Source organism: Paenibacillus sp. SAFN-054, from assembly GCF_051966755.1.
In the GTDB taxonomy this organism is placed as follows: domain Bacteria; phylum Bacillota; class Bacilli; order Paenibacillales; family Paenibacillaceae; genus Paenibacillus_AQ.
The window spans coordinates 1208325-1265561 of the sequence record NZ_JBQCKS010000001.1; the positions used below are offsets into that span (position 1 = coordinate 1208325).

The following is a 57237-nucleotide window of genomic DNA, read 5'->3' on the forward strand; positions in this document are numbered from 1 at the left end:
CTTTTCAGGCAGGCCTGCATAATGTTCCGCCGCCATTTTGTAGACGAGATATGCCCGGGCGTCCGATTGCCATAGCCGGAGCAGCTCTTTACAATACGCCAACAACGGGCAGTCATCCGAGGAGCTGCCACGGATGTACGACCATTGTGCGATCACCTGCTCGCATCGCTCGAAGCCGCTTTCTAACACATCTTCTATTAATAAATGACGGTTGGGATAATAATGGTAAACGGTACCGTAACCAAGACCTGCCTCGCGGGCGACGTCGCGAATATCAAAGCTGCCGCCCGTGCGAAAGTATGAGCGCGCAGCGACGTCCAGAATCTGCTCTCTGCGCTGCATGCGGATGAGCTCATTTTGTTGTTTGGTACGGGGGCACATCGCGTGTTAACCTCCTTGTTTAGACCTGCATATTTGTCAATATAAAAAGTGTAATGCATAGGAAGCTGAAATGCAAAGGATTTATTCGGGAAGTCGTAATCACCTTAATTATAATTATTATAAATAGATATTGACTTTAAACTGATAAATGTTATCATTTGTTTATGAGGTTTTTGATTATCATAATTGCGTAAAAGGTGGAGAGCTGATGAATACGAATCATTCCGATAATAAACTGACAACAAGCTGGGGAGCCCCGGTGGGGGACAATCAGAATTCCATCACGGCCGGACATCGCGGTCCTACCCTCATTCAAGATGTTCATTTGCTGGAGAAATTAGCCCACTTTAACCGCGAGAGAGTGCCTGAGCGTGTCGTACATGCGAAGGGTGCCGGAGCGCACGGTTATTTTGAATTGACCAATGACATGTCTAAGTACACTAAAGCGAAGCTGTTCCATGACGCGGGCAAGCGGACCGACCTCTTTGTCCGTTTTTCGACCGTAGCGGGAGAACTGGGCTCCGCAGATACCGTTCGCGACCCTCGTGGATTTGCCGTGAAGTTCTACACCGAGGAAGGCAATTACGATATCGTCGGCAACAATACGCCCGTGTTTTTCATCCGCGACGCGATTAAATTCCCTGACTTTATCCATACTCAAAAGCGCGATCCGAGAACGCACCTGAAAAATCCGAACGCTGTATGGGATTTCTGGTCCTTATCGCCTGAGTCTCTGCACCAGGTAACCTACCTGATGGGAGACCGCGGCATTCCGGCAACACTGCGGCATATGCACGGTTTCGGAAGCCATACGTTCAAATGGGTTAACGAACAGGGAGAAGGGGTGTGGGTTCAATATCACTTTAAGACGAATCAGGGCGTGAGAAACCTGGATCCGGATCTGGCGGCAAAGCTGGCCGGCGAAAATCCCGACTACCACATTCAAGATTTGCATCAGGCGATAGAAGCAGGAGACTTTCCGTCCTGGACGCTGTACGTCCAGATCATGCCTTTGGAAGATGCGAATACGTATCGGTTCGATCCGTTTGACGTTACCAAGACGTGGTCTCATAAGGATTATCCGCTAATCGAGGTTGGACAAATGGTGCTCGACCGGAATCCGGAGAACTATTTTGCTGAAGTGGAGCAGGCAACGTTCTCTCCTGGCAACCTGGTACCCGGCGTTGAACCGTCTCCGGATAAAATGCTGCAGGGCCGCCTGTTCGCTTATGCGGATGCACACCGTTACCGCGTAGGAGCGAACCACAATCAACTGCCGATCAACAGACCGAAAGTGCCGGTCAACAACTATCAACGCGACGGATACATGAACTCGGGAACAAACGGCGGAGGATCAGTGTATTACGAACCTAACAGCTACAACGGTCCGAAGGAAGATCCGCACGCCAAAATAACTCCGTTCGAAGTTTACGGTACTGCGGCCCAAACGTCATACGATCATAACGATCACTATACGCAAGCCGGAGACTTATACCGCTTGATGAGTGAAGAAGAGAAGGCCCGCCTCATCCGGAACATCGTAGAAGCAATGAAGCCGGTGGAACTCGAAGAAATCAAACTGCGCCAAATATCCCATTTCTACAAAGCGGACCCGGATTACGGAACCCGCGTTGCCGAAGGATTGGGCTTGACCGTTCAAGCGTAAGGCCGCAGCAGCAGCTTTGCCCCTAAAGACGGCAGCCGCAGGGATCGAGGCGACGAACAAATGAATGGAAAGGGTGAACAGGGATGAACCTTCAGAACAGTGTATGTCTCATTTGCCACCAGCCGATCAAAAATTTGAAGCATACGATCATTTGCGGCTGTGGGAGCAGAATCAAAACCAAAATCAAGTAAAACTGAATCCAATCCAGAAATCTTACCCGTGTAAAGTATCGAGGAATAATAACATCGCATGGACAGAAAGCCGCTAAATTAGCGGCTTTTTTTTCATAGAAGATGATAATGCTACACTGACTAGGGATAAACGTGAGCTGATTGCTTGTACAAAAGACAGTTTCTATGGCTCTCCTAATGAATATTTATCCACCTCATGACCTTGTCAGAAGGAAGGAGCAACTACGAAAAGTAGGGGCACAGCAAAAGTATATTCATGCCGGCATTGGACAACGCTTAAGGTTAGGATTATTTTAGCGGGAGGTCGTTGTGCTTCATGAAATTCGAACTGGGACGTTGCTTACTGAATGAACGTTTGAAGGAATCCGGAAAGTCTGCGGAATGGCTGGCCCAACACTTGCTTTTCAAGCCGGAACGCGTGTACGATTATATGGATCATAAAAGGGTGATGCCACTCAAAATGGCTATATCGATCGCCGATTCCCTCGATTGTGATATTCGTGCCTTGTATGAATTGATTCCGGTGAATGGAAGTTGAATCCATATATAGAGGCTTTTTATAGCATTTCATATGGAAAAGAGCCCGCTTTGAAAGCGAGCTCTTTTCTCTTTTGCATTCAAAAGCATAAGCTTAAGTTTAGCCTTCCTTTAACTTGTTCATTACTTCTTCTGCATACGAATCGGTGAAGCGAATCATCCCGTGATCCTGTACAATCCGTCCTTCCTTAATGCGCTGATCAAGCCAATCCGTAATAAAAGCGGGAGCATATCCACCTTGACCGAATTCTCCGCCAAAAGCGATCATGTTCTGATAGGCTGCCACATACTGGTCACGACTGGTATCCGGATATGACTTGGTATATAACCAAAACTGCACATCATACATGACATAGGATAATTCATCTGCATGAAAAGAAAAATGGCCTTTTTCCTCAACAACCCGTGTACAAATGCTCCGGATTTTCTGTTCGACTTGTTCCACTTCGGTTACCCGGGAGCACAGCTCCTCCAGCAGAGGAGAAAATTTGCCGTTCGCTACTTTATCCAGAGCTTCTTCTTTGTCTTCTTCAAAAGTATCATATTGTTCTTCGTTTACTAAGCCTTTGATAAACTCTTCAAAATTATCGGCAAGGAAGGTAATCTCATAATCATCTTCTTGATCGACGTGTACCACTTCTGGTTCACCATCTCTGCCGCAAGCTCGGTAATCCAGCATGACGACATCATGACCTGCTGAAGGACAATCGCAGATCACCACTCCAATTTCGGGATATCCCCATTCCTCAATCATAAACGGACTGCCCAGATCTCCGCATAAGGAATAGCTTTTCTCGCGCCCGATACCCATGATACCTGTAATGGCAATATGATCTTCAGCCCAGGAAGTCGGTTCCTCTGTCGGAAAGCAAGTGTGCCTTGGCACTCCGCCATTCTGCTGCTTCATTAAATGAATATAAGAGGAGGGAAGCTTATAACCAAGCTCTTTCTCAATCGAATCGATGAGTTCATCCGTGGGAGGCTCTGATTGATAAGACTCTTTTGCATACTCGCTGTCCTCCCACAAATCCGTTAGAGACATATCTGAAAAAGGAACCTTTCCCTCTGCGGAATCGCCACACTTCAAGGATTCTTTCTTCTTGGCAAGCCGGAGTTCTTCTCTTTTCTGCTTCTCTGACCGTTGAATGCTCTGTCTTAAAAAGAACTCAGTATTTGGATCTCCGGACTCTAATTCATCCGATTGGCGGAAAGCTCGAGCCGCTTCCTCATACCGTTTTAAATAATAGAGTGCATACCCTACCCGATAATGCCATAGGGCGTCCACTTTTCCTGCCTCCGCAATGTGATCAAATTGCTCGAGCGCTTCCTCATAAAGCCCCAAATTGTTATAGGCTCTGGCCAATAGGCTGATCATTTCATAGTCTCGTTCTTCATCAGGAATGGCTTCGAGCGAATCGACAATTCGCTGATGTTCGTCTTCTTCATGCCACTCGTTCAATTGATCTTTAAGCTTTTGTTCCATTTGTACCTCCTATAGGTTTATATTTAGAAAAACACGATATGTATCTGGCAGCCTTTCCCTTAAAATAGTAACATCTAAATAAAATGAATTAAAGTTTAACCCTGCTTCTCATTGATTCCATCCGGAATACAGGAGAAGTGCTTTCCCTTTCTTTAGTTCAATTTTATCTATACAAGAAGGATCCTAGAGGTTATCGACGATCAGGCCCATTCGATATGGCATGGATGATGAGGAATGGGCCTGCAAATTTTAATTTAAAGGAGTGATGACGCGATGTCCTTAAATCAACAGCTTCATATGGAGTCGATGAAGTACCTGACGACTTCCCCCATTCGAGAAAATGATCCGAAGTTCATCTCCGCCATGAGTCATGTATCCTATGAGTTGCTGACAACCGATGAAGCGGATTGGATAAGGAATCTTTATTTGAAATCCAAAAATATAGCACTTCGAAATCAAATTCTGTACGGTCTTACCCGGTGCAACGAATTGGAATTGAAAGATTTTTTTCAGAATGCCTATAAGAAAGAACGATATCTGGACATGAAGCTGCTCGCCATCCGTGGATTAGCTCACTATGCTTCCGAAGCAGAGATCGACAAGAACATGAGCCATTTCCTTAAGATCTTGATGAAGAGGCCGGAGTCTACGCCCTATAATTACGAAGAATATGAGTATTTAAGATCTGCCTTCGGTCTGCCTTTCCTGATTACAAAATATGGTTATCCCTGTTTTGAAAAAGTGCTTCAGCAAGTGGAGGAGCAGTATCAAGCGATGCCGGATGCATTTAAGGGGCATTTTACCGTTGATGAAGACGGAGAGATCGTTCTGCTGAGAAGCCCGAAAGAAAAGAAACAAATGATGGATCGTTTTTTTGCAGCCCAGCACGGTCACTAAAAAGCAAAGAGGAGAAGCCTGCCTGCGAAAGTGAGCAAAAATTCACTTGCACTTCGCAGGCTTTTCTGTTAATTTTGTTAGTAACACAATGTTATTATCATAAAGATACTATGTAGGGTTGCTATTCACTTTACAATGGGTGGAAAAAGCGGAGGGGAACAAAATGAGGAAAATTACAGGTGGCTGGAATGGGTTTGAAATAGCATGGTTGGTGCTGTTTACTGCGATCGCTGTCGGGTTTACAGTGATTACAAAGGACTCTTTATTCGGATTTACGGTTTTTATCACCGGAGTGCTATGTGTGGTGCTTACGGCGAAGGGCAGCCTGATGAGCTATGTTTTCGGCATGTATAACACCGTTGGTTACGCTTATTTGGCCTATATTAACGGTTTGTTCGGAGAGGTTATGCTGAATCTTCTATTCTTCGTTCCTATGAATGTCATTGGTTTCTATATGTGGAGAAATAACCGCCAAGAAGACGGTAAGCTTAGCATGCGTCAGATGAATCTAAAAGGACTTCTCTTCATTGGGGTCATCTGTGTTGTCGGTTGTTTACTGCTGGGATTCGGGCTTTCGTTCATTTCAGGACAGAACTCGCCTTACATCGATGCCACGACGACCGTGTTATCCGTGGCTGCGACATTCTTAATGGTCCGCAGATTCAAGGAACAATGGCTGGTCTATATGGTGCTTAATCTGTTTACGGTGCTGTTATGGGTCATTCGGATGCTCGAGGGTAGCGGGGAGGGCTGGATGATGATCGTGATGTGGAGCGCCTATCTGGTCAACGCGGTTTACGGGTACTACAATTGGAATAAAGGGGCTAAGGAGGTGGCAGCATGAAAACGCTTGGACTAACGCTCGGCAAGTTCGCACCGCTTCATAAGGGCCATCAGTTCATGATCGAGACGGCGCTGCAAGAGGTCGATGAATTAATCGTGGTCATCTACGAGACGACGGTTACCCCGATCCCGCTTCATGTCCGGGCCAATTGGATTCGCAAGCTTTATCCGGCAGTCCGGGTCATCGAAGCCTGGGACGGCCCGGATGGATACTCGGATGACAGGGAGCATGAGATTCGGGAAGAACAATATATACTCGGTTTGCTGAACGGCGAGCAAGTCACACATTTTTACTCGAGCGAGTTTTACGGCGGGCATATGAGTGTTGCATTGGGTTCCATAGACCGGCGGGTGGATGAAGCCCGTGAGCGGGTTCCGATCTCAGCGACGATGGTCCGCTCCGATCCTTATAAGTACAGAGAGTTCGTCAGTGATATCGTGTACCGGGACTTGATTACGAAGGTGGTCTTCGTTGGTGCGATGTCGACGGGGAAATCGACGATCACCGAAGCGCTGGCACGGCAGTATGGCACGACCTATGCGAGCGAATACGGACGCGATTATTGGACCGAGCACCAGGTGGACCGCCGAATCGGCTTCGAAGCGTTCGATGAAATCGCGGTAGGACATATCGAGCGCGAAGAGCAGGCTTTGCTTGAGGCGAACCGGTTTCTGTTCGTTGATACCAATGCGATTACGACGTATATGTTCGCCCTGGATTACCACGGCCAGGCCCCGGAGCTGTTAACCCGGATCGCACTGGAGAACGCCCAGCGCTACGATCTGTTCTTCTTATGTGATGACGATATTCCTTATGACGATACATGGGACCGAAGCGGGGATCAGAAGCGGCATGTGTTTCACAAGCAGATCATTGCGGATCTCAAGACCAGGCGGATTCCCTACATTACGCTAAGGGGGAGCTTGGAGGAACGCATGCGCAAGGTAGACGAGGTACTCGCGAAGTTCGAACCCTACCGGAACTATTTTGGAGAGCTGAACGGTTAAATCATATATAAAGGAGGCGAACACAGTTGGATTTGTTGGATAAAGATGGACTTACGGAACGCGAATTTCTAGAGCAGTACCGGGCAGGAGATTACGAGCGGCCTTCGGTGGCGGCGGATATGGTTATCTTCACCGTAACGGATGCGGAGGCGGACAGTTATCGGAAATTACCGGATAAAGAGCTCCGCGTCCTGCTCATTCGCCGGGGAGGACATCCCTTCCTCGGCAGCTGGGCGCTTCCCGGCGGATTTGTCCTGCCGACCGAGACGACGGATCAAGCTGCGGCCAGGGAACTGCGCGAGGAAACCGGCGTGGAGGATGTTTATCTGGAGCAGTTATATACGTTCAGCGATATCGGGCGCGACCCCCGAACCTGGGTGATGAGCTGCAGCTATATGGCTCTGATTAACAGCGACAAGCTGGAGCTTAAGGCGGGAGACGATGCGTCGGATGCCGCCTGGTTCCAGGTATCTTATCGGCTGCTGCGGGAGCAGAAAAAGCAGATCACAGACGGATACATCAAATCGCAGGAGTACGAACTGAAGCTGCGCAGTGAAGAAGAAGAGCTTTCGGCGGTTGTGGCGAGAACAGTGACCGCGAAGACGACATCGACCGGAACAGATGTTGAGATTGTATCCAATGACGGATTAGCCTTCGACCATGCGAAGATCATCGCATATGCGATCGAACGGCTGCGGGGAAAAGTGAATTATACCGATATTGCGCTGCACTTGATGCCTGAGCTGTTTACCTTGACGGAGCTGCAGCAGGTGTACGAGGTCATTATGGACAAAGAATTGTTGAAGGCTGCCTTCCGTCGCAAAGTAGCCGATCTCGTGACGGAGACGGATGATTACACCGAAAATGCGGGGCATAGACCATCCCGTTTGTATCGGAGAAATTTGGAGGATAGATGATGATTTACAATATCGAAGCGTTAAGAAAAGCATATAACAAAGGAGATACATTCAAATTTGTCTTCTTCTGGGGGCATACGCCATCTACAGATGGAAGCGTCGATAAAAGCTGCTTCAGCCAATGGTGGATGTGCCCGTTCACGGTAGATGGAACGGAGTATTCCTGTGCCGAGCAGTTTATGATGGCCGAGAAGGCTAGATTGTTCGGTGATGACGGAATGCTGGAATCGATCCTTAAAGCCAAGCACCCCAAGGAGATGAAAGCCTATGGACGTGCAGTGCGAAACTTTGACAATGATCTTTGGGACAAAGAATGCTACGGAATCGTCAAAAGAGCCAGCTTGGCCAAATTTTCGCAGAATCCAAAGCTTGGCGACTATCTCAAATCGACGAAGAAGCGAATCCTCGTCGAAGCCAGCCCGCAGGACCGCATTTGGGGAATCGGTATGAGCCAGACTCATCCCGATGTGGGGAATCCCGTGAAATGGCGGGGCCGCAACCTGCTGGGGTTCGCGCTGACCGAGGCGCGGGACGAGTTATTACAGCAAGAAATGAGGGGAATTTGAATTGGTCACGGGAATCTCGATTTATGATACGGAGAAAATGAATGCTTCCGAGGCTTTGGAAATTGGGATGTCTTTTTTTGAAGCCATTGCCGTCAGCGTAAACGCCGCCACGTATTACAAATTTTTGAGCGACGGAGATCATGAAGGGGATCACCAGCTCTTCAATATTTCTCCCGACCTTTTACAAGAGAATGTGTTAGCGGGAACTTGCGATGCGTTCTGGTTATACCACGAGCGAAAGGGATCGACACCTTGGTATGCAGCATTCAGCCGAGAAACAGGAGATTACGGAAGTTTCCATCATTTTACGGCATTCTGTGAATTTCCACTTGAAGAAGTATATGAACTTCTGACAGCGTGGCTTGCAGACTTAGCAAAGCAATTTCCCCGCTTTTCTTATGGTATCCTATTTTCTGCTGAAGAAATGACTCGTGCCTATTATTATGCGGCAGGAAATAACGGGGCAACCGTATTCCCTTACGAGAATGGTTTTGCATTTAACAAAGAGACACCCGGATCATATCAGGGGAAGGGAAGGTATTCAGGGGAGAAGCTCCGGATGGTATACCCTTGTAACCTGGTGAACAGCCAGCATCTTCAGATCAAAATCGGCGGAGTAAAGCTGGCAGAATGGATTCGAAGCGGCGAAGAACGCGGCGAGTTAACGAATCTCGGGGACGAGCTTTGGCTATGGGAAGTGGAGTCGATACATCTCGATCAGGTCAATCAGGCTTGTGGAGAAGCTGGGCATCTGCTGGCCTGGAAACCTGTTCTTCCCAGAAAGCCGAAACGAAAGCTGCCCTGACCGGGATTAAAACTAGCCATTAGAATATTCATTGAAGGTTAGGTGATGACCGTGAGATATACCGATTATATCCGGCTGAAAACAGGCAGATACCAATCTGTAGGCAAGTTTGGCGATCATATTTATGCATTCGAGGTTCTGACGGGGGTAACCGACTCTCCGGAATACCACCAAATTTCTAAGGCGGAATTTGATTCATTTGAATCTTGGAGTCAAGAATATATTTCCGACTTAAAAAAGCTGTATGAGATCATTAACCGCCCCGTTATCTGCAGCGGCTATTTGGGAAGAGAGCAGCTTGACACTTCGCTGCTTCGTGATTTTCAGCGGTAAATTATATTTACAACAACGTTAAACTCCGTGATCAAGACATGGCGTATTGCGTATATATTTGGTCAGCATCCTCGCAATATCTTCCGGAGGAATTGCACGATCCGTTGTAAACCAGTGCTGAATAATTCCAAATTGGGCATTCCCTAAATAAGCAATGGCATAGTCAGTAAATAGGCGGCTTTCATTGGTCATAGATGATTGATCCTGTTTCAAGTTTTCATACAAGCGAGTGCCCACTAAATACTGAAGCCGTTCTCTTAATTCTGCTGGAGCATCCGAATGGAACAGTGCTTTAAAAAAGCTGGCATGCTTTTGCATGTATTGAAAGGCTTCGGTGATGGGAGGATAAGCTCCTTGTTGATCAGGATGTTGCATCAATTCTTGAATTTGGATGGGCTCGAAAGCCGTTAATAATCCTTTAACAAAAGACGTTTCTTCGATCAGATGGAAGATATCTGTATAATGCAAATAAAAGGTGCCTCTATTTATTCCGGCTTTTTCACAAAGGTTCTTTACGGTCAGCCCATTTATACCTTCTCTTTCTAAGATAGACAACAATGCGCTCTCCATTAAAGTACGACTCCGGATGACTCTCCTATCGGTACTATTTTCGATCATTTGTTTACCCCCTTGCATGAATGTTGGATCTATTAATCAACACTTTTGACGGTATATCTATTACTCAACACTTGGCCTATTATGTTCATTGATCTCCACGTTATGCCTCATTATAATGGACCCTACAGCCTTAATCAACACGAGTTCATTTTCGGGCTGATTAAATCCACATTGGAGGAGATCAATCATGGATTATCGATATATTGGAAGGACGGGTACCAAAGTCAGTGCGTTTGCATTAGGAGGATCGAGTTTTGGATCTAGGGCAAGCGAAGAGGAGAGTATAAAAATGATTGATGAGGCATTGGACTTTGGCATCAATCTGATCGATACATCTAACAGATACGGAAACGGGGAATCAGAACGTATTATCGGAAAAGCGATTAAGAACAAACGGCAAAATGTCATATTAGCTACCAAGTTTGGGGCAGAGGCGACAGATAAAATAAATCAAAGTGGTGCTTCTCGCCGCTGGATTCGAACGGCTGTTGAACAAAGTCTTTTACGTTTGCAAACCGACTATATAGATCTTTATCAGCTTCATCTTCCTTTAGAATTTGTTGACTTTGAAGAGATCCTGATAACGTTGAATGATCTGGTGAGAGAAGGGAAGATTCATCATATCGGCACTTCAAATCACCTGGGTTGGCAAATGGTTCAAGCACAAGCCATTAGTGATCGATATCATATTCAGCGCTTTGTAAGTGAGCAAACACCTTATTCTATGATCAATCGACGAATGGAATTTGAACTTGCTGAAGTTGCTAAACAATATGACCTCTCTCTATTTGTGTACAGTCCCTTATCCGGCGGCTTACTAACGGGTAAATACAAGGCCGGTCAGGCCGCGCAAAGCGATTCACGCGCTGCAACATTAAAAGGATATGCAGATACACTGGATCCTGAGCTGGCTGATAATGAGTATAAGTTTAAAATCATTGAAAAGCTGCATAAGCTTGCTAATGAAGCGGGGATTCGACTGGCGGATATGGCAACCGCTTTTACCCAAAGTCATCCATCCGTCACATCAACGCTATGGGGACCACGCACTTTAGAGCAATTAAAAGCCTATATTTCCGGGGCAGAACTGAGACTCGGCACGGATGTATTGGATGCAATTGACGCCATTGTTCCGCCAGGCAAACGTATCGATGACAAAGAGCAAACCTGGACTCCGGAGTGGATGAGTAATGAAAGACGCAGGCGGCACATAACTGATCGTCATTCGTTGGCGGGTATTAAAGAAGAATAGACTTGCAATGGGATCCTCCTCATCTTGATTTAAGATGGGGACGATCTGACTTTTACGAGGATGGCCGGTGACCCAAAGCTATTGTCATTAAACACGCCTAAATTGCCTTCCCCATGGCGATTTTAAGAAAAGGAAGGGACCTATGTCAATGATAAAGCGCAACCTGTCGTTTGTTCTCGATCGATTCTCCGTAAAGGAGGTTTTAACAGCATGGGAAAAAGCTGATAAATCAAAAGATATTATCGTATTGGAATCCGATCATTCGGATTGGTCTATAGAAGTGGACGGAATCCAAAGTATCTCTCATCATGTATTTGAAAACTTTTTTATCTCAGTTGAATGATTTTGATCATGATGTGCAATTATTTTGCAAAGATACCTATGAGAAAAGTAACCTCGGAATAGAAAATTATATGGTGACATTGCAGTGGATCTCCATCGTTGAAAACTCAATCATACTTGGGTACTGGGGGGATTATGTAAATGTAGAACTGAGATCCAACATAGGGTATGAGAACGGGATGTGGCAGCAGAAAGAAGTTTATTATCAGTAGCCAAGAAGAGGATCAAGCTGTGGGGATATAATGTTTTGTGTGGGTTAATGTGTCTGTAAAAAAGAACACATTGTCCGCATAGTTGATCTTGAAGCCCCATCAATTATGCTGTATACCGAAAAAAAGAGGTCAGCCCATTCGTTGGTCGACCTCTTTTTTCTATTGTGAGGCAAGCCGTATGAACAAATATAAACCCGAATACTAGGGACAATGCATTTCCCATATAAATAAGCAGAGGATGTTCAACGATCACAACTGTGAGGATGAAAGGAGGAACCAAAATCGCCTCGTCCATCGGAAAAGAAATTCTGAGAAAGGAATCCGGGCAGAAAGTGACCGGGGCAGCCCGTTACACGGGAGATACCATGAGACCCGGCTTGCTGCACGCTGCCCTGGCTGTCAGTCCGCACGCCCATGCCCGGATACTGTCGATCGATACCTCTGTGGCCCGGAACATACCGGGCGTTCGTGCAGTCGTCACAGGGAAGGATTTCCCGGTGCTCACCGGTTCTCCGCTGGAAGACCGGCCGCCGCTGGCCATAGACAAGGTGAGGTATTACGGCGAGCCACTTGCCGTAGTGGTGGCTGATGCGGAATATATCGCGGAAAGGGCGGCGCTGCTGGTACGCGTGGAATACGAGACGCTGCCGCTTGTTCATTCCCCGCGGGAAGCCTATAAGCCGGACGCTCCGCTTATTCATGAACGTCTGGCCGAGTATAAACGCCATGAGGAGGTGTATCCGGAGCCCGGCACCAATGTTGCAAGCCGCAACCGGATCCGCAAAGGAAACTTGGACGAAGGATGGAGCCGCAGCGTTCACATCGTCGAAGTCCAGGTGAGCATGCCGCAATCCGATCATGCCGCGATGGAAACGCGCTGCTGTACGGCTGAATTGCTGCCGGACGGCAAAGCTGTCATCCACTCCGCGTCGCAGTCCCCCTACATCATCCGCAGCCAAATCAACAGATACTTTCATATCCCGCTGCAGCAAATCATCGTTCACACCCCGCTCGTAGGCGGTGGTTTTGGCGGGAAAGCGGCCATACAGTTGGAATTCCTCGCTTTTCTGGCTTCCCGGGCTGTAGCTGGAAAAGCGGTCAAGCTGGTCAATTCAAGGGAGCGGGACATGGTCTCATCCCCGGTGCATATCGGGCTGGAATCGAGAGTCAAGCTGGGCTGTACCCTCGTTGGAAAAATCGCCGCCGCGGAAATTACGCACTGGTTTGACGGGGGAGCCTATTCGGACCGGGGACCGATCATGAGCAAGGCGGGAGCCAGTGACTGCTCGGGTCCGTACCGGATTGACAATCTGCAGTGCGATTCGCTCTGCATGTATACGAATCACCCGTACTCCACCTCATTTCGCGGATTTGGACATCCCGAGCTGACGTTTGCCATAGAGCGGGCAATGGATGTCATGGCCGCACGCCTCAGCATGGATCCGCTGGAGTTCCGCTTTCTGAATGCTATCGGGCCCGGGGACACGACGCCGACGCAAACGCTGTTGGACCGGAGTACGATAGGCAATCTCCCGATGTGCATAGCCAAGCTGAAAGATATGATCCGGTGGGATGAGCAGCCCTTAATGGAAGCTAAAGGCCACTTGGTTAGAGCCCGAGGTGTATGCTGTTTGTGGAAAAATTCCAATACCCCCGCCGATGCCGGCGCGGGGGCGGTCATCATCTTTAATGCCGACGGGAGCGTGAATTTGCTCTGCGGCGCCGTGGAGATCGGGCAGGGCACGCGGACGTCCCTCACTCAAATGGTAGCCGAGCGGCTCCGAATGGATGTTCACAAAGTATCGATCAGCACCGACGTCAATACGGAGACCGAGCCGCAGCTGTGGAAAACCGTCGCGAGCCGCAGCACCTTTCTGGTCGGCAACGCGATCATGGCGGCAGCGGACGATGCCATCGTACAGCTGAAGAACACGGCCGCCCGAGTGCTTCAGTTCCCGCCGGCCGAGCTGGAGGTCGGGGGCGGAAGAGTATACAGCAAGCGGGATCCAGGGACTGGCATAGATATCGCCAGGATTGCCCTTGGATACAAGCTTCCGGACGGGGGGACGATCGGTAGCCAGGTCATCGGCCGCGGCAGCTATGCGATGCGGGATATTAAGGAGCTGGACCCGAAGACCGGTAAAGGGAAACCTGGCCCGGAGTGGACGGTCGGCGCGCAGATGGTGGAGGTGGAGCTGGATACGAGGGATTTTAGCTATCGGATTCTGCAGGCGGCGACCGTTATGGACGCTGGGAGGGTCATCAACCCGGTTTTCGCCCGCGGTCAAATTACCGGAGGCATGAGCATGGGGCTGGGCCTGGCCAGCAGAGAGGCCTTTGCGTTCAATGAAGAGGCCCAGGTGCTGAATCCGCAGTTTCGGACGTATCACATGATGCGTTACGGAGAACAGCCGACGTATTTCGTCGATTTCATCGAAACGCCGAATGCGGAGGCACCATTCGGCCTGCGGGGCATCGGCGAGCATGGCGTGATTGGGATGCCTGCAGCGCTGGCCAATGCTTTGTCGACGGCGGCAGGTATCCCGCTTAATCGGCTTCCGCTTACCCCGGAACGGATCTGGAGGACGGTTCATGATACCTTTTGACTTTGAATACTACCGGCCGGCTTCCGTGAAAGAGGCGGTCGATTCCTATCAGACGCTGCAAGCCCAGGGCAAGCATCCGATGTACTGGTCCGGAGGAACGGAAATCATTACGATGGCCCGGTTGGATCGTGTTCATCCGGGAGCAGTCGTCGATGTAAAAGCGATTCCCGAGTGCAATGTCATGGAATTCCGCGGGAATAACCTGATCATCGGAGGGTGCGTCACATTGTCAGCCGTTACAGGGTCGAATCTTTTCCCTCTGCTCAGCAGGGCGGCCCAGGGTGTCGCCGACCAGACGTCCCGCAACAAAATTACGCTCGGCGGCAATCTGTGCGGGCGGATTCCTTACAGAGAGTCAGTTCTTCCGCTGCTTGTTGCCGATAGCCGCCTGGTTATCGCTGGGAAAGACGGAGTCCGGGAGGCTGTGATCCACGAAGTCTTCAACAGACAGATCCAGCTCGAACCCGGAGAATTTCTGCTGCAGACCGTGACGAACCGTGAATTCGTATCTCTGCCGTCCGTCCATGTGAAGAAACGGCAGATCGGTAATGTCGGTTACCCGTTGGTGACCTTGGTTGCCGTGAAAAGGGGAAACCGCATCCGCGCGGCATTCAGCGGGGTCTGCGGATTCCCGTTCCGTTCAGCCGCCATTGAGCAGGTGCTGAACACCCCTGGGATGTCTGCGGAAGAGCGGGCCTTCCAGGCAGCGGGACAGCTCCCGTCACCGCCGCTGACCAATACGGAAGGCTCGGCCGATTACCGGCTTTTTATATTGAAGCAAACCGTCAAAGATGCCATTCTGGTTTTGGAAGGAAGGTGAACGTTCTGAAAAGCGTAAGCTCGAACTCGAATGCAATCTACTCGCTCGAGCTGGAGGTCAACGGAGAGCGCAGGTGGCTCCAGGTTCGTGCGGCGGAGACGCTGCTGCATACCCTCCGGGATCACCTTGGCTTAACCGGGTGCAAGCCCGGCTGCGAGAACGGGGACTGCGGCGCCTGCACCGTCATCCTGAACGGGCTCCCGATGAAGTCCTGCCTGATGCTCACAGTAGAGGCGGATTCGCAGCGTATCACCACGATCGAAGGGCTGAAGCATTCGCCGGTCCAGGAACAATTTGTCCTGAAGCAGGCGTTCCAATGCGGCTACTGCACGTCGGGATTTATCATGAACGGTCACGGGCTGCTGAGCGCCCATCCGGACGCGGATCCGGAGACCATCCGGCTGTGGCTGGAATCGAACATATGCCGCTGCACCTCATATGAAGAAATTCACGGGGCGATTACGGCAGCGCTGGCAGTGAACAAGGGAAGCGGCCCGGCAACCGGCAGCAGCTAAAAGGAGGAACGCGCTTGGAAGACATTCATCGGATTCTGGAAGCACTTCAGCAGAGCAGAGAGCGCAGCGTGCTGGCGACCATTACCCGGGTGGAGGGCAGCGCCTACCGTAAAAAGGGCGCATCCATGCTGCTGTTCGAGAACGGAACGCAGGTCGGCGTGCTGAGCACCGGCTGCCTGGAAGCGGATATCGCAGCCCGCGTGCCGGAGCTGCTGACAGCCGGGGCTCCGCACACCTATACCTTCGACCTGGACGCTGCCGATCCGCTGTCCTGGGGAGAAGGACCGGGCTGCGGAGGCGTGATCCAGGTTACAGCTGTGGCCGTAGGCGACTCGCTGCGGAGGCATCTGCTGATGCTGAAGGATTATTTGGACGATCAGACCGAAGTCATGCTGATTCTAAGAAATAGCGTGGACCCCCTGGCTGCCGGATACAGCTTTGTCACCAGCTCCAGGCTCCGGTTTGGCGAATGGCCGGGGGCTTTCCCGGAGGCTCTGCTGGATTGGGCCGTTGCCCGGATGGGGTGGCGGAGCGGGATGCAGATCGTGCCGGGAGAGTCAGAGGAAGTATTCGTCCACACGTATTTCCCCAAACCCCGGCTGACTTTGTTCGGTGCCGGGCCGGATACCAGGCCTTTGGCCTCCTATGCGGCCGCCGCCGGATTCACGGTCGCCGTCGCCGATTGGAGGGCAGCCCTGTGCGACCGAAGCTTTTTTCCGGATGCCCACGCGCTGCTTGACGGCTTCCCGGAGGAAACGGCCGGGCGGATGCGGTGGACGCCAAACGATTACGTGGTCATCATGACGCATCACTTCCGGAGGGACCAGGAGCTCATCCGGATCCTCTCCAGCCATAACCTGGCTTATGTCGGCCTCCTGGGCTCGAAACGCCGAACGCAGCAGCTTCTCGAAGGAGGCTCCCTGCCGGAGCATTGGCACGCCCCCGTAGGTTTGCCCATCGGGGCAGATGGTCCGGAAGAGATCGCTTTCAGCATCGTGGCCGAATTAATCCAAGTGTACCGAACTTCCAGGGAACAGGCACGCTTATCTTATGAAGCGACATAGTATCCACGGCATTTATTTGGCGGCGGGACAAAGCAGCCGGATGGGAACGAATAAGCTTGGTCTGCCTCTGAGGGGGATTGCGCTTGGCAATCATGCTCTGCTTGCCGCCCTGGAGGCCGGGCTGGCGCATGTATGGATCGTGACCGACGACGGTAAGGCGGATTGGATGGACGCAGCCCTTGTCAGCGATCGCTTTCGTTCAAAATGGACGCTTGTCCGCTGCCTGGATGCGCATTCAGGACAGGCGCATTCGATCCGGTGCGGGTTGGAGGCGGCGATGGCCGCGGGTGCCGAATCGGTTATGGTCTTGCTCGCAGACCAGCCCGGCGTCACGGCGGAAATGATCCAAGAACTGTGCTGCCGCTACGATCAGGCATCGGAACGGGAAGAGATTCATTTCGCCGCCGCGGAGTTCGGCGGTCTGGCGAGACCGCCGGTCATATGCCACCGGCGGATGTTTCCAGAGCTGCTCCGGCTGCAAGGGGACCAGGGAGCCCGGCATCTGATCCGTTCCGGAAGGCCGGGGATCTCCGTCCCTTTCGGATCGCCGGATCTGTTCCTCGACGTAGACACGCGGGAGGACTACGGACGGCTGCGGGACAAGGAGAACGCAGATTCCCCGCCAAAATCCTGAAGCAGCTGCCCGGCATTCATATACAGGGCGAGCGGGTACTGCTCCTGCTCCCAATGCGCCGGAGCCTGAAGGCTCAAGCTGACCATACCGGCGCTGCCGTCTGCGGCGGTGCCTTGACCTGTATGCCACCGTTTGATCACCTCGGCGAGTTCTTGCAGGTGGGCGGCCCATTGCTGCTGGTGCTCCAGGGTAAAGTGACCGGTCTGCGACCACTGACCAAGCACCCGGATCATATCGGACAGATTAGCGTAGCCCGAACGCAGCTGCTCCATCTGCCGGGTCAGGCCGTTCAGCAGATCGCGCTTCTTGGCGGCAAAAGGGTGGTATCGCAAGCTTTGGGCCGCCTTGTCCAGCTCGGTGGTCGCTTGGTGCAGTTCCTGGAACAGCGCCTGCCATGTCCATTTCAGCGTTTGCGCTTCATTTGGAGGACATCCTTGCTCCACCCATTGCCTGGCCTTGATGAACTGTCCGGCCAAATGATCCGCAAAGCGGGACATTTGGTGCTTGGCAGACGGGATGGAGTCCGGCGGGAACAGCAGCGCCTGTACCAGTACTGCTAACACGGCACCAATAATCGTATCCCGGATGCGGTCGAGCGAATAGCTCGGCATTTTGTGCTGAAAAAACAGCACGAGCAAAATGCTGAGGGCCACCTGTGTCAATGGGGTGTGATCCAGCTTCAGGCGCTGGATGGCAAAGGCAGCGACCAACAGGCATGCTCCGATGCTCCATGCGTTCAGGGGGAGCCAGGGCGTTACGCAGAGCGTCAGCAGGACGCCGGCAACCGTTCCGAGGACACGCTGCCAGGCGAACTGCATCGATTGGCTGACCGTGGCCTGTACAGACAAAATCGCAGTCAGCGGGGCGAGGTAAGGATGCGAAGAGCCCGCCCACTTTGCGGCCTCCCATGACAGCGCCGCAGCCAGCGGCATTTTCCAGACGACACCGCTGTTTTTGATCATACTCCATAGATTGTCACTCATTCGTTGTGCAGCCCCATTTTACTTGTTATTGCTGCTATTGTTCCCACGGAATCAGGGGAGTAAACTCGCCCCGCAGGGCGGCATGAAACGGTAATATTTCTTTACAAAGCGCTGACCAGGACTATACATATTAGCAATTGATGAGAAACCGGGCCTGTTTCAGAATGATAAAATATAAGCAAAAGGAGGCTGCATATGGGACGTGTAATCCTGATGATGAATGTGACACTGGACGGTTGCTGCGACCACAGGCAGGTGATTGCAGATGAGGAACTCCACCAATATACGGCGGACCTGATCGACTCGGCTGATGGTCTGCTTTTTGGACGCGAAATTTACCAGCTGATGGAGAGCTCTTGGCCAGCCATTGCCCGTAGCGGCGATGGACCTCCGTTCCTGGTCGACTTCGCACGCAAGCTCGATCGGAAACCCAAGTACGTCTTCTCGCAGACGCTCAATCAAGTGTCGTGGCAAAACACATACTTGATGAAAGGGCCTGTTTTCGAGGAGGTGCCGCAGCTTACGGCAGAAGGGAAGAACCTCGTCGTAAACGGAGGTCCCGGCCTTGGCTCCACGCTGGCACAACTCGGCTTGGTGGATGAGTATCACTTCCTGGTACAGCCCATTGTTGCTGGACGCGGCCCCCAATTGTTGGGGGGAGTTCAGGACCGGCTGAATCTGAAGCTGACCGAAACCAAAGCCTTTGATTCCGGCGTCATGGCGCTCCGCTATATGCCTGTCCGTTAATAATCAGGCTGATTTATCGCGATGTAGTACGGCCAGACCAAAGTATACAAGCACAAGATACAGCCGGCATACAATTGTCGGCTGCTTTGTATCTATCGTACGATTGTCATGCCGCTTCGCTGCGGCTATTTTTGTATGCTATGGATTGGAAAATTCTTCCCATCTATTCAGTAGAAATCCTGAAGACTCAATTATCTGCAGGAGGTAATGAGCCAAGAATCATCGAATTGGAACATTGATTTCAAATCTATAGGAGGATGAACTATGAAGATTAAACGCATTGTCGCAAATATTGAGACGCAGGACCTTTCCAAAGCTTCGTATTTTTACGGGGAAGTACTTGGACTTGAACAACTTATGGATATGGGATTTATTGCAACATACGGTACGGATGAGAAGATGAGCACTCAGATTAGTTTTCTATCAGAAGGGGGCTCGGGTACGCCTGTGCCTGATCTGTCCATTGAGGTGGATGATCTGGATGACGCATTAGCCCGTATGAAAGAAGCTGGAATTCCAGTGGAGTATGGACCAGCGGAGGAACCTTGGGGAGTTCGGCGTTTTTTTGTTCGGGACCCATTCGGAAAACTTATCAATATCCTTATGCATCTCTGAAAAATAAAACAAGGTGGCCGGGGTTTTGAAAGACGACGAGGACTTACTCCTTCATACAATGAAAGGCCGTCACCTTGAGGAGCTAAGCATCATTAAATGAGCTCAGGTACAGAGGTGGCTGACGGCCTTTTTCTTTTCTTCTATAGAGTCACAACAACATCTGTCAGTTCAAAATACCACTCCAGGAAGTTGTTAAAGCTTTTCCATTGCGGACTCACATGACCAGCAAGAAAATCCTCGATCTGCCGACCCACTCCCAAGCCTACCACTTCATCTGTGTTCTTATTATAGAAAAAGCCGAATTCCCCTTCAAAGTTATCCAAGGGAATATATTCTTCGGGCAGGTTTAAACCGTCATGAGTTCTTTTTAAGCCCCACATATAATCTGAAGAATTGATCATAAACCAACAAATCTGGTAGATTTGACGTCGTCTACTAAGAAAAGTGGGACCATCCTCTGCATGCAAATAAAACGCCGCAAAATCCGATCCTAAATCGATCCCTAGCTTGACTAAGGCCTGTTCATACTCTTCTGTGATGTCTTCAAACCACCAGTTTTTGCTTTTGCAATATTGGATCACTTTTTCCGATAGCATCCCGACTGCTCCTCCGATATTTAATTAATTATCTTAATGATTACCCTGAGTATATCACATCTCTATAATCTGTTAATGTTCCTTCAGTCGCTGTATTTTATCAGATTGCGCAACATTACTTTCATAGTTCCCGTTATAGTATTCATTATATTAAATATACAGGGAGAGGGAAATCTCCTGAAAATATGTCTTAAAATAGATCAGTAAAATTACCCATACAAAGGGAGGTAGGAGAACATCACAGACCAGAACCATAAGAAGCAGGCTTTGGAGAAAGCAAGAATGATCTATGAAACGGGCGAGATCATAACAACGGAAATATACAGAGTAAGCCCTGAGGAGAAAGATGAACTCAATCGTTTGTCGGCCGAGAGGCACGAAAGGCTGCGGGAGGAGGCGGTACCGAATATCCGCAAGAGATATGAACAAATGGCCCAGCTTCAGAAAGGGGTTTATACCTTGAATATCACTTTTGAACCTGTTAAACAGGAAGTTGAGGAGCTCGTACAATTCCTCACATCAGATCGCTGGCCATATCATGGAGTTGAGAACCCTACTGAATCGAATATCAGAAATGCTTATGCCAGTGGCGCCTATCACAATGAGAACACTCAAACGTTCTGGATCGTTGATAAAGACAGTCATCAGAAAATCGGTTTGATCCGATTGTTCGAAGTCACGGATCCGATTGTGATGTTAGACTTGAGAATCCGAGGCGAGTACCGGGGCAAAGGCATCGGAAAGTCAGCGCTACGCTGGATAGTTTCACATGTGTTCACTGAATTTCCGGAAGTCATCCGTATTGAAGGACATACCAGAGTGGATAACTCATCCATGAGGGCTTTGTTTGCTAAATCGTTGTTTGTATTGGAAGCGTATCATCGTAAATCTTGGCGACAAGAGGGACTATTGTTCGATTCCGTCGGTTATGCGGTAATTCGGGCAGACTGGGAGAACAATCAAGTTACACCTATTCCCTGGTCGATCACATAAATAGCGGAATTCAATGTATTCGTATGCATAATTCAATGTATTCGTCAGTACTTAAGCTAACGGGAAGCGAGAGTTTAATATCGAGCTAAAACGCGGCTGCCAACTTCATTCGGCAGCCGCGTTGCGTTCATTTTATATTCACGACACAATATGTCATAAATGCGATCTAAAATGAGGTTGTAGTTATCAATGAAAGGAGCACAAAACATGCGAAAAATAATTTTAGACTTAGCGGTTACTTTAGATGGTTTTATTGAAGGGAAGCAAGGTGAGGTTGATTGGTGCATTATGGACCCTGAGATGGGGTTCAATCATTTTTTAAATCAAATTGATACTATTTTATATGGACGAAAAAGCTATGATTTATGGGGACAATATACTCCGGCAATGGAAGATACAGATGCTGAGAAAGAAATATGGGAATGGATTCATCGTAAAGAGAAATATGTGTTTTCCAGGACTCAAAAAGGGACGGATCATAAAGCAATATTTATCAATGACCGTATTCCTGAAGTAATCAATGCATTAAAGAATAAGCCTGGTAAGGACATCTGGCTATATGGCGGAGCTGATCTGATTACAACGTTTATCCATTTAGGCCTTATTGATGAATATAGATTATCAGTACACCCTGTGGTTTTAGGCGAAGGGAAACCGCTGTTCGTGGATATCAATCAAAGGTTGAATTTAAATTTGGTTCAAACAAGGCCATTCTCTTCAGGTGTCGTACAACTCATTTATCAAGCGAATGGGAATGATTAATGTTACGCATGCCTAATGATGATTAGCAGGCACAGAATTCTCCTGATTTGACTGGTAATTTATGCATACCTTAGAATAGCCATAAACAGGAGCTAGAATCCGAGGTGATAAGCGTGAGTATATTAAGATACAGTTATCCCACATTGATTAAAAGAAGCAAAAGCTTGTCTTATCGACAGCAAGTTACTTCTATGACAACGGTACTGATGAATTTTTTGGTAGAGCACAAACTAATAGTTATAGAGCCTTTTCATGAGAACGGTTCGCTCAAGGATGACTTGGTACTGCGAAGCTCTGATTTAACCGATTTAGGAAATGAATTTTTCAAAGTCGTGTTCCCAAAATGGTCTGCGTATATTGATCGAGGCGGAGATATTCAGAATACAACCGTTCTGTTAAAGGGATTGGAAAAGCTGCAAATCCAGCAATTAAACAGATTGTAGAATATAAAGAACGATTTTTGCTGGTTTGGTAAAGTGATGATTAGCAATCCATAAGAAACAAGCGAAGTTTAAAGGTTCTATAATATAGTTATTGTAGATAGCCTGAGGAACAAAGGAGAACTGTAAATGAGAAAACTCGTTCTATTTTTGCATGCATCGCTTGACGGTTTTGTAGAAGGACCGAACGGTGAAATGGACATTGGCTGGGTTTCCTACGACGCTGATTTGGAGAATCACGCAAAAGAAATTCTGAGTACAGCCGACACTGTCATTTGGGGTCGCGGGACTTATCAGATGATGCATAGTTACTGGCCATCTGTGCCTTCGAACCCATCCGCTTCGCCGTATGAACGGAATCATGCCGAGTGGATCGATAAGACTGCCAAAATCGTATTTTCCAAGACGCTGGACACGGTTGAATGGAACAATTCCAGACTGGTGAAAGAAAATGTAGAGGAAGAGATCAAGAACCTCAAACAGCAGCCAGGCAAGGATATGGTCATCCTCGGCAGTCCACGGTTTGCACACTACCTGATGCAGCTGGATGTCATAGATGAGTATAAAATTACAGTTTCTCCCGTTCTGATCGGTAGCGGGTTGCCATTATTCCAAGGTCTCAAGGAGAAGATCAATCTTAAGCTGATTGAAAACAAGACATTTGATTCTGGAGCCATAGGCCTCGTTTACCAGACGGTTAGGTGACCTTGTCTTCAAAAATAAACTAGCAAGAGAACTTTCTTAGGATCATCACAGTAAAAGTATCACAAATTAGGGTACACGCAATCAAAACAGAAATAAGCTTATGGGTATATAAGTTCTTGTCGTAACTCAATTGACAAGAACTTATATACTGTACCGAAATAGACAAGAACCTGATTACTTCATCGATAAGATAAGTATCTGAATATAAAGCAGTTAACACAGAACAGGAACTTTTTTATCATGAACAGGCTGGATGCTACTTTGGATTGTAGGGCGAGTATCTTAACAGGTTCCAGTCAAAAGGAATGACGTTATCTAATTGAATCACTCCGTCAATATGAAATTTGACCAAACGTTGTGCCCCGGGAAATCTCGACTTTTCTTCCTTACTAACATCCCAAATGATACTTGAACTTCCTGTTAGTTGAAGCGTACGTCCCCTGTTGAAATCGAGAAACAAGAGTCCCGTACGGGGATTGATCTGAATATTTCCCAGCGTGTTGAACATCATATTCCCCCTGTAATCGGGAAAAACCAGTGCTTTATCACCTGACGTTTGTATAAAACCCGAGTTACCCCCTCGATGTGAAGCATCCGTTTTTCCTCCGGGACCGCTGCTTGCGATAAAAAATGTATCCGCTTCTTCAATCCATTGGTTTTGTTCCGGAGTCAGTTCCCTCTGTATTTCGGATGCTCTTATAAGCCCCCGCCTGTAATCGATCGGTGTCATGCTTCTCATTTGAATATGTTTCGGGCAGTTTCCATATACTTGTTCGACTTCCACTCGCAGAGTATGTTTGTCTGTAAACTGTGCCGACCCGTTAATACGAATCCGGATTTGGTGTTCAAAGTCAATAACGATGAGACCCACATTCCGATTGTTTTCGATATTCGAAATGAACGGATCTTGAGGAACAAATAGGGCGATGATCTCTAATGACTTCTGATCCGTTACTTGTATCATTCCAGGGGACCCTGTAATAAGAGACGCCCACAAACAACCTGTCGCGTCTGTTGATGCTATAACCACCATGGATTGCTCCTCCAAGAACAAATCGAATCCTTGAGGAATAAAATTCTGGATACCCCTACCATTCAAATTGGCCATAGACTCCGCACCAACCCTCTTCTGGACGAAGCGCTCACCCTCATGATATACGGTCATTCGTTGACACCCCCATCACAAAATTACAATTTATATAAATACCCTAGGCTTGCACTTTTTTTGGACTGTAACGAAAAGCGCGGACTGCGATAAATACAAAGCTTAGAATCATGAACAAGATGCCTATCCAAATGATCGATCTCGTCCCAAAATCACTGATAACCGCACCCCCAACAAAGGTTCCCAAGGCTATTCCCATATTTCCCAACGCTACAAACAGACCATTGGCAAACGTAGGGGCTTCGAATGCTGCGGTAGTGATCGAATTCTGGCAGATGTTAAGCCCGATCGTATACAATGTTCCCCACAAGGCAATCAATAGGGTCATTGGGATAGAGTAGTCCCCTAACACAAAGACCAGCAGGTAGACGATCCCGTAAATCATTGGAAAGACCAATGCCGTTCGCATCGCACGTTTTTGCAGTAAAAAACCCGATATTAAATTCCCGATTAATCCCATTGCCCCAAAAATAAACAGCATAACACTGATCTGGCTACCGTTCATTCCAGTGATTCCATCCAGAAATTCTGCAAAGTAGCTGAAAGTCGCATACATACCAGCATTCAGTAGAATCATGGTGATGATACTATTCCACACGACCGGTTTACGCAACACGCCTAATTGCGATCCATACGTAAGTTTTTCTTTGACAGGCATGGATGGAACAAAGATTATGATGGATACAAACGCAATCACATTAACGATGGCAAAGAAATAGAGGGATGCCTGCAGAGATAGAACATCTGCGAGCAAGGCTGCGATGGGGGAACCAATAACCATACCGGCACTGCTACCCATTAATATTCTGGAGGTCGCTCGCGCAACGTAATCTTCACTTACTGAATTAGCTGCAGCAACGAAAGCAACCGAGAAAAATACGGGGTGTAAGAAGGCGGGGATAATTCTTGCCACAAGAAGCACTTCGAAGCTTGGCGCATAAATAGATACAAACCCGGATATTGTGAACAATCCCATGGCAATTAACATGAGGATTTTACTGTTGATCCCCGAGAGAAGCAAGGGCATAAACAGTCCAGAGATCGCCACCGCCAGAGCAAATAAGCTGACAAGCAAACCCGCTTGTGATAATGAAATATCAAAACGCTCGGCCAGCTGAGGGAGAATACCAATAAAGCCCATCTCGGTGTTAACAATCCCAAAAATACCGAATGCCAGAATGAAAATAATAAAAGATGATTTGTGACGAGACATTTTACCACTCCTATGTTATGTATTTAAGTACTAATATTTTAGTACATGAGTATTTAAACACGTCATTATATTTAATGTCAATAAAAAACTATTGTACTAGTTAATTGGTAAACTAAGATATTGATAACATGAAATGACTGTGATATTCTTTGATTATGAGAAAACCTTATCAACCTAATGTAAGTGATATTCGATTGATGCCCGTTCTAAATGCGTTAAGTGATCCACGTCGTCTACAAATGGTTTTAACGCTATATGAACTCGGCGAGCAGAATTGTTCGGTGTACAAGGGATTAATGCCTAAATCCACCTTAACTCATCATCTTAAAACCCTTCGGGAGGCGGGTGTGATTAAACTAAGAGTCGACGGGACACAGCATTTTTACTCGTTGCGAATGGAGGATTTAGAGCAGCTGTTCCCTGGCTTGATGGGAGTCATCCTCCATGTTAAACCGGAGCTCATCGAGTAGGCTTATGGAAGAAAAAATAAAAGCTCAATGAAACAGCGTAAAACCATTTCAGCTGTTTCATTGAGCTTTTATGCGCTTCAGGGTGAAGAAAAGAAATTACAACTGTTACATTAAACTAACTGGCAGGATAATGACAAAGACGAACAGCAACCCAATTGCTGAGGAAACTGTTCGTTATTAATTGCAGTTTTGCCAAAAACCTCATATTCAGTCTGATCCTCATGAACGGGGTGTTTTTCTATTCAAAACTGTTTATTGTGCGCGTCCCTCAAGGGTTAATCCTGGAAAGACCGTATAGGATTTCATTACTACTTTCCCTTTTACCCAGATGCCATCAATTAGGAAACCTTTCTTTGCATCATGAAAAACATCAATATCCAATTGAAGCTTCTCAATATTTAGCGGAATTACCTCCATATTGGTGTACTTCACGACTTCTACACGGAATTTATATCTAAAGAAATCTTCTAATGTACCGATAAATTTTGCATCGATAATACGGTAATCAATGATGTTGTCTTGGATCTTCGATATAATGGTTTTCGGATCTACAAAATCACTTTTGAAGGTTGGCGTTACCAGATTGGCGTAACCAACTTCTTTAGTATCATAGTAGGTAAAGTAGGAAGCTAATAAATTACGAATTTCCACGATTTGATTACTGATTGGATTTATGTCATCGTTCCAAATATCTGGTTTCGAATTTATGATAGCAGTCTGCGTTTTAGCATCCCATTGAACGCTAGACCCCAATGCCTTCGAAATCGTACCGATGGGGACGAGGACACGCCCGTTATCGATTTTGGGTACCACATCCGTTGCAACTTCCTTACCATCGACGATGATTTTGATTTGACCAGTTGCCGCAAAAATAGACCCGCACAATAAGATTGATGTCATTAGAACGGTTAGCCCAATAAGAATTTTATTCTTCAAAATGAAATCCCTCCATTTCTTCTTGTTCATTTAAACGCCATATTACCTCAAAATGTTATACATATTATTTTGTTATAAGACGACAAGAACATATCGTTAAACGTGGTTGATAGAGATGTGCTTGTCTGGATCATGAATCTTACGAACGAAAGAAGGTATAGAAATTGATACGGGAAATTGAACAGCAATTCACTGACGAGATTCTTACCGAAGCAATAAAGCGATATGACCTTAATCAAGACGCTGTTCGTTCATTGGGCGGTTATGAAAGCTTTGTTTATGAATACCAGAAAAACAACGCATTTTTCATACTAAAAATCTCACATACAATTAGAAGATCAAGAGACTACATACGGGGTGAAATTGAATTTCTTAATTTTTTGTCAAGTAGAGGTCTGGCAGTTTCAAATGCCATTCCATCGGCCAGGGGAAATATGTTTGAAGAAATTGCTGCTGAAAATGGTTCGTTTCTAGCCATATCATATGAAAAGTCTCTTGGAAAAGAAGTGTCGGATGAAGATTGGAATGAAGCACTTTACGAAAAATGGGGCGAATTCATGGGGAAAATCCATCATGCCACAAAGGGTTATGAATGGAGTAATCCGGCGTTTAAACGACAAGCCTGGGACCAAGAAGTTCAATTAAAGGCGGAGAAGTACCTGCGACCTGATGATGTAATGATTTCAATCCTAAAAGAAAGATTAACAAAACTTACTTCTCTGCCCAAATCCAAAGATACATATGGTTTGATTCATAGTGACTTTAGTCAAAGTAATTTTTATCTGCATAACGGCGACATGTATTTGTTCGATTTCGATGATTGCAGTTATACGTATTTCGTAAACGATATGGGGATTACATTGTGTTATGCACTTTTTTTCCGTATAAGGAATTTGAAAATAAAACGGAATATTATAGATTGTTTTTCCGCCATTTTATAAAAGGATATCTAAAGGAAAATGCAATCCAAGAAGAAGAAATAGAATATTTACAAGAGTCTATTAAACTTCGTTATGTACTGCAGTATATTTATTTTCATCAAGCAAACGATGTGTCAAATTTGGATGAAGAATCTATGAACAGGTTAAAAGAGCTTCAACAAATCGCCGCTTCTCATGAGCCTATGCTGCCGATTGATTTTGTTCAAGAATTTAAGAGCATTAACTAATTGTACATTACACGCATATGCGACTGAAACATTCGAACTCTGAGATACGTTCTGGAATATGAGGTGATTATTCATGATCAAATGGATGTTAACATTAGCAACAGTATTAATTTTGCTATCGGGCTGCAGTGAGAAGTCCAGCAAACCTAGCGACAATACGACCAATCCTTCCACTGCCCCTGCACCGGGGGAGACATTTTCACCGCCGGCGAAGCCAAAAGCATTCCCCGCTGTGACCGACCCATATAATGCTGACCAAGCAGCCGCGAATGGTGATATCGTGAACCTTCACGGGAAGATGTACAATTTCGACAAGTGGACGTTGTTTCTGAGGAATCTCGATATGGATGTGCCGAATCAGGTGCGTATAACACAATACACGGATGAAGGTGACCCTATTTTCTATGAGCTGGTCTATGATGGGGCTGAGGCCATTGCATATACGTATGACAACTCGCGGGACGGGTTTGGCAGCAATGCAGGTCGTCCGAGTACGGTGTGCCGGGGTATTGAGCTAGAGAAGAACAAAGAGTTCGGTTCCCATTACAAGCTAACCGGATGCGATAATGAAACCGGTAATACCTTCTGGTTCACGACCATAGAGGATGAAGCCGAGCAGGGTAGCCAATAAGCACATAACTACGCCAGGACGCTATTACTTGATTAAGAACCCTAGGCGGAAGAGAATTTAGCAATCACTTGTTTATTCCCATCCGCTCATGAGCGCCTTCAGGGATACATTACAGCCGGAATTCTTCTTCAAAGGTAGTGACTTTACAAAATGTAGAACACAATAATTAGGCAACTTAGTTAGACTAAAGGGACCTATTTGTGGAAATACATCAAGCAAACATTGACAATCGGATAAAATTCATAAAAGGCAATGAAAGGCCGTATGATCCTTAAACCAATTGGAAAAGAGGTTTTGAATCAATGAAAATGAAAAGCAGTATTATTTGGGGTATTGTACTATTAGCATTGAGTTTGTATCTGAAACCATTATTGGCGATTGTGGGACTAGATGACAGGTTGTTCGGATTGCACTGGCAAGGTGAAACTGTGTTTTCATTGAGTCCATTCGTAGTCCGGATTATTCTGGCATTGATTGGTGTTCTCATGCTGATCATCGGCGGTATGCAAGTTATGAAGCAGAAGTATAAGAGTTAAAAAGATAGAGAAGTTCTGGCGTTTGAATTCATTATAATTAATCTTTCCCTATTATTGGGAATGACCTTTGTGTTATGATTCTGTTGCTGTAAGAATAAAACGTAACGAGGTGAGGACAATGAAAACCAAAACAATATATATGTCCTATCCTCATATTGCTTTTTAGGTACTCTATTCGGAACTCATCAGGCCCTGAGGGTAGTTTTCCCACAGGGCTTTTATATTTGGGCAGAAGGAAAGCTTAAGCTTTCATGCCGGTCTATGACAGCCACTCAGGGAGTGGGTGTCATTTTTTTATGCCATAGATGGGTCAAAGCAACAAAAGTAGTTTTGTTTTGAAATCGGTCTGGATTTAATACGTCGGGGGGAATATGTATTGAACTTGAATTTCCTGGGATGGAATTCAATTTTCACGGAAAATTTCAAACATTGCCGGGTTAGGTTTGAGCAGGCACATACCTGGAGATTAGGGTGCGATCCGTTTTGTCACTGCCTTGTTCCAAAGAACAAGGGTCCCCCTACTTGAAACATCGGTTGAACTGTGGCACCATTTACCGTTATTCACCGCTACTTCGCCGCTTTTCAAATAGGGAAGGATGATGCTTTATTAAAAGGCTCGCTCAATATTTTCGCTCCTTACAATCCGGTCAATCATCTTACAGTCTGATTTATGAAGGCTCATACTATGATCAAGGGGTTACGATAAGTGACCCAACCTATTGGGATAATGACGTTGCCTATCACATTGAACGGACGCATAAACTCACACCAGATCTACCATGTCTCACTATAAAAATACCTTTTGATCGTCTCCACGCAGATGAAAATATGGATCAGGTTGTTCTCTCGGACTTTGCATTAAGAGTATGGGGTCATCATGTAGAGGCGTTAAATGAATTGATTTATAACCGGTCCCGCTCCGATAAGGAAAATGGTGCTTTTTATTGTTTTCGACCGACCCCTGTGGTGCTCCAGCGTAATGCCTCCTTTGTCGAAGTCATCGCGGAAAAATGGTATCTGTGTTTAAAGATCACCGTTCAACTTCCATTCAAGAATCATGATAAAGCGATGCGCATGCTCTGTAAAATGCTTCCCAGAGAAGTCGACGATTTAATAGCCAACTTTGATCTAACCCAATTATATGCTGCCTTTGAATTGGTGAAAAAACAGAATAGAATTCGCGAATGGCTGAAATCCAGTAATTATAGCGCGTTTATTGCGAATGGCAGCCTTTTGCCAAGGAATAAAGACAATAGCGGACCCATGGAGGGGGCCTTGCCTTTTATATCCCCGGAAGATGTTGAAGTGGAAGTCTGTGGTTTGCGAGGTATGGGAATTAAACAGGGTGTAACGGTCATCACTGGCGGTGGTTATTCGGGTAAAAGCACCTTGCTGGATGCGCTGAATTCGGGAATTTACAATCACAGCATGGGCGATGGAAGAGAATTTGTGATTACGGATCAGAGTGCGATGGAAATATCTGCAGAGGAAGGTCGTTCCATTAACAATATCAATATCACCCCTTTCATAAAATGGATACCCAATTGTTCGGCTGAACAGTTTTCGACGGACTACGCATCAGGTTCCACATCTCAAGCCGCAAATATTATGGAGGCAATTAACTACGGGTGTAAGCTTCTTCTGATTGATGAGGACAGAAGTGCGACGAATTTTATGATTCAAGACACGAAAATGCGTTCATTAATCAAGCGAGAACCCATTACACCTTTTACTGAACGGGTCAGGGAGCTATATGAAGCTGAGGGCGTATCGTCCGTTCTTGTGATTGGAGGCAGCAGTGAATTTTTATCCGTTGCTGACCAAATTATTCTGATGGACCAATACGTACCCCTAAACGTAACCCAACAAGCAAAAATATTATGTGAAAATGACAAACCACGCGAACCGATCCCCTTTACAAAATGGGAAATAAACCGAACAATTACCTCCGATCGCTTTTCGAGCTATCCACAAGGCAGTGGCAGAGAAAAGCTCGCGGTTTCGGCTATGGGATATCTGGTCATAGGTGATGAACAAATTGATATAAGGGGGCTTTACAACATCACCTCCCATGCCCAGCTTGCAGCGATTGCCTTTTTGATTCGTAAGATCGCAATAAGTAATCAGGACTGCCTTATCATTCTCCCTGAAAAGATACAAAAAGCTCTTGATGATATGGAACGAGAAGGAGTGGATATTGTATTTTCCTCTTCTTTTCCCGGCTTTGACAGATGGCTTGAATTACCAAGAATAAATGAAGTATTATCTGTCATAAACCGCATGAAATATTTGAATTTTATTTAGCGCGCAAACGAAGAGCTTTAGCTGAATAATTTCAGGGAAGGGCTGCCGTGTGATTACACGTTTAATAGCCGCGTAACTGCGGCTATTTTTGTATTACGACTAGTCAGACCATATGAACATATATGTTAACTAAAAAAAGACAAGTTAAATAGGGATTAACAGGTAGAAATTCATCCATAGATTGATCAGGTGGATAACATGTATAATCAAGAAAAGAGGAACGGAGGACCAAAGGGTGAAGATTCAAATATGGGTATTAATCATTTCAATTGGCGCAGTCGTAATATCGGTTTTGGTTTCGATGTTTGCTGTGCTTCGATTGAAATCGCGTCAACAAACGGAAACAGGCAGACAATTGAATAATAGAAAAGTAAACTTAGCCATACCTTCTAAAACATTTGAAGTGGAACTCCATCAATCCCTCTTTCAGGACTGGGGAAGTGGTATGGAGGCATCGTTTCAAGGCGATCAATCCAGTTTTTACTTAGAAGTTTATAATCATGGAAATATTCCGGCAGAAAATGTCATGGTCGAGATTGCGGTTGATTTTGATGATTTAAAAGATTTTATGAAAGATCATACCACCTTCAAGGATGAAGATAATCATTCATTTTACTTTTCAGAGGTGGAAGAACAGGTTGTTATCTCATTTGGTCAAGTAGGAACTATCCAACATGAAATCAATTCTCATTTAAAGGAACTGGGAACGATTCATCCTGTTAACGCAGAACAACATGGTATAAGAATACATCTTCCTGAGTGGTACATATACTTATTGAACATCAAAGCATTTAATGAAAACATGGAATTTTTCAGTTTGAATATCATATTGGTGTACAGAGATCCGAATAACGAAAGTAAATTATGTACGAAAGAGTTTGTGATTGATCCTGAGATACATTTGGCGAAGAGGGAAGAAGTGCCTTCTCATAATATGGTGAAGTACAGAATGAAGGGTGAGTTCATTATTGAATAATGTTTTAACTTGGCTTAAACGACTTCCATTAGGTAGTCGTTCTTTTTTTGTTTCAAGAGATATTTAAGAATCACAAACAGGCAGGATAATTCAATGTTTATATGGTATGTACAGTCCCTGTTTCTGATAAATAAAGAGACCTCCTGAATATATGGAGGGTCTCTTTCTAACAGATCTGATTCTAGAGTAAGTTCCATAACTAAGAGTTTGTAAAATGCAACTTTGATTCATTAATCCGAATAGGCTGCTGCTATCATGCTTTCCGGGCCGACCCGAATTGGGGCAAGTCCAGGAAGTTCCGGTGAACTGATCAGTGCTTGATATACGAGGAAAGTCGCTGGTGGATTGTTGTCCACTCCGTTAAATGTGATCAAGTTTCTTGAATTAGAAGTAGTAGTAGATACAATCTCCAAATCAACTGTTGAACTGTAGATTGTTGTAGGAACACCTGCGACAACACGCTGTACAGTGATTGTAATCGTGGAAGTAGTGAGTAAATTGACCTCAGAAGTGACCGTGAACTGTACCTCCAGGTTAGGTCCAGCATTTATCGCATTAAGTCCTAACGTAGCAAAAAGAGTCGGTGTGGATGTCAGAGGCACCGAAATGGCGCCGGTCGTCGAAGCGTTCGTAGAAATCTTGCTATCTAGAAATCTTTTAGCCATGGGATTCCCTCCTTTTTAATCTATCCTATGCTGAGATTAACAGCCTTGTGAACCTATTTTCATTGATTGATAGGCAGAGTGTACCTGACCTACTCCCCTTGTAAATGAAGGTAAGAGAGAGTGTGACAGAAATCTCACAATATAAATTTACGAGACGTGAGATTTTTGTGCATTCAAATCATCGTGAAAGGCTACCTCAAGAGCTCCTTTCGCGCCCCTATACCCTAATCAAATGATTTAGTTTTTTGGGTGTTGACAATATAAGGACGATTGGATATATTTGTTACATACCAACCAGATGTATGAAAGGAGAAGGCGAATGGCAAGGAATAAATATCCTGAAGAGACTATCAACCACATTCTAACCGTGGCTCTGAACCTGTTCATACAAAAAGGATACGAGCAGACTTCTATTCAGGATATCATTAATGAGCTGGGCGGGCTGACAAAAGGGGCAATTTACCATCACTTCAAGTCGAAGGAGGAGATTCTGCAGGCTGTCACCGACCAAATGTACAAAGGTGTTGACGAGATGCTCTCAGGCGTCAGGGACGACAAGGAGCTGAACGGACTGGAAAAGCTGCGCAAGATTTCCTGCATCTCTCTCGACAATCCAGCCCAGAATGAAATGGCATCGGCGGCGCCGAACCTCTTGCGCAATCCGAAGATGCTGGCGGCACAGATCGAGAATATATTCGAAAAAGGCGTACCCCTATATATCCAGCCCATCATCGAAGAGGGTATGCGAGACGGTTCAATCCGAACCGAGTATCCAAAGGAGCTAAGCGAAGCGTTGATGCTTCTCACCAACCTTTGGCTAAACCCGGTGGTCATCCAAGCTACGCCCGAGATGATGGTGCGAAGGGTAAAGCTTTTCGATGAAATATTGAAAGGCCTGGGTCTTGACCTGTTCGATGAGCAAATGATTCAACGATACGAGGAATTGTACCGTTTGTCAGCTCGAGAAGTCAGCCAAGAAAACTAAACTGCCGAAAGGCAGCTTAGTTTTAAACTTATGCATACCATCGGTTGGTATGATAATAATGAGCCAGGTTTTAACATGAGTTAGAAAACTTAAAATAAGGAGATGTGTATGTTATGAATAAGTTTAGTTCGTCAGAAAACATGAATGAAAAAGGGTTCGCTGTCGGGCAGGATCGCCCGGAGCTGCAGAAGGCCATCCAGGAGATCGTTGATTCTGGTTTCCTTGGGGTGCAGCTGCGCGTCAACGATGAGCAGGGAGAGTGGGTCGGCAGCGCAGGGGTGAGCATACTTGGCAAAGAGACGAAGCCGTCCACAAACGGGCACTTCCGGATAGGCAGCAACACCAAGACCTTCACCGCGACTGTAGTCCTGCAATTGGTTGCCGAGGGCAGAATCGAGCTGGATAACCCGGTGGTAGACTACCTACCCGAGTTCGGGCTGGACCGGCGGATCACGGTGCGGATGCTGCTGCAACATACCAGTGGGGTGTTCAACTTCACTGGAGAGTATTACGAAGACGGGACGGTCGTGCCGGGGATTCCATGGCAGGGACAGGAGTGGGTAGATAATCGGTTCAAGACCTACCGGCCGGAGGAGCTGGTACATCTGGCATTGTCTAAGCCAGCGAGATTCGAGCCGGGAACGGACTGGAGCTACTCGAACACTAACTATGTGCTGGCCAGGCTGCTGATCGAGAAGGTCACCGGCAGTTCGCTCGCCGAGGAGATGCAGCGGCTGATTCTGGGCCCGCTTGGGCTGTCGGGAACCGTGGTACCAGACACCAAGCCGGAGATACCCGAACCGCACGCCCACGCCTACTACCGATACGAGGACGCCAGCGGGCAGAAGACGGTCGACGTCACCCGCCAGAACCCCTCCTGGATCTCCACCGGAGGTGACATGATCTCGACCACCCAGGACCTCCACACATTTATCTCGGCGCTGATGGGCGGCAAGCTCCTTCCGCCCCCTCTGCTGTCCGAGATGTGCAAGCCGTACCCCAAAATCGGCTATGGCTTAGGAGTGTTCGTTCAGGCCGGCCCGAACGGCGAAGATACCATCATCACCCACAACGGCGGCATTTCGGGCTACGCGGCACTGATGTACAGCACACCCGATGGCAGCAAGACTCTTACCGCCTCCGTGACCTATGTGGACGATGTCGCAATGTCCTTGGCTGTGCCGTTCCAGAAGGCGACGCAGAGACTCGTCGAGGAAGTGTTCGGTGGTGGGCAGGCCAGTAAACAGGACTGAGCACCTGACCTTGAAGCCGGACTCCTTCCTGATGTACATGTAGTAAAGAGGTCGCCGGGCTGACCAAGTTGAGTGTTAAAACCGCTAATTCAGTGAATCAGTCGGAAAAATTCTCATATAAATTATTTCACTTACTGAGGCAATAGTTCAATCAAAAAACAAGAAGCCAGCCGATTCCTTAGACAGGCTGGCTTTTCGTTTGCTGACGCTGAAGAGCAGCTTTTGGAGCATGCCAAAAATGTGGGTCGACATGAAACAAGGTCCCTTTGGAAGTCGCATTAATAGCGGCTTTTTTTTTGTCCGTATAATTTCTTGTCAAGAGCCGCTTTTGACGGGTGCCTCCCAGAAAATGGTGCGTTATAATAAAGCCAAAGAGAGTGGCGATGGTGATGGGAGGACACAAGGTCATCAAGGCAATTCCTACAGTTGGAGCAGGGGATAAGAGGTAGCGTTCGCCCAAAAGCTTAGGAAAATCGTTGATCAGGTCGCGGCCAAATTTGATGTTCAGAAAATTCAGCAACTTATTACTTGTCATCATAATTGAGAGGGTTGAGCTTTTGTGAAACAATTAGAGAATTCGATATTCCATTTTATAAACACAATGAACAAATATCCGCAAATAGAATCCCCCGTTGTAAAAAAAGGTATTGTGCGTTATAGGCAAGAATCATTAAAACTACATATAGATGAGAAAATTCACCTTTCTCCTGAGTTGAAATATTTCTATGAACATTGTGAGATTATATGTGATGTTCGGCATGATGGTCATGAGCTAAAAAGCATGGGGATAGATTTAGGAAATGCACCTTTAAGTCTCTGGTCTTCTAAAAATCTTGTTCTTAGGCAAGAGGGGTTTCGGTGGATTGGAGTGGATCGGACAGAAAATCCAAATTGGAATCCATGTTGGCTTGTCATTGCAGATATGAATGATGATCCTATCGTTGTTGTGACGGATAAAGATAGCTCACCTGTCATGGCATCGTACGAAGGAGGCGCTCTTTTTCCGATTGCAGATTCTCTTTCCGATTTTCTGGATTACCTTTCAACTACAATAGAATTGATACAGGAAGAATATAACGGGGAAATCATCCATGAAGAATCCTGTGAATTGCTCGAAGGGTTTACAGAACATTTAAAAGAGAAACTAGTGAAGATAAATCATACCGAGGAACCTGTTGAGAATTTTATCAATTATCTATATGGTTAGGCTGCACAAGCTTTTGGATGTAAAACTGTATGAAACGAAGGAGATTTTTATAATGTCAAAAACGACCTATCGCCTGCGTCGTCCATCCATGGATGACGCCCAGTCAGTTTGCGATCTGGTGGCTGCCTGTGATACCGAAGACCTGGGGGCTCCGGATGTCGTACTTGATGATGTCTTGGACATGTGGTCCGGATTCGATCTCGACAAGCAGGTATGGGTTGTCGAAGATCCAGAATCCAGGCTGCTCGGGTATGCTTTTCTTGAAGAAGATAGCGAGGAAAAGTTGTTTAGCTATGGATGTGTTATGCCCGCTGCACGCGGCCAAGGTATCGGTTCGATGCTCGTGGAGGCGCTCGAAGGTTATGCTGCCGAACTTCGGAGAGAATCCGGGATTCCTAAGCGCCTGCAAAGTATGATTCCTACGTTATGTGAAGACGCCGTCCGGTTATTTGAGGATAGGGGCTTTTCCCCGGTCAGGTACTTTAAACGCATGGGAATCCGGCATCATGCCGAACCGGCGCCGGCCAACTTGCCGGACGGCTTTACGGTGGGCCCATATGTGAAAGGGCCTGACGACCGAGCGGTGTATGAAGCCTATATCGAATCATTTGCAGACCATTGGGATTTTGCGGAGCCGTCTTTTGAGAAATGGTTGGAAAAGACGCAGCTGTCCACCTTCAATGAACAGTGGTGGATGATCGCCCGGGACCCGGATGGGAGTGTTGCAGGATTTGCGCTCGCCCGTATGCGTGATGATTTGTTGTTCGTAGAGAAGATCGGCGTTCGCCGTCCGTTCCGCGGACGAGGTCTTGCGCTCGCGCTGCTGCAGAACATGTTTGAGGCCTCCTACCGCGCAGGACAGCCGGTTGTCTCGCTTGGGGTGGATGCGGCCAATCCTTCGGGAGCCTATCGTCTCTATGAGAAGGCCGGGATGAAGCCGGAACATGAAATCAGCATCTACGAGAAGAGCCTGAGCTAAACAAACGGGTCGAACCCTTGCTATGGCATGATCAACTTTTATTGGTTAAGAGAAGCCCCATCTTCCAAAGATGAGGGCTTTTTGCTTTTGCGAGGGATCCCAGCTAGGTGAGGGGATTTTTTATAAACTGGGCAGTTATTTACAAGCATTGGGTCTGTTCGGATTCAGAACGAGGAAGTCTCCGGGCAGATCGGATAGCTTGGCAACCAGTTCATCCACACCGGACTCCAGTTTGAATTCCATTTCCTCCCGGTAGAGCGGAACCAGAAAATAAACCTGAACCTGATTGCCATCTTTCGTATGGACTGTGCTGACCTCTTCCGGCAGAGCAAGCAGGATGACGCCGGACAGCTCAGTGTTTGGCGCATATGGTTCGTAATCCTCCGTGTTGGGGATGGTATGTCCGTATCCAAGCCACGACTGATACATATGCGGGAAACGGGCAAGCATCTTCATCAACCGGATCGGCCAGTAGTTCTCCTCCGCTTCAAAATCCTTTTGCGTAAGCGGCCAGTCCGCCGGCAGAAACATCATCAGCTCTGAGCGTTCCAGATGCTTGTACTCTTCACGGATTTCCTGTGGAAGGATCATCGGCAGATCGCTCATCCCATTGGTGTACAGCACTCGGTATGGCTCGTCAGGTGTAGCTTCCATTATGTTCACATCTATATGTACGATGTCTGAAATCAGTTCATGGAACACGCCGTTTTCCCGGTTTGGAAACACATGATTAAAATGTTCGTTTAATTCTTCCATGTACAAAATTTCGGAGGGAGGCGTAATCTGCCGCTCATCCGGAGTGTCATAGCCGTAAATTGTGGTGCCGTCTTCCGATGTGCCCATTTCTTTGCCGCCAAACAGTTTCTTGAATAAGTTCATGTTCTTGCGCTCCTCTGTGCAGGTTTTGAAATTCACATGCGAAATGAAGGATGCTGCGAGTAAATTCCTGATTCTGGGAGGTCCGAAACCTCAATTGGAAGTATAACAAAAGGCTAAGCCCGGAGCGATGGGTCTATCGATTCGTATTGCCTGGGATATACATGCAAAAAACGCGCTACAACCGCATGGTTAAAAATTACGTTGTAAAAATTCGTATTCGTAAATCCTATTAATCCTTTCCAAAACGTTCCGCGCTTGATCTTTAAAATTTATTTCCGCAACCTGACCTTTCAATAAAAATACGCCGGTCTCATTACGGTGTTTCCCGAGAGCACCTTCATACAGCTTGCCCGCGCCATGGGTAGGCGGAGAGAAAAACAGCTTCATCAAGGGTTTGACAAATATGGGAAGTCCGGAATTTTTTCCTTTTCTTAGCGTATTGTTGCTACCCGGGTCAACACTGCGTATCTTGATGTCGTCCTTGGCAAGTTGCGACGCGATGGCCTGAGTCCATAGCGAAAGCGCTAGCTTTGAGGTGGCGTAAGGACCAAGCAGCTTGCGGAAGGTTTTGGGGCGCTCGAGGATTTCGATATTAAACTCTTTCGTAAACTTTAGCGCTGAAGATGAGGTGTTAATCACCGTTTTTAAGCGACCGTTTTTTATAAGTTCCTTCAATTCCATCAAAATGATATACGGAACGACCGTCAACAGCTCATAATGCTTTTCGCGTCCTTGTTTCGAATAGCTCAGCTCGGGAAAGGACCCGCCGGCGTTGTTGAACAAAATATCGATTCTCTGTTCCTTATCTTTGATCTCTTCCAAAGTCCGTCTCAAGCTGGCATAATCGGCAAGATCAGCCGTTTTATAAATTCGAAGCCATCCACCCTTAACGGCTTCTTGGATTCTCATATCGTCGGCCGGAAAGTCGGAACGGTTCAAAGCAACCACCTGCCAATCCTCCGACAGCAATCTGCGGGTTAATTCCAACCCGATCCCGGCGCTTGCGCCGGTAATCAATGCTATATTTTCACGTTGGTTCTTGTTCATAGTATGTCTCCTCCTGATATCGGTATATATACCTTATAGTCCATATCCTATAACTTGGAGTCGACTCCAAGTCAAGGCGCGAAAAAGGTTTTTGTCTTAAGGATAAGGGACTTGACTTGGAGCCAGCACCAAGATGTATAATGCACAAAATAACAATATGCGGGAGGGAACAGGATGAAGGAAGAGCAAACTTTTACGATAAAGCAAACCGCCGATCAAACCGGAATTTCTGAGGATACGATCCGTTATTACGAGAAGATCGCGCTGCTGCCCCGTGCAGACCGGAAGGATAACGGGCATCGCATCTACCGGCAGGAGAACATCAATACGATCCGGCTGATATCTTGCCTTAAAAAAACAGGAATGCCGTTAGAGGAAATTCGACCTTTTTTGGAGGTTTCCGCCGATGCCGATCCCGCTGAATATCCCGAACTGGTGGATCAATTAAGGAGCCATCGGGAAAATATCGTCAGCCAAATAGCATCGCTGCAACAGGTCGTCGATTTTATTGACATGAAGTTGGAGGAGGGGAAATACCGACGGGACTGCTCGGATGAAAGTCAGGTCGGCGTGCCAGAGAAAACGATAGGAGAACCGAAACCAAAACCTGTCTCAACCGTTGAGATGAGTTATTTTTTCGTATCGGTCAAAGCGGGCAAGTCATCGTCTTCCGCAAAATAAGCTTGGAATAACAAGAGGAGTACGTATTAACGCGGGGACGAAGGATTTTGGTAAACCAATAATGACGACTAAACGAAGACGAGTAAAACTTGGAGATGTTTTGGCGATACCATTGCCTAATGGCAAATATGGATTCGCTGAAAAGTTTAACATTTCTTGGTTGGGGTATACTGCGCGCCTATGGTTACAGGACAGGGACAGCTTCAGCAGGTTGTTCAGGCACTGGAAAGAATGGATGTTATCAGTACAATAATAAAAAAAGGACCGTAAGTGTTCAACTTCCATCGATGAATGCTTTCGGTCCTTTTGTGTTGAATCGATCCAACGATAGCCGGAATAAAATGAAATCCGCCAATCAGAGCAGATCCGTGGATGGTTCTCCTATCTTCGGGTTAATTACAAATTATGTTGGGCTCAGTGGCATATATCTCATCTTCCAGTGGTGGAGGAATTCTAAAGTGTCTGTGCTAAGATTAGGATAAATTATGTTAGATTCAAGCTGGGGAACAAGGCTAGAAGGGGTGCAAATTGAAGAAAATACTTGTCATTGACGATGAAGTCGCAATCAGAGATTTAATTGAGCTCGTGCTGAGAAGAGAAAACTACGTCGTTCAAACGGCTGAAAACGGTAAAGTAGCCCTGCAGCTGCTGGATGCTTTTGGGCCGGACCTGGTGGTGCTTGACTTGATGCTGCCTGACTGCTCCGGATATGACCTGTGCAAGGAAATCACCGGGAAACGTGCCGTTCCTGTGATCATGCTCTCTGCCAAAAATGAGGTAATCGACAAGGTACTCGGACTAGAGCTGGGGGCGGAAGATTACATGACCAAACCCTTTGACAATCGTGAACTGCTCGCTCGGATCAAGGTAATTCTGAGAAGAAACGAGAGCAAGGAGGAATCAAGTGAAGGAACAGAAGTGATATCTACACGCATCATTCATGAAGAGCTGACATTTGATCTGGAAAGCCGAAGGGTGTTGAAAAACGATGTTCCCGTGTCTTTAACGGCCAAAGAGTTTAAAATTCTGGAAACGTTACTCAAAAGGCCAGACAAAATCTTTACCCGGGATGAGCTGCTGCAGATCGGATGGGGATATGACTTTATGGGAGACAGTCGCAGTGTGGATATGACCATCATGCGATTACGGAAGAAGCTGGAGGATAACGCTGACGAACCGAAGTATGTCAGGACGATCTATGGATTTGGCTATCAACTTGGAGGTGGCGAGGCCTGAAGTATGCAACCCGGTTACTGCTGAATTATTTATTTTTCTCTGTGCTGTCCTTTGGCATCATCATTTTTGCGGTGAATAAAGCCATCGATTACTACAGCTTCATTACCATTGAAAAACAGATGATGGAGAAGGCGGATCTGTCCGAATTGTCCTTCCGTGAGGTGTTGGCACAGCATAGATCATCGATAGGAGAGCCTCAGTTAAAAGAAACCGTCAGACTTGCTCTGGAGAAGCTGAAAGCTTCAGGCAAGGAAGTACGTATCTATGACAGCTCCAAGCAGTTGCTGGGCTTGGCTGTGGATGGCATCATCATCAATGATGCTAAACCGCATATTTTTGAGAAAAATATTGAAAAAGCTCTGAGCGGCAGCTATGCATACACCGTAACGGAAGATCATTTGCTTTATTTTGCGACTCCCATTCAGAATCAATATTACGAAAACGCTTATGTGTATGAGTTCGTGGAGGACATTTCGTACTTTTATGCGATCATGGACCAAATCCGTTATATCCTGTTTGCAGGTGCAGGCGGATTTATTGTACTGATTACGTTATCCAGTCTGTGGATTGCCCGCAGCACAACCAAGCCGATTAAGCTGTTGCTTGGCGCTGTGCAAAGTTTCGCTAGACAGGAGTTTCGGAGAGTTCATCTAAACCGGAAAGATGAGCTGGGCATGCTGGCAGATGGGCTGGATTCCATGGGGCGGCAGCTTCATGATTACATTCAGTACCAGAAACAATTTGTCTCCAACGTATCTCACGAGTTAAAAACACCCTTGGCAGCCATTCGTGGTTTCTCTCAATACTTGGTTGAAGGGGAGAAAGAGAACAAGGAGCTGCAAAAAATCTATGCTCATCTGCTGCAGGAATCGGATCGGCTGACGCGCTTGATTAATGAATTGTTGTTGCTATCCCGATTCGACAAGGCTGGTTCTAACGAACTGGAAGCCCGGAAGACGGAAATGAACGAACTGATTCAGCAAGTCGCAACGAGTATGGATGCCAAGGCCAAAGATAAAGGAATCGAGATTATGTTCAGGAAGGCGGAACCGGAGGATAAGCTTCTAACGAGAGTCCATGCCAACGTGAATCCAATGCTGATGTCCCATGCAATCGCCAACCTTATGGACAATGCCATCAAATATTCAGGCAGTTCATCGCTAATCGAATTAAAGATGGAACATACGCCAAGCGAGGTGGTAATAAGGATACGTGATCAAGGTATCGGTATCGCGGGCGATGAGCTGGAGAGAGTGCAGGAACGCTTTTACCGGGCGAAAAATGCAAGCACAGCGAACGGTTCGGGTCTCGGACTTTCGATTTGCAAAGAGATTGTAGAGCGGTTCAATGGATATATCGACATGGAAAGTCAAATCGGGGAAGGAACGACCGTTACGATTGTGTTACCCCGTGCGTAAATAGTTAACGTTACAAGATTGATACAATACTGTTATGAGACTAACAAATGCTTTTTTTATAATCACTTCATAAGAATACATCACACATCTATGGAGGGATCATGATGAAATGGATAAACAAAGCTCCAGCGGTTATCCTGATAAGTTTTTTACTAACGATGGCACTGACGGGCTGCCAGTCGGGTGGTGCCAAGTCGCCAGAAGCGGCGCAGAGCTCGGCTGAAAAAAACACGCCCGACGAACAGGCTAATGGTGAAGGAGCGTCAAATTCTACTGCGCCTGCTTCAGAAGATTCGGAAGGACAGAGTTCTGAAGCGATTAAGGAAGGTTCGATGGAGAAGGAAGGCAATGTGGTGCTGAAGGAGCTTGCTTTTGTCTATAATGAGCACACTATTGCGATTTCGGATACAGCAAATGAAGATCAGATGGAACAGATGCTGGGCAAACCGGATAACCTGAAATCTCATACGTACAGTGCCGGTGATGGAACAAACATGGATACGTTAATCGGTTTTACAGAAAAGGTTTATACGTATCCTGGTCTGGAGATTAAAACAATCAGTATACCGGAAGGGAAACAAGACTCCATCTTTCATATCGAAATTACAGATCCTAAGTACGCGACAGTGCGAAACATTAAAGCAGGAGATAGCCTGGATACACTCAAAAATGCCTACCCTGAAGGGAAACTGCTTGGTGATGGAGCCCCTAATGAGGAGGATGACTTCCGTTACGAGCCATCCAATTATGTGGATGTGATGTCGTTTCATATCAAGGATGCCAAGGTGGAGAGCATTCAGATCTACACCCTTCTGGACTAATATTTAGTGATCAATGTTGGTAAGCCATTCTTACGATTCACCGTTAATACCTGCCCGGGAGAGCGGCAGGTATTTTCTCGTTTATAGACTGATGATGATGTAAGACGACAAGAACATAAACGCTTAATAACCGCGTAGCAGCAACTGATTATAATGACCGCATACTTTTCTCAAATAGGTTAATATAAAAACCAACCTTTAACGATAACACCTTAGTGATGGATCTTTTTGATTCTTAAACATGGCATTATCAAGATTAAGCACTGATTTGAAAATTAATGGAAGATCTGCAGCGATCAAAATCGTTTTACCAAGAGTCGTTTCAACTATTACTCCAATACGAAGACGAAAACTGTGCGGTATTTGATTACGGAAATACATCGCGATCTGATGGAAGCACGCGAGATCGCGATATCATTACCAAAGATTTCGGGGAATGCTCCAATATTGAAATCGGGTGAAGGATATCATCATTATGGTTATACGTTCCCCGAAGGAGAAGCCTTGCGATTTATTTTCGATAATGCAGGTTACGACTATGGCTACTATGAGGTCAACGAAGAAGGACTCGTGATCAAGAAATGGCAGTATGATGATGTAGCTAAGCGTGAATGGGGCGTTAAACCGAAGTTTGAAAGCTCAGTTTATTTTTTGGACCAATGGATGGGCGGTTTATATACTTTCGGCAAAATCGACACACAAGGAAATAGTCAGGAGCTCGGCAAGCTTCGATCCGAAGATGTAGATGGCAATGTCGTTCCGATTGAAGGCGAGAAGCGCATGGATAATTAAATGGCCAGGGAGCAAAATTCACCTAAAGCCTTTCAGTATACAAAATGTATTGAATTTTCAAAAAAACAAAAACAATGCTAATAAACTAAACTCATTGCGTTAGCCAGGGAAGTGAGGGTAAATTGATTGATTTAAAGGAATAAACAAAAGAAATAATGGCTGCACAAGAAGTTACCGAGCAGCAAATGCTTCCGGGGATGGGGGAATAATCACTATGTATATTTGCGTATTTTTTTGGTTTTTGTCCTCCATATGTGTACTATGAAAAAAAAGATGCTACGATTGAACGTGTAAAGGAAACGATTTCAGACATGGAGGATTATATGAACAAGTATGATAATTCAGACCAAATCATGGATAATCCTAGTTTCGGGTTATACCCATATCATATCAATCACGATTTAAGACAGAGTGATTATTTTTATAACAAAATTATACTGGATTTCACGAGCATGATTTTCAATCTATTCTGTTAAGAGTTTCAGAAGAACCAAAAGCATTTTACTTAACAGAAGATGATAAGAAATATTATTCTACGCAACAACTTGAATTGATAGAGAAAATCATTAAATAAAATGCTGTTTTTGAACGGCTATAATGCTACGGCAACGTTAATCGCGAAGAGTCGCACGAACATTCATTTTGTTGTAAAGTTATGTGATGTCGAAGGACATCAACTTATCCCCATTGAAAGTCGCTATTAGCGGCTTTTTTTGTTTTAACCGTACAAGTTCTTGTCCCGAACCAAAGACATGAACTTGTACCGATTGCCGTAAAGGACAAGAGCATATTCCGATTACCGATTAGATATATACGGTTTAGATGATTGTATTTATTGTTGCCTCTACCCTGGAAATGAAGATAATCAGGCTAGTGATAACAACCTAAAAAAAACAACTGAAGATGTATCATTGGGGAAAATAGCTCTCTAATTGATGACTAGCAAACTCTTTCTCTATTGTTGCTTTTGTGAAACTTGGGCAGAACAAGATGATTCATCAATCAAAACAACTTCGAACTAACAGAAGCTGCTTTTTCATGCCAAGCTGGAGGAGAGATATCAGGATAGCATAAGATGAATCATTTAGTTAAAAATTAAAGTAATTGGTTCCCTACGTACCCATTTTTTCTTATGATGGAAACAGAGAAAATCTGCTAAAGCTGGTTCGCTTGTACTTATGATGTTTAGAAGGTTACAAGTTCTCTTTTACATGAGGAGTATATATCTAGGAGGTTTCTGCATGGTGGTAGCACAAGAACGTCGGCATCTAGTCTTGATTGGCAACGGTATGGCCGGGATCAACACAGTCGAACAGATATTAAAACTGGCACCCGGCACCTACAGGATCACAGTATTTGGGAGCGAGCCCTACCCCAACTACAATCGTATTCAATTATCGTATGTGCTAGAGAAGAGTAAAGCGGTAGAAGACATCATTTTAAACGACAGGGATTGGTACTTAGAGAATGGAATAGAGCTGTATACAGCAACGACAGTAACGCATATTGATACGGAGCAAAAAACCGTGAAGGCAGACAACGGCATGGAAGTTCCGTATGACACACTGATCATTGCAACCGGTTCCAACCCGTTTATACTTCCGGTTCCGGGAGCAGATAAAGAAGGAATTGTAGGTTTCAGGGACATTGCGGACTGCGAGAATATGCTGCATGCGGCTGATCAGTACAAGAAGGCTGCCGTAATTGGCGGAGGCTTACTGGGGCTAGAGGCAGCAAAGGGACTGCTTAAACTGGGGATGGATGTGACGGTGGTCCATCTGTTTGAGGAAATCATGGAACGTCAACTGGACCATACCGCCTCGCTGATGCTTCAGGCAGAGCTGGAAAGCCAAGGCTTGAAATTCGCTACAGGCAAGCAGACCGAGGAGTTTCTGGGGGACAAGCGAGTTAGCGGCATTCGTTTTTCCGACGGAACGACATTGGATGCGGAATTTGTAGTCATGGCGGTAGGAATTCGTCCGAATATTGCGTTAGCTAAGGAAAGCGGTATAGACGTAAATAAGGGTATTCTTGTGAATGATTATATGCGCACTTCGGTACCGGATGTATATGCGGTCGGGGAATGCAACGAGCATCGGGGCATCACATATGGGCTCGTTGCTCCACTGTTTGAACAGGGGGCTGTGCTTGCGAAGCATCTGTGCGGAGTGGATACGAAGCCGTATGAAGGATCTGTGGTATCTACTCAGCTCAAAATATCTGGTGTAGACGTGTTCTCCGCTGGTGAGTTTATGGATGCAGAAGGGTTGTCCATTGTGCGGATGCATGATGACTGGCGACGTATTTACAAAAAAGTGTTACTTCGCGGCGGACGGATCGTTGGGGGTGTTCTGATCGGTGACGGAAAGGAATCCTCCAGACTGCAGCAGTGGATTCGAACAGGCACCGTGATGACAGAAGCCATTCATGACGCAATTGTGGGACAAGCTTCAGTCGAAACCGGGAATACGGCCGCAGATCTGGCGGATGAGGAAATCGTATGTGGTTGTAATGGTGTGACGAAGAAGCACATTGTGGATGCCATTCATGAAAAAGGCTTAACCACAGTGGAAGAAATCAAGGTAGCGACAAGTGCATCGCGTTCTTGTGGAGGCTGCCGACCTGTTGTCGAGCAGATTCTTCAATATGTGCTCGGGGACAAATATGATTCAGCAGCAGCGAAACAGGAAGCAATCTGTTCCTGTACCACACTCAGCAGAGATGAAGTCGTGACGGCGATTAAAGAAAAGGGGCTGATCACCTCTAAAGAAGTAAGGTATGCGCTCGAATGGGATAACCCGGAGGGCTGCTCCAAATGTCGTCCGGCGCTGAACTACTATCTGGGTATGATCTGGCCGGCTGAGCATGTGGACGAGAAGGATTCACGTTTTGTAAATGAACGGATGCATGCGAACATCCAGAAGGATGGAACATTTGGCGTTGTGCCGCGGATGTACGGCGGGGTAACCACTCCGGAGGATCTCAGACTTATTGCTGATATAGCGGTGAAATACAACGTCAAGCTGGTTAAGGTAACCGGTGGTCAGCGGCTTGACCTGCTTGGGGTCAAAAAAGAGGACCTGCCGAAGATCTGGAAGGACCTTGGGATGCCGTCTGGTTATGCGTATGCGAAGGCGCTGCGTACGGTCAAGACCTGCGTGGGATCACAGTTCTGCCGTTTTGGCACGAAAGATTCGATGGGTATGGGCATAACGCTCGAGAAGAAGTTCGAGCGGTTAGATATGCCAGCCAAGTTCAAGCTTGCCGTAAACGGCTGCCCGCGTAACTGTGCGGAGTCATCAACCAAGGATATTGGAATCGTCGGCAATGAGGGGGCTTGGGAAATTTATGTTGGCGGTAATGGCGGGATTAAAGCCCGACTTGCTGAACTGCTGTGCAAGGTGCGAACAGATGAAGAACTTCTGGAGATTGTCTCCGCGTTCATGCAGTATTACCGGGAGACAGGAAAATATCTGGAGCGGACCTCTGATTGGATCGAAAGGATGGGACTCGAATCCGTCACCGAAGCAGTAGTCAATGATCTGGATAACCGCCGGGCTTTGGCTGAGCGAATGGAGGTTGCCCTGGCGCAGGTGAAGGAACCTTGGAGTGAAATCCTGAACAATTCAAATTTAAGGGAACGGATGTTTGATGCGATCAGCGTCTCCACGAAACAGGACTAGGAAGGGGCTGCAAGATGGAACCGATATTGAATAGAAATGAATACACGTATTACCTTGTTGGCAATGTGGATGATTTCACGGAGAGACTGGGACGGGTGGTGCGCTTGGGTAAGGAAGAGATTGCGGTATTCAAGACAACGGACGGACAAATCTATGCACTTGAGAATAAAAGCCCTGGGCCGCGCGGAGGCACGATTGCAGATGGAATTGTATCCGGGGAGGTCTTGTTCGATCCGATCTGTGACTGGAAAATTTCGTTGATGGATGGTCAGGTGCTTGATCCTGATAAGGGACAGGTTCGGACCTATCCGGTTCAAGTTCTCGGGAACGAGGTGCGAATTGGATTACTTACGAATGAGGGAGGGCTGTTCCATGAGTAAAGACCTTCAGAACAAAAAAATTGTCATTGCCGGGTCGCAAAAAACAGAAGAAATGGCTGAAATTATTAAACGAAGAGGTGGAATCCCCCTTGTCCGTTCACTTCAAGGGTTAACGGATTCGGATCCGATTGAAGTGGAAGAGGATGTAAAGCAATTTATCAAGCAGGGTGCAGACTGGTTTATTTTCACGACAGGCATTGGGTTTAAAGCGATGATCCAGGCTGCGGAGAGGCTTAACGCTGTACCTGAATTCGAAGAGAGATTGAAAAAAACGAAGATAGCCTGCCGCGGTTATAAAACAAACGCCTTTTTAAAGAAATCTGGTATTCATCCGGTCGTCTGTGATGATGATGGAACGTTTGCCAGTATGATCGAAAAGCTTGAGGTGTTTGATTTTACCGATCAAAAGGTGTGGATTCAGCTTCATGGCGAGTTGTCGTCGCAGTTATATCAGTTTATCCAAAGCAAAGGCAGCATGGATGTTCAGGTCGTACTGCCTTATCGTTATCATGCTCCAGAGCAGGAGACGCTTGCATCGATTATGAATGAACTGATTCAGCGAGAAGTGGATGCCGTTTGTTTCACGACAAGACTTCAAGTCGGATATTTATTTGATTATGCAAGAGAACATGGACGTGAAGAAGAGGTGAGATCCGTCTTTGAACAGGATGTGCTGGCTGCCGCTGTCGGCAAAGTAACGGCTGAAGCGCTTCGAGATAGAGGGATAAGCCGGATGATCGTGCCGGAGAAAGAACGAATGGGTGCTTTAATTGTGGAGATCGCTCATTATTATGAAGGTCAGCAAAGTGGAGTAAAGTCAGATTAAAAGCGTCATGGGGAGGAAGTAGTCGGGTATTCTTCATTGTGTACCGGCTAATAAAAGGAAGAATCATGACGGCAGCCATGACTCTTCCTTTTTCATTCTGGGGTACAGCCATCATCTTTACGACAATATACGATAAGACATTCTATGTATGTAAGTAAACTAAAGCGATCCTCTTTAGTGTAGGAGAATCGGCTAAGCCCAAAAAAACACTCGTTATTTTACTCCATTCTTTTCTTCATATAACATCTCGAGTGCTTCACGTTTGTGCCGGCTTAATATTTAATTGAGGACGGAAGGAGAATAGCGGTTCAAGGAAGCCCAGCTATTACAAGAACTCGTACCGATTGCCGAAAATGACAGTAACTTTTTGGTGTGGTGGATTCTGCATATGAAAGGAAGTTGAGGGATGGAGCTCTTCTTGAAGCAATACGATTATGTTCAACGTACACGCGAGATACTGTTTAATTATTGTGAGAAAATGACAAACTATGAATATATAACGGAAGTGGTGCAATTCGGTCGTGGGTCGATTCGCGAGACGCATTTCCATGTTGCGAAGTGCTATGCTTTTTGGCTCGGAGAGTTCGGTTTGGGGCGTACTTTCGATTGGAGGTTGGAGACGGTCATGGATGTAGCCGCGATGCGCAGTTTATTTGCAGAAGCGGATACATTGGTTCACGAATTTTTGGAACACTATCTACGGAATTTTGAGACGCGAATTGAAGGTCAGTTTAGCGGAGAAAAGTTTGTAGCTACACCGCTTTGGCTTTTCACACATACTATGACGCACGAGTTTCACCACAAGGGGCAAATTGCCACGATGGGACGGATGAAAGGACATATTCCACCTGACCTGGATTTAATAATGACAGATGGATATGAGGAGACCTCACTGCGCTAGTTTCGTTCAACAAACGGGAAACGATAGTGTGGAGCTGCCGCAAGGGTAGCTCCTCTTTGATGTTATTGAAGTAATAGGTATATCTTCATGTGCTTCATCTTCAACAACAACTCGTTGGCACACCTAGCCAAACCAGGTACAACTAGCCGGTGGAAGTCCGGTCGAGGTAAGAGCCAGGTCGCCTTGTAGCTGACAGGCAACTGGTGGAGACCAAGGATTTCGCTAAACGGATAAATCGTCATTTAGAGGTCTTTAATAAAAATGTAAAACATGTTTGACATTTATGATGGATCTGAATATAGTATAAAATGTAAAGAATATTTGACATAAAGATGGTGGCTGAATGAAGAACCGCATTAAACTGCTCCGAAAAATCAAAAAACTATCGCAAGAGGAACTTGCGGAAAGATGTAACGTATCGAGGCAAACGATTAATGCGATCGAGAATGACAAGTATGATCCTAGTCTTGTATTGGCGTTTGCTTTGTCCGACATTCTGGAAACCAGTGTTGATGAGTTATTTATTAATAAAGAGGATGGTGAGTGAGATGAAGAAGACGTTTTATGTACAGGGTTGGATATTGTTATGTATTGCGGTTATTTTATTCATGATCGTGACTTGGACTGATGTACAGACAGGAAATTTTCTATCCAAGGGAAATTTGCTAATGCTCGTTATTTTGCTGGGTGGCGGATTACAGCTCTTTACTTGGCGGAATGATGAGAGAGCCAAAAAAGATGAAATGGGAAAACATATTGTGTATCGAAGTTCATTGCTCAGTTACCGCATTTTAGTCGTTGCGCTTTTTGCATTGTGGTTAATAGATCGGTACTTGTATAATCGGACAAATGAGTTTGGGAATGAAATGTTATTCACCGGCTTCTGCATCTCTCTTATCATACTGCCTGCTTATCAATTTATTCTATCTAAAAGATATCGATAATAAGGTGTAAGCCAGGGACCTTTATCGTTATAGGTGGGGGAGAACAATGGGCCGAACACTAAACAGTATCATATTTTGATATGATTCATGATTATGATAAACCTATCAAGTGAATAAACAAATCCATTGAATCATCAAAAAAGGAGCTGGAATCATGGCAACGTATACCTTTGAGGAAAAAGAAAGCTTTATCGTTCTTGGTATTGGAACGGAGCTGAAGAGCGATTACACGGATTATGCAGGCATGAATAAGGAGAAAGAAAACTTTTGGCGGTCAGTGGAGCAGGATGGAAGTCTTGACACGTTAAAGGCAATTGCTACAAACAACTATATTTTTGCCGTAAACGAAGCGGTAAATCACAAGATGATGTATTATGCTGGCGTGATGACAGATTCATCGTTGCTGGAAGAACACAGAGTGATCCAATTCCCTAAGGGACAATACCTCGTCGTTAAAGGCGAGGGGAAGTCGGCCGATGAGTTGAGTAGCATGCTTACTGGCATTGCCTTTGGTCAAGTCTTGCCAGCAGATGATAATTACGCCTATGTTGGCGGGCCCAATGCTACGGTTGAGATGGGGCAGCGGGACAGCCTTGTATATGGAGAAATGTGGATTCCGGTTGTGAAGAAGTAAACGAGATCAGCACGAGGAATGAGGGAATGTCAACCATTCGAAATACGAAATGAATTGTGGCAAGAAAACTGTTGACAAGAAAGTAAATGGTGTCTAATTAGACTTTGAGGAGGAAACAAGTGAACAAGATAGTCGATGCGGTAACAAACTCAAAAGAAGAAACCTCAAAATCCTCTTTAGAAAGTGGTGTCAGTTATGATTCAAATAAAGAAATGCACTTTTGATGATTATGAGATTGTTGATAATTTATTTAGGAGACTTATTAATGAAATAATTATAAAGACAACAGGAGATCAGAGTCTATTTAGTTTGACTGATACAAGAAAGGCATTTAATCAAGGGATGGAGCAAGGGATATACTCGGTGTTTATGGCGATATCTGGTGGTCAAACAATTGGATTTATTGCAATGTGCGAGAGTTTTTCTCTATACGCTGATGGTAGATTTGGAATCATACAAGAACTATACGTACTTGAAAACTATCGCTCAATGAATGTCGGTGGAGAGTTATTGAAGTTTGCGATAAATTATGGTCAGGAGAAGGGTTGGAAACGACTTGAGGTTTGCACGCCTCCTATACCAGAGTTTGAAAGAACTTTAGAGTTCTATGAGAAGAATGAATTTTCAATTACAGGTGGAAAGAAACTAAAGATAATGGTAAGCGAGTAAGGTGTTCATAGAAAAACATGACTTCAGCTAACAACATATTCACGCATCCGGCATTCGCCCCCGGTCCGGCAGAAGTTAGAAGTGTATTCGGGAAAGCAGCTCAGTAGCGGAGGACGTAGAATCAGCCGGACACATCCGCACCGACTAACCGCATAAGGTTAGAAAAATGCGTGAAAGCAAGACGAGTAACAAAAAAGAAGTTAACAAGAAAAACTGTCGAAGGACAAGAACATGATCCCATTGAAAGTCGCTAATATAGCGGCTTTTTTATTGCCGTAAAGGACAAGTACACATTCCGATTACCGATTAGTTCTGCAATTAGAGGAACCAATGACCAGCCGGGAGATCAGACTATTACGAAACAATTTTGGAGTTGGGGGATGCTTCCATCCTCTTTTTACTTCTCTTTAAGTTGTTTAAGAGGGCCACAGTACCGGGATACAATGTCTAAATCTTGCTGTCTTACTCCGTCCCCCTATATCCTGTCAAAGGCGTGTGATAAATTAATGAAAAATGGATCTCAGAGGAGAAGTGATTTGGTTATGCATACAGTAATTGAACCTAAAATTCTTTACTTTGGTACCTCCGTCGTGCTTATAAGTACTATTAATGAAGACAGAACGCCAAATCTGGCTCCTATGTCCTCAGCCTGGTGGCTCAATCAATCATGTATGCTCGGTATGAGCAGCAAGTCTCAAACAGTTCAGAATTTAATCCGGGAACAAGAGTGTGTACTTAATCTCCCATCCATTAACTTGATTCCTGCTGTGGATCGGCTAACCCTATTAACAGGACGTAATCCGGTGCCGGAATCCAAAGCAATGAGAGGCTATAAGTATGAACCAGATAAATTCGGTATCGCAGGGTTAACCCAAATGCCGTCACAACTTGTTCAAGCACCACGTGTCAAAGAATGCCCTGTCCAACTGGAAGCCAAATTTGTGAAGATGCATCCATTCGAACAACCAAGTTCCCTTGTCGCCATGGAAGTGCGTATTGAAAAAGTTCATATCGAAGATTTTCTTCTAATGAATGCTAACTCAAACTATGTTGATCCTTCAAAATGGAATCCGATGATTATGAATTTCTGCGAATATTTTGGTCTAGGCGAGCAACGATCTGCATCCAAATTAGCACCCGTGTTCGGACCGAAATCTATAAAATAGGCTTAAAATACGCAGTATCTGAAATAAGGTGCATTTGAGCCATAAACCTTTATTAGTCATCGGTCATCGATACTAAGTGGCGCGACATTGCCGAAGGGCTCTGAGCGTATGCTGATATTTAATCAGCTTCCAACGTTTATGTAGAGGATGTACTCGCAGCTTGCTCGTGTTTGAAAGTTGGCTGTAAACGATCAGTTTACGCGAGAGCAGGTTGCTGCTATTATCGTTCGTCTGATGGAGTATGCAGAAATTCTCTAAACATTATAATTAACTTCTTCGATTCCCGGGTCCTGGAGAACAAAACAAAAAACAGCCATTATTCGCGTTGAAAGCGAAGAGGCTGTTTTTTTGCATTCTTCGCAATATAATCCCACAGTATCCATCTCGATGATAAATTTAACAAGATCCAGGCACTACATAAAATTTTCATCATATATAGGTGATATCCGTTTAGATTTGATGAGGAGGATATCATGCAACCTATGTTACCTATGGAAAAGTATTTTGGGCGGTTTGAGCTAGTGCATGCTTTTTATGGGGCTATGCCTACAGGTGTCAGCGTTTCGGAAACCGGTCGTATTTTTGTATGCTTTCCGAAATGGGGAGACGATGTCCAATTTACTGTGGCGGAAATTGTTGAGGGTGAGTTACAGCCTTATCCCAATTTAGAAACCAATGTGGTTAATACTGCGAATATTACGATGTCTTTCGTCAGTGTCCAAAGTATCGTTGCTGACGGTAGAGGAACACTTTGGGTACTGGATACAGGGGCACCAAATTTTTCTGAACCTATTCAAGGGGGAGCAAAATTAGTAGCTGTTGATTTAAGCACGAACACAATAAGGAGAGTATATACCTTTACTGAAGATGTTGTTTTGCCAACAACCTATCTGAATGACGTCCGTTTGGATTTTCGGGTAGGAAGAGCAGGCTATGCATATATAACGGATTCTTCTTCCAGAGGGCCAGGGGCTATTATCGTTGTGGATTTAGAAAACGGGAACGCGTCTAGACGGTTAAATGGGGCAGTATCAACTTCACCTGATTCTTCTTTTTTACCAAAAGTAGAAGGGGAAATATTGATGAATCGAACCCCGGACGGCTCAACTTCCCCTTTTAGAATGGCTTCCGATAGTTTAGCGATTTCTCTGGATGGTAAGGTTTTATTTTATGCTCCGCTAACCAGCCGTCAACTGTTCTCGATCTCAACAGAAGCCCTAAGAGACAGAAGGATACAGGACATGAATTTATCTCAATATGTGCAGTATTGGGGGGAAAAAGGTGCGTCTGACGGAATGATCACCGGCTCAAAAGGAACCGTTTATGCAGGAGACTATGAAAATAATAGCATCCGGAAAATATTGCCGAATGGCGCAATGGAAACCATCGCGCATGATCCGAGAATTTTATGGCCGGATACTTTTTCGATTGGCCCCGATCAATACTTATATGTCATTGTGAATCAATTACATCGGCAGGCGAGATTTCATTATGGGAGAGACCTGCGGGAAAAACCATATAGTTTACTTCGGTTGAGAATTGATGAATTCCCTGCTCCTACCTTTTCATAAAATCTAAGAGGGAAAAGGACAAGTTACAGGGTGACAAGAACACGGTCCCATTTGAAGTCGCTATTTTAGCGGCTTATTTTGTTATAACGGTACAAGTTCTGATCCCGAGCCAAGGACAAGAACATGCATCCTTTCCCGAATGAAATACGGAAATCGGGGAGAGAGGTGTCAAGCTTTCAGGAGGACAAAAGCAAAGAATTGCCATTGCACGCGTCTTCCTTAAAAATCCCGGAATGATCATTTTGGATGAAGCAACCTCTGCACTTGATTTGGAGTCGGAACGTTTGGTTCAAGAATCGCTTGAACGATTGGTCAAAAACTGAACAACGATCATCATAGCGCATCGTCTTTCGACGATTACTCATGCAGACAGGATCATTCTAATCGAGCATGGCGAAATCATGGAGCAGGGGACGCATACAGAATTACTTAAGGCCAATGGCCCTTATGCACGATTACATCATGTACAAAAAGCTAGAGATGCTATTTAGTCAAAAATACTGTCGGAGGACGACAACATGGTCCCATATACCATCACAGAATGTATTATAGGTTTTTTTGTTTTTCGGTACAAGTTCTTGTCCCGATTGCCGTAAAGGACAAGAACATAATCCGATTACCGATTAGATAAGCATCAAACCAAGTCCTGGATTGTTTACATTGCATTTACGTAATAAGTATTGGCACAACGCAAAAAAAACAAAACTACTGGATGACGTATTTCCTTTTTTTCTTAAAAAGATGGAGAATTTAAAGGATAACAACATAAGTTGTTGTCCTTTATAACATTAATTACTTTTAAAAAAACGGCGCTGGTTCCCTGAAGGGGTAACCAGTGCCGCAGGAGCAATATTTAAAATTTCAAAAGGATGTTCCCTTTTTTTTCAGGCGCACTAACAGCTTTCACTGCATGGTGGATTTCTGATAAATCAAATTCCGTGTATCTTGATAACATCGTTTTCGCATGGGTTCCAATCTCAATGGCTGCTTTCATGTCTTGCATACGCTCTTCTGCCGTTACATCTTCCTGCCAGGTCATGATTGTGACCCCGGCCAGTGTAAGCGCCTTGCCAGAAAAAGCGGTCATGTCTGACGATCCATTTGCTAAAGCGCCGTAGGAAACGATGCGGCCTTTAACAGCCAACAGGTCGCATAGTTCTGCGAGCATGTCGCCCCCAACCCCATCAACGGCCAGAATAATATCATCTCCGGCTACTTTGCGCACCTCAGCCTGCCAACCATCAACGTCAGTGGAGATCACAATCCCACCAGGCAGCACCCTTTCCAGATGTTCACCAGACTGTTTGGAGCGCACGAGGCGGATGGGGGCGATTCCTAGCTGTAGGGCAAAATAAGTAATCATCTTCGCCACCGAAGATGATGCCCCGGTTTGAATCAGCCACGCCGGGCGTGACTCGAGTTCACCCAATGCTGCCCGAAGCACCTGCCGGGCTGTGATGGTATTAATGAGCACTTGCGTCGCGATCTCATCGGACATATCATCGGGCAAGGCCACCAGAGCCTGGACGGGAACGGTTACATAGCTCTGCCAAGCCCCCGGGTAAAAGAA

The 57237-nt window shown here is 46.0% G+C and carries 60 protein-coding genes and 1 pseudogene (2 of these 61 running past the window's edge); 48 read left to right on the forward strand and 13 right to left on the reverse strand.

The window, feature by feature from the left end; all coding sequences use genetic code 11:
• Positions 1-381, reverse strand: the 5' portion of a protein-coding gene (locus tag ACTHPM_RS05665; protein WP_440394218.1) for a TetR/AcrR family transcriptional regulator. It extends 204 nt beyond the left edge of the window; 381 of the gene's 585 nt are visible here — the first part of the coding sequence; its start codon is at positions 379-381; its stop codon lies off the left edge, out of view.
• Positions 382-589: 208 nt separating this feature from the next.
• On the opposite strand from ACTHPM_RS05665, the gene katA reads away from it, so the two are divergent.
• Together katA and ACTHPM_RS05675 are read left to right on the forward strand one after the other, a co-directional pair.
• On the forward strand, positions 590-2047 hold the full coding sequence (gene katA / locus ACTHPM_RS05670; RefSeq protein ID WP_440394219.1) for a catalase KatA: 1458 nt from the start codon (positions 590-592) through the stop codon (positions 2045-2047).
• Positions 2048-2554: 507 nt separating this feature from the next.
• Positions 2555-2776: an XRE family transcriptional regulator gene (locus ACTHPM_RS05675; protein ID WP_440394220.1), complete on the forward strand. Its 222-nt coding sequence runs from the start codon at positions 2555-2557 to the stop codon at positions 2774-2776.
• A 99-nt stretch (positions 2777-2875) separates the two neighbouring features.
• Here the strand turns inward: ACTHPM_RS05675 and ACTHPM_RS05680 are convergent, their stop codons facing one another.
• A complete protein-coding gene (locus tag ACTHPM_RS05680) occupies positions 2876-4258 on the reverse strand; it encodes an SMI1/KNR4 family protein (protein WP_440394221.1) in 1383 nt (460 codons plus the stop codon).
• Positions 4259-4531: 273 nt separating this feature from the next.
• Between ACTHPM_RS05680 and ACTHPM_RS05685 the strand changes: the two genes are divergently transcribed.
• From ACTHPM_RS05685 to ACTHPM_RS05715, 7 genes are all read left to right on the forward strand, one after another.
• On the forward strand, positions 4532-5155 hold the full coding sequence (locus ACTHPM_RS05685) for a hypothetical protein (RefSeq protein ID WP_440394222.1): 624 nt from the start codon (positions 4532-4534) through the stop codon (positions 5153-5155).
• Positions 5156-5318: 163 nt separating this feature from the next.
• The gene (pnuC, locus tag ACTHPM_RS05690; protein WP_440394223.1) at positions 5319-5999 is read left to right on the forward strand and encodes a nicotinamide riboside transporter PnuC; all 681 of its coding nucleotides are present in this window, start codon (positions 5319-5321) and stop codon (positions 5997-5999) included.
• A complete protein-coding gene (locus tag ACTHPM_RS05695; RefSeq protein ID WP_440394224.1) occupies positions 5996-7006 on the forward strand; it encodes an AAA family ATPase in 1011 nt (336 codons plus the stop codon). Before pnuC ends, ACTHPM_RS05695 begins: the two co-directional genes overlap by 4 nt.
• A gap of 26 nt (positions 7007-7032) precedes the next feature.
• Positions 7033-7923, forward strand: a complete 891-nt coding sequence (locus ACTHPM_RS05700) for an NUDIX hydrolase (RefSeq protein ID WP_440394225.1) — start codon at positions 7033-7035, stop codon at positions 7921-7923.
• Positions 7923-8489 (forward strand): NADAR family protein, encoded by a 567-nt coding sequence (locus ACTHPM_RS05705; RefSeq protein ID WP_440394226.1) that lies wholly within the window; start codon positions 7923-7925, stop codon positions 8487-8489. Before ACTHPM_RS05700 ends, ACTHPM_RS05705 begins: the two co-directional genes overlap by 1 nt.
• 1 nt (position 8490) lies before the next feature.
• Positions 8491-9294, forward strand: coding sequence for a hypothetical protein (locus ACTHPM_RS05710; RefSeq protein WP_440394227.1), 804 nt, complete (start codon positions 8491-8493; stop codon positions 9292-9294).
• A 45-nt stretch (positions 9295-9339) separates the two neighbouring features.
• Positions 9340-9627, forward strand: a complete 288-nt coding sequence (locus ACTHPM_RS05715) for a hypothetical protein (protein ID WP_440394228.1) — start codon at positions 9340-9342, stop codon at positions 9625-9627.
• An 18-nt stretch (positions 9628-9645) separates the two neighbouring features.
• On the opposite strand, the gene ACTHPM_RS05720 is transcribed toward ACTHPM_RS05715, so the two are convergent.
• Positions 9646-10245: a TetR/AcrR family transcriptional regulator gene (locus tag ACTHPM_RS05720; protein ID WP_440394229.1), complete on the reverse strand. Its 600-nt coding sequence runs from the start codon at positions 10243-10245 to the stop codon at positions 9646-9648.
• 187 nt (positions 10246-10432) lie between these two features.
• Between ACTHPM_RS05720 and ACTHPM_RS05725 the strand changes: the two genes are divergently transcribed.
• From ACTHPM_RS05725 to ACTHPM_RS05750, 6 genes are all read left to right on the forward strand, one after another.
• On the forward strand, positions 10433-11497 hold the full coding sequence (locus ACTHPM_RS05725) for an aldo/keto reductase (protein ID WP_440394230.1): 1065 nt from the start codon (positions 10433-10435) through the stop codon (positions 11495-11497).
• A gap of 817 nt (positions 11498-12314) precedes the next feature.
• Positions 12315-14657, forward strand: a complete 2343-nt coding sequence (locus ACTHPM_RS05730; RefSeq protein ID WP_440394231.1) for a xanthine dehydrogenase family protein molybdopterin-binding subunit — start codon at positions 12315-12317, stop codon at positions 14655-14657.
• Positions 14644-15477, forward strand: a complete 834-nt coding sequence (locus tag ACTHPM_RS05735) for an FAD binding domain-containing protein (RefSeq protein ID WP_440394232.1) — start codon at positions 14644-14646, stop codon at positions 15475-15477. The genes ACTHPM_RS05730 and ACTHPM_RS05735 overlap by 14 nt, the downstream gene beginning before the upstream one ends.
• Positions 15474-15992: a (2Fe-2S)-binding protein gene (locus ACTHPM_RS05740; protein ID WP_440394233.1), complete on the forward strand. Its 519-nt coding sequence runs from the start codon at positions 15474-15476 to the stop codon at positions 15990-15992. The genes ACTHPM_RS05735 and ACTHPM_RS05740 overlap by 4 nt, the downstream gene beginning before the upstream one ends.
• A 14-nt stretch (positions 15993-16006) precedes the next feature.
• Positions 16007-17056: an XdhC family protein gene (locus ACTHPM_RS05745; RefSeq protein ID WP_440394234.1), complete on the forward strand. Its 1050-nt coding sequence runs from the start codon at positions 16007-16009 to the stop codon at positions 17054-17056.
• Entirely contained in the window at positions 17043-17690 is a 648-nt protein-coding gene (locus ACTHPM_RS05750) for an NTP transferase domain-containing protein (RefSeq protein WP_440394235.1), read from the forward strand. The genes ACTHPM_RS05745 and ACTHPM_RS05750 overlap by 14 nt, the downstream gene beginning before the upstream one ends.
• Here the strand turns inward: ACTHPM_RS05750 and ACTHPM_RS05755 are convergent.
• On the reverse strand, positions 17639-18673 hold the full coding sequence (locus ACTHPM_RS05755) for an FUSC family protein (protein WP_440421464.1): 1035 nt from the start codon (positions 18671-18673) through the stop codon (positions 17639-17641). The genes ACTHPM_RS05750 and ACTHPM_RS05755 overlap by 52 nt on opposite strands.
• Positions 18674-18868: 195 nt before the next feature.
• Between ACTHPM_RS05755 and ACTHPM_RS05760 the strand changes: the two genes are divergently transcribed.
• Positions 18869-19420: a dihydrofolate reductase family protein gene (locus tag ACTHPM_RS05760; protein ID WP_440394237.1), complete on the forward strand. Its 552-nt coding sequence runs from the start codon at positions 18869-18871 to the stop codon at positions 19418-19420.
• Positions 19421-19684: 264 nt separating this feature from the next.
• Positions 19685-20035: a VOC family protein gene (locus ACTHPM_RS05765; protein ID WP_440394238.1), complete on the forward strand. Its 351-nt coding sequence runs from the start codon at positions 19685-19687 to the stop codon at positions 20033-20035.
• Between the two features lie 140 nt (positions 20036-20175).
• Here ACTHPM_RS05765 and ACTHPM_RS05770 read toward each other — a convergent pair whose 3' ends face one another.
• The gene (locus ACTHPM_RS05770; protein WP_440394239.1) at positions 20176-20631 is read right to left on the reverse strand and encodes a hypothetical protein; all 456 of its coding nucleotides are present in this window, start codon (positions 20629-20631) and stop codon (positions 20176-20178) included.
• A 267-nt stretch (positions 20632-20898) separates the two neighbouring features.
• On the opposite strand from ACTHPM_RS05770, the gene ACTHPM_RS05775 reads away from it, so the two are divergent.
• The 4 genes from ACTHPM_RS05775 to ACTHPM_RS05790 all read left to right on the forward strand — a co-directional run bounded on the left by ACTHPM_RS05775 (position 20899) and on the right by ACTHPM_RS05790 (position 23531).
• The gene (locus ACTHPM_RS05775; RefSeq protein WP_440421466.1) at positions 20899-21624 is read left to right on the forward strand and encodes a GNAT family N-acetyltransferase; all 726 of its coding nucleotides are present in this window, start codon (positions 20899-20901) and stop codon (positions 21622-21624) included.
• Positions 21625-21831: 207 nt separating this feature from the next.
• Complete coding sequence (locus ACTHPM_RS05780; protein ID WP_440394241.1) at positions 21832-22386, forward strand: dihydrofolate reductase family protein; 555 nt, start codon at positions 21832-21834, stop codon at positions 22384-22386.
• A gap of 191 nt (positions 22387-22577) precedes the next feature.
• Positions 22578-22829 carry a hypothetical protein gene (locus ACTHPM_RS05785; RefSeq protein ID WP_440394242.1) on the forward strand — a complete coding sequence of 84 codons (252 nt, stop codon included), beginning with the start codon at positions 22578-22580 and terminating at the stop codon, positions 22827-22829.
• Between the two features lie 126 nt (positions 22830-22955).
• Positions 22956-23531 carry a dihydrofolate reductase family protein gene (locus ACTHPM_RS05790; protein ID WP_440394243.1) on the forward strand — a complete coding sequence of 192 codons (576 nt, stop codon included), beginning with the start codon at positions 22956-22958 and terminating at the stop codon, positions 23529-23531.
• A 256-nt stretch (positions 23532-23787) separates the two neighbouring features.
• On the opposite strand, the gene ACTHPM_RS05795 is transcribed toward ACTHPM_RS05790, so the two are convergent.
• Both ACTHPM_RS05795 and ACTHPM_RS05800 read right to left on the reverse strand, forming a co-directional pair.
• Complete coding sequence (locus ACTHPM_RS05795) at positions 23788-24696, reverse strand: pyridoxamine 5'-phosphate oxidase family protein (protein WP_440394244.1); 909 nt, start codon at positions 24694-24696, stop codon at positions 23788-23790.
• A 43-nt stretch (positions 24697-24739) separates the two neighbouring features.
• A complete protein-coding gene (locus ACTHPM_RS05800) occupies positions 24740-25909 on the reverse strand; it encodes an MFS transporter (RefSeq protein ID WP_440394245.1) in 1170 nt (389 codons plus the stop codon).
• Between the two features lie 347 nt (positions 25910-26256).
• On the opposite strand from ACTHPM_RS05800, the gene ACTHPM_RS05805 reads away from it, so the two are divergent.
• Positions 26257-26379 (forward strand): hypothetical protein, encoded by a 123-nt coding sequence (locus tag ACTHPM_RS05805; protein WP_440394246.1) that lies wholly within the window; start codon positions 26257-26259, stop codon positions 26377-26379.
• A gap of 252 nt (positions 26380-26631) precedes the next feature.
• Here the strand turns inward: ACTHPM_RS05805 and ACTHPM_RS05810 are convergent, their stop codons facing one another.
• Positions 26632-27315 carry a stalk domain-containing protein gene (locus ACTHPM_RS05810; RefSeq protein ID WP_440394247.1) on the reverse strand — a complete coding sequence of 228 codons (684 nt, stop codon included), beginning with the start codon at positions 27313-27315 and terminating at the stop codon, positions 26632-26634.
• A gap of 164 nt (positions 27316-27479) precedes the next feature.
• On the opposite strand from ACTHPM_RS05810, the gene ACTHPM_RS05815 reads away from it, so the two are divergent.
• The 6 genes from ACTHPM_RS05815 to ACTHPM_RS05840 all read left to right on the forward strand — a co-directional run bounded on the left by ACTHPM_RS05815 (position 27480) and on the right by ACTHPM_RS05840 (position 32930).
• Positions 27480-28256, forward strand: a complete 777-nt coding sequence (locus tag ACTHPM_RS05815) for a phosphotransferase enzyme family protein (RefSeq protein WP_440394248.1) — start codon at positions 27480-27482, stop codon at positions 28254-28256.
• Positions 28235-28483 (forward strand): hypothetical protein, encoded by a 249-nt coding sequence (locus ACTHPM_RS05820; RefSeq protein ID WP_440394249.1) that lies wholly within the window; start codon positions 28235-28237, stop codon positions 28481-28483. The genes ACTHPM_RS05815 and ACTHPM_RS05820 overlap by 22 nt, the downstream gene beginning before the upstream one ends.
• Positions 28484-28556: 73 nt before the next feature.
• Entirely contained in the window at positions 28557-29114 is a 558-nt protein-coding gene (locus tag ACTHPM_RS05825; protein ID WP_440394250.1) for a DUF4362 domain-containing protein, read from the forward strand.
• Positions 29115-29461: 347 nt separating this feature from the next.
• Positions 29462-29650, forward strand: coding sequence for a hypothetical protein (locus ACTHPM_RS05830; RefSeq protein ID WP_440421468.1), 189 nt, complete (start codon positions 29462-29464; stop codon positions 29648-29650).
• A gap of 828 nt (positions 29651-30478) precedes the next feature.
• Positions 30479-31954 (forward strand): P-loop domain-containing protein, encoded by a 1476-nt coding sequence (locus tag ACTHPM_RS05835; protein ID WP_440394252.1) that lies wholly within the window; start codon positions 30479-30481, stop codon positions 31952-31954.
• 235 nt (positions 31955-32189) lie between these two features.
• Positions 32190-32930 carry a hypothetical protein gene (locus tag ACTHPM_RS05840; protein ID WP_440394253.1) on the forward strand — a complete coding sequence of 247 codons (741 nt, stop codon included), beginning with the start codon at positions 32190-32192 and terminating at the stop codon, positions 32928-32930.
• Positions 32931-33160: 230 nt separating this feature from the next.
• Here the strand turns inward: ACTHPM_RS05840 and ACTHPM_RS05845 are convergent, their stop codons facing one another.
• On the reverse strand, positions 33161-33595 hold the full coding sequence (locus tag ACTHPM_RS05845) for a hypothetical protein (protein WP_440394254.1): 435 nt from the start codon (positions 33593-33595) through the stop codon (positions 33161-33163).
• A 319-nt stretch (positions 33596-33914) separates the two neighbouring features.
• Here ACTHPM_RS05845 and ACTHPM_RS05850 point away from each other — a divergent pair, with 319 nt between their 5' ends.
• Together ACTHPM_RS05850 and ACTHPM_RS05855 are read left to right on the forward strand one after the other, a co-directional pair.
• Positions 33915-34580, forward strand: a complete 666-nt coding sequence (locus tag ACTHPM_RS05850) for a TetR/AcrR family transcriptional regulator (RefSeq protein WP_440394255.1) — start codon at positions 33915-33917, stop codon at positions 34578-34580.
• 113 nt (positions 34581-34693) lie between these two features.
• Complete coding sequence (locus tag ACTHPM_RS05855) at positions 34694-35833, forward strand: serine hydrolase domain-containing protein (RefSeq protein ID WP_440394256.1); 1140 nt, start codon at positions 34694-34696, stop codon at positions 35831-35833.
• Between the two features lie 178 nt (positions 35834-36011).
• On the opposite strand, the gene ACTHPM_RS05860 is transcribed toward ACTHPM_RS05855, so the two are convergent.
• Entirely contained in the window at positions 36012-36368 is a 357-nt protein-coding gene (locus ACTHPM_RS05860) for a hypothetical protein (RefSeq protein ID WP_440394257.1), read from the reverse strand.
• A 66-nt stretch (positions 36369-36434) separates the two neighbouring features.
• Here ACTHPM_RS05860 and ACTHPM_RS05865 point away from each other — a divergent pair, with 66 nt between their 5' ends.
• On the forward strand, positions 36435-37040 hold the full coding sequence (locus tag ACTHPM_RS05865) for a hypothetical protein (RefSeq protein WP_440394258.1): 606 nt from the start codon (positions 36435-36437) through the stop codon (positions 37038-37040).
• 52 nt (positions 37041-37092) lie between these two features.
• On the forward strand, positions 37093-38019 hold the full coding sequence (locus ACTHPM_RS05870; protein WP_440394259.1) for a GNAT family N-acetyltransferase: 927 nt from the start codon (positions 37093-37095) through the stop codon (positions 38017-38019).
• Between the two features lie 135 nt (positions 38020-38154).
• On the opposite strand, the gene ACTHPM_RS05875 is transcribed toward ACTHPM_RS05870, so the two are convergent.
• Positions 38155-38898: a suppressor of fused domain protein gene (locus ACTHPM_RS05875; RefSeq protein WP_440394260.1), complete on the reverse strand. Its 744-nt coding sequence runs from the start codon at positions 38896-38898 to the stop codon at positions 38155-38157.
• A 189-nt stretch (positions 38899-39087) separates the two neighbouring features.
• Positions 39088-39945, reverse strand: coding sequence for an SDR family NAD(P)-dependent oxidoreductase (locus ACTHPM_RS05880; protein ID WP_440394261.1), 858 nt, complete (start codon positions 39943-39945; stop codon positions 39088-39090).
• 174 nt (positions 39946-40119) lie between these two features.
• Here ACTHPM_RS05880 and ACTHPM_RS05885 point away from each other — a divergent pair, with 174 nt between their 5' ends.
• The 16 genes and pseudogenes from ACTHPM_RS05885 to ACTHPM_RS05960 all read left to right on the forward strand — a co-directional run.
• Positions 40120-40626, forward strand: a complete 507-nt coding sequence (locus ACTHPM_RS05885) for a MerR family transcriptional regulator (protein ID WP_440394262.1) — start codon at positions 40120-40122, stop codon at positions 40624-40626.
• A 528-nt stretch (positions 40627-41154) separates the two neighbouring features.
• The gene (locus tag ACTHPM_RS05890) at positions 41155-41862 is read left to right on the forward strand and encodes a response regulator transcription factor (RefSeq protein ID WP_440394263.1); all 708 of its coding nucleotides are present in this window, start codon (positions 41155-41157) and stop codon (positions 41860-41862) included.
• Between the two features lie 41 nt (positions 41863-41903).
• Positions 41904-43280 carry a sensor histidine kinase gene (locus ACTHPM_RS05895; protein ID WP_440394264.1) on the forward strand — a complete coding sequence of 459 codons (1377 nt, stop codon included), beginning with the start codon at positions 41904-41906 and terminating at the stop codon, positions 43278-43280.
• A 104-nt stretch (positions 43281-43384) separates the two neighbouring features.
• The gene (locus ACTHPM_RS05900) at positions 43385-44101 is read left to right on the forward strand and encodes a hypothetical protein (protein WP_440394265.1); all 717 of its coding nucleotides are present in this window, start codon (positions 43385-43387) and stop codon (positions 44099-44101) included.
• Positions 44102-44491: 390 nt separating this feature from the next.
• A complete protein-coding gene (locus ACTHPM_RS05905) occupies positions 44492-44893 on the forward strand; it encodes a hypothetical protein (protein ID WP_440394266.1) in 402 nt (133 codons plus the stop codon).
• Between the two features lie 1241 nt (positions 44894-46134).
• Positions 46135-48576, forward strand: coding sequence for a nitrite reductase large subunit NirB (gene nirB / locus ACTHPM_RS05910; RefSeq protein ID WP_440394267.1), 2442 nt, complete (start codon positions 46135-46137; stop codon positions 48574-48576).
• A 14-nt stretch (positions 48577-48590) separates the two neighbouring features.
• Positions 48591-48956: a nitrite reductase (NAD(P)H) small subunit gene (locus tag ACTHPM_RS05915; protein ID WP_440394268.1), complete on the forward strand. Its 366-nt coding sequence runs from the start codon at positions 48591-48593 to the stop codon at positions 48954-48956.
• Positions 48949-49782 carry a uroporphyrinogen-III synthase gene (locus ACTHPM_RS05920; RefSeq protein WP_440394269.1) on the forward strand — a complete coding sequence of 278 codons (834 nt, stop codon included), beginning with the start codon at positions 48949-48951 and terminating at the stop codon, positions 49780-49782. Before ACTHPM_RS05915 ends, ACTHPM_RS05920 begins: the two co-directional genes overlap by 8 nt.
• A 418-nt stretch (positions 49783-50200) precedes the next feature.
• Entirely contained in the window at positions 50201-50683 is a 483-nt protein-coding gene (locus tag ACTHPM_RS05925; protein ID WP_440394270.1) for a DinB family protein, read from the forward strand.
• A 343-nt stretch (positions 50684-51026) separates the two neighbouring features.
• Positions 51027-51230 carry a helix-turn-helix transcriptional regulator gene (locus tag ACTHPM_RS05930; RefSeq protein WP_440394271.1) on the forward strand — a complete coding sequence of 68 codons (204 nt, stop codon included), beginning with the start codon at positions 51027-51029 and terminating at the stop codon, positions 51228-51230.
• A 1-nt stretch (position 51231) separates the two neighbouring features.
• Positions 51232-51627 (forward strand): hypothetical protein, encoded by a 396-nt coding sequence (locus tag ACTHPM_RS05935; protein ID WP_440394272.1) that lies wholly within the window; start codon positions 51232-51234, stop codon positions 51625-51627.
• A 154-nt stretch (positions 51628-51781) separates the two neighbouring features.
• Positions 51782-52261 (forward strand): GyrI-like domain-containing protein, encoded by a 480-nt coding sequence (locus tag ACTHPM_RS05940; RefSeq protein ID WP_440394273.1) that lies wholly within the window; start codon positions 51782-51784, stop codon positions 52259-52261.
• A 195-nt stretch (positions 52262-52456) separates the two neighbouring features.
• Positions 52457-52930, forward strand: a complete 474-nt coding sequence (locus ACTHPM_RS05945; RefSeq protein WP_440394274.1) for a GNAT family N-acetyltransferase — start codon at positions 52457-52459, stop codon at positions 52928-52930.
• Between the two features lie 542 nt (positions 52931-53472).
• Positions 53473-54096, forward strand: coding sequence for a flavin reductase family protein (locus tag ACTHPM_RS05950; protein ID WP_440394275.1), 624 nt, complete (start codon positions 53473-53475; stop codon positions 54094-54096).
• 473 nt (positions 54097-54569) lie between these two features.
• Positions 54570-55667, forward strand: a complete 1098-nt coding sequence (locus tag ACTHPM_RS05955; protein WP_440394276.1) for an L-dopachrome tautomerase-related protein — start codon at positions 54570-54572, stop codon at positions 55665-55667.
• Positions 55668-55810: 143 nt separating this feature from the next.
• Positions 55811-56158, forward strand: a pseudogene (locus tag ACTHPM_RS05960) (ATP-binding cassette domain-containing protein); the annotation flags it as partial.
• Between the two features lie 362 nt (positions 56159-56520).
• Here the strand turns inward: ACTHPM_RS05960 and ACTHPM_RS05965 are convergent.
• Positions 56521-57237, reverse strand: the 3' portion of a protein-coding gene (locus ACTHPM_RS05965; protein ID WP_440394277.1) for an alcohol dehydrogenase catalytic domain-containing protein. Its footprint extends 294 nt past the window's final position; only the last 717 of its 1011 coding nucleotides appear in the window; the start codon falls outside the window, past its right edge; its stop codon occupies positions 56521-56523.

Coding starts and splice junctions, on each gene's coding strand:
- ACTHPM_RS05825 (WP_440394250.1), top strand. CDS start 28,557: ATGATCAAATGGATGTTAACATTAGCAACAGTATTAATTTTGCTATCG.
- ACTHPM_RS05675 (WP_440394220.1), top strand. CDS start 2,555: ATGAAATTCGAACTGGGACGTTGCTTACTGAATGAACGTTTGAAGGAA.
- ACTHPM_RS05880 (WP_440394261.1), bottom strand. CDS start 39,945: ATGAACAAGAACCAACGTGAAAATATAGCATTGATTACCGGCGCAAGC.
- ACTHPM_RS05935 (WP_440394272.1), top strand. CDS start 51,232: ATGAAGAAGACGTTTTATGTACAGGGTTGGATATTGTTATGTATTGCG.
- ACTHPM_RS05920 (WP_440394269.1), top strand. CDS start 48,949: ATGAGTAAAGACCTTCAGAACAAAAAAATTGTCATTGCCGGGTCGCAA.
- ACTHPM_RS05705 (WP_440394226.1), top strand. CDS start 7,923: ATGATTTACAATATCGAAGCGTTAAGAAAAGCATATAACAAAGGAGAT.
- ACTHPM_RS05905 (WP_440394266.1), top strand. CDS start 44,492: ATGGAAGCACGCGAGATCGCGATATCATTACCAAAGATTTCGGGGAAT.
- ACTHPM_RS05800 (WP_440394245.1), bottom strand. CDS start 25,909: ATGTCTCGTCACAAATCATCTTTTATTATTTTCATTCTGGCATTCGGT.
- ACTHPM_RS05725 (WP_440394230.1), top strand. CDS start 10,433: ATGGATTATCGATATATTGGAAGGACGGGTACCAAAGTCAGTGCGTTT.
- ACTHPM_RS05750 (WP_440394235.1), top strand. CDS start 17,043: ATGAAGCGACATAGTATCCACGGCATTTATTTGGCGGCGGGACAAAGC.
- ACTHPM_RS05855 (WP_440394256.1), top strand. CDS start 34,694: ATGAATAAGTTTAGTTCGTCAGAAAACATGAATGAAAAAGGGTTCGCT.
- ACTHPM_RS05845 (WP_440394254.1), bottom strand. CDS start 33,595: ATGGCTAAAAGATTTCTAGATAGCAAGATTTCTACGAACGCTTCGACG.
- ACTHPM_RS05770 (WP_440394239.1), bottom strand. CDS start 20,631: ATGCTATCGGAAAAAGTGATCCAATATTGCAAAAGCAAAAACTGGTGG.
- ACTHPM_RS05850 (WP_440394255.1), top strand. CDS start 33,915: ATGGCAAGGAATAAATATCCTGAAGAGACTATCAACCACATTCTAACC.
- ACTHPM_RS05760 (WP_440394237.1), top strand. CDS start 18,869: ATGGGACGTGTAATCCTGATGATGAATGTGACACTGGACGGTTGCTGC.
- ACTHPM_RS05860 (WP_440394257.1), bottom strand. CDS start 36,368: ATGACAAGTAATAAGTTGCTGAATTTTCTGAACATCAAATTTGGCCGC.
- ACTHPM_RS05780 (WP_440394241.1), top strand. CDS start 21,832: ATGCGAAAAATAATTTTAGACTTAGCGGTTACTTTAGATGGTTTTATT.
- ACTHPM_RS05950 (WP_440394275.1), top strand. CDS start 53,473: ATGCATACAGTAATTGAACCTAAAATTCTTTACTTTGGTACCTCCGTC.
- ACTHPM_RS05875 (WP_440394260.1), bottom strand. CDS start 38,898: ATGAACTTATTCAAGAAACTGTTTGGCGGCAAAGAAATGGGCACATCG.
- ACTHPM_RS05955 (WP_440394276.1), top strand. CDS start 54,570: ATGCAACCTATGTTACCTATGGAAAAGTATTTTGGGCGGTTTGAGCTA.
- ACTHPM_RS05785 (WP_440394242.1), top strand. CDS start 22,578: ATGACAACGGTACTGATGAATTTTTTGGTAGAGCACAAACTAATAGTT.
- katA (WP_440394219.1), top strand. CDS start 590: ATGAATACGAATCATTCCGATAATAAACTGACAACAAGCTGGGGAGCC.
- ACTHPM_RS05865 (WP_440394258.1), top strand. CDS start 36,435: ATGAACAAATATCCGCAAATAGAATCCCCCGTTGTAAAAAAAGGTATT.
- ACTHPM_RS05915 (WP_440394268.1), top strand. CDS start 48,591: ATGGAACCGATATTGAATAGAAATGAATACACGTATTACCTTGTTGGC.
- ACTHPM_RS05790 (WP_440394243.1), top strand. CDS start 22,956: ATGAGAAAACTCGTTCTATTTTTGCATGCATCGCTTGACGGTTTTGTA.
- ACTHPM_RS05755 (WP_440421464.1), bottom strand. CDS start 18,673: ATGAGTGACAATCTATGGAGTATGATCAAAAACAGCGGTGTCGTCTGG.
- ACTHPM_RS05730 (WP_440394231.1), top strand. CDS start 12,315: ATGAAAGGAGGAACCAAAATCGCCTCGTCCATCGGAAAAGAAATTCTG.
- ACTHPM_RS05940 (WP_440394273.1), top strand. CDS start 51,782: ATGGCAACGTATACCTTTGAGGAAAAAGAAAGCTTTATCGTTCTTGGT.
- ACTHPM_RS05715 (WP_440394228.1), top strand. CDS start 9,340: ATGACCGTGAGATATACCGATTATATCCGGCTGAAAACAGGCAGATAC.
- ACTHPM_RS05930 (WP_440394271.1), top strand. CDS start 51,027: ATGAAGAACCGCATTAAACTGCTCCGAAAAATCAAAAAACTATCGCAA.
- ACTHPM_RS05680 (WP_440394221.1), bottom strand. CDS start 4,258: ATGGAACAAAAGCTTAAAGATCAATTGAACGAGTGGCATGAAGAAGAC.
- ACTHPM_RS05765 (WP_440394238.1), top strand. CDS start 19,685: ATGAAGATTAAACGCATTGTCGCAAATATTGAGACGCAGGACCTTTCC.
- ACTHPM_RS05735 (WP_440394232.1), top strand. CDS start 14,644: ATGATACCTTTTGACTTTGAATACTACCGGCCGGCTTCCGTGAAAGAG.
- ACTHPM_RS05945 (WP_440394274.1), top strand. CDS start 52,457: ATGATTCAAATAAAGAAATGCACTTTTGATGATTATGAGATTGTTGAT.
- nirB (WP_440394267.1), top strand. CDS start 46,135: ATGGTGGTAGCACAAGAACGTCGGCATCTAGTCTTGATTGGCAACGGT.
- ACTHPM_RS05795 (WP_440394244.1), bottom strand. CDS start 24,696: ATGACCGTATATCATGAGGGTGAGCGCTTCGTCCAGAAGAGGGTTGGT.
- ACTHPM_RS05695 (WP_440394224.1), top strand. CDS start 5,996: ATGAAAACGCTTGGACTAACGCTCGGCAAGTTCGCACCGCTTCATAAG.
- pnuC (WP_440394223.1), top strand. CDS start 5,319: ATGAGGAAAATTACAGGTGGCTGGAATGGGTTTGAAATAGCATGGTTG.
- ACTHPM_RS05720 (WP_440394229.1), bottom strand. CDS start 10,245: ATGATCGAAAATAGTACCGATAGGAGAGTCATCCGGAGTCGTACTTTA.
- ACTHPM_RS05835 (WP_440394252.1), top strand. CDS start 30,479: ATGGATCAGGTTGTTCTCTCGGACTTTGCATTAAGAGTATGGGGTCAT.
- ACTHPM_RS05885 (WP_440394262.1), top strand. CDS start 40,120: ATGAAGGAAGAGCAAACTTTTACGATAAAGCAAACCGCCGATCAAACC.
- ACTHPM_RS05870 (WP_440394259.1), top strand. CDS start 37,093: ATGTCAAAAACGACCTATCGCCTGCGTCGTCCATCCATGGATGACGCC.
- ACTHPM_RS05900 (WP_440394265.1), top strand. CDS start 43,385: ATGAAATGGATAAACAAAGCTCCAGCGGTTATCCTGATAAGTTTTTTA.
- ACTHPM_RS05685 (WP_440394222.1), top strand. CDS start 4,532: ATGTCCTTAAATCAACAGCTTCATATGGAGTCGATGAAGTACCTGACG.